The organism is Streptosporangium subroseum, assembly GCF_900188345.1.
Classification (GTDB): Bacteria; Actinomycetota; Actinomycetes; order Streptosporangiales; family Streptosporangiaceae; genus Streptosporangium; species Streptosporangium subroseum.
This window is the reverse complement of the sequence record NZ_FZOD01000033.1, coordinates 1-55,541: the sequence shown is the minus strand read 5'-3', so window position 1 is coordinate 55,541 and position 55,541 is coordinate 1. Positions and strand designations below refer to the sequence as shown.

Sequence of the window (55,541 nt, the reverse complement as noted above, 5' to 3'; positions counted from 1 at the left end):
GACGCGGTGACCGCGCCGCAGCAGCAGGTCGATCGTGCCGCTCCCGGTCTTACCGGTCGCGCCGGTGATCAGGAACAGCCTGTCGTCGTCGGTCATCTGAACACCTTTCGTAGAACTACGCGTTGCCGTCCAGGGGCCGGAACCCCCTGCGGTCGCCCGCGATGCCGTTCACGCGGCGAAACGGCCTGTAGGTCCGGTCACGCATCCGCTCGGGTGCCACGGATGCCGCGCACGAAGTCCGCCACCGCGGCGCCGATCAGATCCGGGCTGTCCTCTTGGACGAAGTGCGCGCCCGGCACCGTCACTTCGGTCTGGTTGGGCCAGGTCCGGCAGAATTCGCGCTGGCTGCGGATCAGGATGGCACCGGGTTCGGCGTTGACGAACAGTTTGGGCACCGTGGACGTGGCCAGCCATCGGCCGTACTCCTCGACGATCCGCACCACTTCGGCGGGTTCGCCGTCGATCGGGAGTTGGCGCGGCCAGCTCAGCGTGGGGCGACGGCTCTCGCCCGGGGTGAGATAGGGCGTTCGGTAGACCGCCATCTCCTCCTCGCTCAGATCCCGGAGGATCCCCGTCGGCATCACCCCCTCGACAAACGCGTTGTCGGTGAGCACCATGGATTCGCCGGCGGGGGAGCGGAGAGCCTGGAAGGTCCGCCGCGGGCCGTCCCGCCAGTCGTTCTCCCAGGTCATGGGGGCCACGATGGCCTCCATGTAGGCGATGCCGGCGACCCGGTGTTGGTTGTGGAACGCCCAGTCGAAGCCGAGTGCGGAACCCCAGTCGTGCAGGACGAACACGGCGTCGTCGCCGATGCCGAGATGCTCCCAGAGCGCGAACAGGTGGTCTCGCTGCTCCCGGTAGGAGTAGCGATCCGGGCCGGAGTGGGGCAGTTTGCCGGAGTCACCCATCCCGACGAGGTCGCAGGCGATCAGCCGGCCCAGTCCTTCGAGGTGTGGCATGACGTTGCGCCACAGATAGGCCGAGGTCGGATTGCCGTGCTGGAACACGATCGGATCGCCCTCTCCTTCGTCGAGGTACGCCATCCGGACCCCGTTGATCTCGGCGAACTTCTTCTCGGCGTAGGGGCGGGTGTTCATCCTCGGCCTCCTTCGGGGCGGATGCGGTCAGTCGGCGAAATCGACGGTGATGTCGGAGAAGTCGACGATGATGATCGGTGTGGGCCCGGGGCGGCCGTCCTGGACGGGTAGCACGTAGCGGTGCGTCGGGAACAGCAGGCCGGACACGGTGCGGTGCGCTTCGGTGTGGTGTTCGGCGGGCCGGTCGCCCATCACATAGGGCGCGTAGTCGAGCTTGCGCTGCACTCCGGATTTGTCGTAGTAGAAGGTCTGTTCGGTGCTGTGGGTGGCGATGCGCGGGGGGAAGGTCACCCGGAGTCGCCGCCACTGCTCGCCGCCTGCCTGCCACGGCTCCAGCTCCTCGGTGCGGACGCCGGGCAGCGTCAGCAGGTACGGGGTGGTGAGGTAGTTCCACATGCCGTACCCGCCGAAGTACAGGGCGTGCAGCGGATCCCAGCGGGCGTCGCCGTCCCGGACCGGGGAGGACTCCCGCGGCGCGTGGCGTTCCTGCAGGACGGTGTCGCGCCGGTCCTCGATGGCGACCCGGTCGGGCGTGTACACCCCGCGGAGCCCGGGGCCGGTGAAGCCGGTGAACACGGTGCGCTGCTCATGCACGTCGACCGCGACGTCCAGGTTGGCGAAGATCTTCTCCTGGCCGAGCGCCGTCCAGGCCGGACCGCTCATGTCAAGCCGGGCACGGATCGTCCTGGCCCTGCTCCAGCGTTCGATGCCACCGTGCGCCTCCAGGACCAGATCCAGCAGTCCAGACTCTTGGATCTTGTACATGAAACCTGGCCTCCCTCCTGCCCCGGCCATGCCTGTGTCTTCTCGGCCGCGCGAACCACGTCGTCGCGGTGCTCCGGCCGGATGAACGGAACGGCCTACCAGGGCTCGACCTGCTCGGTTCACTGACCGAACTACTCCTGGTGGACACCGTAGCACGTGTCAGTTCGGTGAGTGAACTGCCATGGTGGGGCCGGGGCTCATCCGGCGGCGTTCACCGCGCCCAGCATGATGCGGTCGGCCGCGTGGACCGCTTCCGCCCGGCTCAGGCGACCGGTGGTGACCTCGCGGGCCAGCGCCTCGGCGGCGCCGACGACGCCGAGCATCAGCGCCATCCCCTCGCTTGCCGGCAGGGGCACGAAACGCTCCACGGCGCGCAGGTAGAGCCCGGCGTAGCGCTCCCGCCCCTCCCTCGGCAGTTCCTCGGTACCGGCGATCGAGGAGAGCGCCGCGGTCACCACGACGAACTCCTTGCCGATGTGCAGTACGCAGTCGATGTACGCTGAACACCCTCCTGGGCGAGCCGCGCTGAGTCAGCCTTCGTCGACCGGGAGCGTGCGCCCCGCCTCGATTGGTTCGAGGAGGCGCCGTGGGGTGTTGATCGCGTTGGACACGGGATCGTGAGCGGAGCTTGTCGGATCGAATCCGGGCCCGGGTTCGATCCGGATCTCCGGGACCGGGACGACCAAACCGCAATCTTCGCAGCGTCCCCCGTGGTCGAGAAGACCTCCGTCCCGATCATGGCGCTCGGCGCGCTGCACTCCGGCCGGAGAGTAAAACGTGTCCCCCCAGCTCATCAGGGCACGCACGATCGGCCACAGTCCGACGCCCTTGGCGGTCAGCCGGTACTCGACGCCTCTGGTCGCATCGTCTTCACGTACGAGCACGCCTTCCTGCACGAGGAACTTCAGCCGGTTGGTCAAGACGGCGCGGGGGATCTTCAGCTGAGTGGCGAAGTCTCCGAATCGACGCACCCCGAAAAACGCGTCGCGGATGATGAGGAGCGTCCACCGCTCTCCAACGATCTCCAGCGCTCGTGCCAGCGAGCAGTTGCGGTCCGCGTAGGTACTGGGGAGTGTCATGTCACGATTCTACCCGCCCCGGTTCACTGAGTGAACTAGAGCGTGCTACGGTCTTCACCAGCACTAGTTCGGTCAGTGAACTGAACATGTCGAGCTTGAGAGGCCGGTCCGTGTACCAATTCCTTGTCTCCTTCACCGTCCCGCCGGAGCACCGCGACGACTTCGTCCGGGTGGCCGGGAAGACCGCGCGTGACTCCCTCGCGAACGAGCCCGGCTCCCGCCGGTTCGAGGTCATCATGGACGAGAAGAACCCGGATCTCTTCTACCTGAACGAGGTCTATGCGGACCTCGACGCGTTCAACGCGCACGCCGGCGGCCCCTACTTCAAGGCGTTCTTCGCCGAAGCCGGCGCCTACGCCGAAGGCCCTACGTGGCTCATGAGAGGAAACCTCATCGGCGACAGCGCCGCCTGAGGCATGTCCGGCGGCAACACAAGATCACTGCGGTTCGCCGGCGACACCGTCGAGAGGCAGGTAGACCCGTGGTTCGTGTGCGGTGCGATCTCCCGGTACGACGGCGGACGTGGTCCCGCTCCTCTGCACAACTGGTTTCACCTGTTGATCAACCAGGCCCGGATGGAAGGTTTCATCTACATGAACCACGAGGCTCGCTTCGACGAGATCGAAGCCGATCTCCTGCCCCGCCTGCGCAACGGCGAGCTGCGCGGCCGAGAGCACGTGGTCGAGGGACTGACCGCGGCCCCAGCGGCGCTTCGCATGCTCTTCGACGGAACGAACACGGGCAAGCTCCTCGTGCGGGTCGGTCAATCCTGACCCGCGTCCATTGCGCCACGCGGACCACCGGGCCGAGCCGGCACGAGGACCGGATCGCCGCGTCCGGGCTGCCCGACAGCCCGGCCGGAGCGCCGGCGGCGCGCTCATCATCGGCGCCAAAGCCCCCAGGCGGCGGCGCGACCTGACCGTCGGGCGTTCGCCGATTCCGGTGTTCGCTGCGGGACCTGCTCGCAAGTCACCAACTCAGAGGAGATCCATCATGTCGTCTGTGCTCATCACCGGCGCCTCCAAAGGCATCGGCCGAGCTATCGCCGTCGAACTGTCAAACCGGGGCCACCGGGTCATCGCCACCGCGCGCCGCCCGGAAACGCTGGCCGACCTGCCGGTCGACCAGCGCCTGCGCCTCGATGTCACCGATCAGGAAAGCGTCGACCAGGCCATTCAGGATGCCGGCGACATCGATGTGCTGGTCAGCAATGCCGGCGAGACGGTGCGCGCGCCTCTGGAGAGCGTCCCGCTCTCGGAGGTCGAACGGCTCTTTCAGCTCAACACCCTGGGCGCGCTGCGAGTGGCGCAGGGTGTGCTTCCGGCGATGCGTGAAAGAGGATCGGGCCGCCTCATTTTTGTCTCCAGTATCCAGGGGCGGCTGGTGCTGCCGATGATCGGCCCGTACGGCGCCAGCAAATGGGCGCTGGAGGCGCTCGCGGAGACGCTCGCCATCGAGACGGGTCACTTCGGTATCAAGGTGAGCGTGGTGCAGCCCGGTGTGGTCTCCTCGGGTGGCGCCGCGCGCGCCAAGGTGTACCTGAAGGAGAACGACCCGTACCTCCCGCTGTATGGGGCGCTGGACGTCCTCCGTGGCGAGTCCGTCACCCCGGAGGAGGTGGCCGCCACGGTGGCCGACACGATCGAGCAGCCCGAACCTCCGCTGCGCGTGCCGGCCGGGGCACCCGCCGAGCGGGTCCTGCGGGCCCGCAAAGCAGCTCCGGAGAGCGAGCCCTTCCTGATAGCCGAGATCAACTGGTAGTCGAGTAGCCGGACGGGAATCCGGCCATGACCGGTGGATTCATCCCGCACCCTCGCTCGTCGGCCGCATCACGTCGCTCGCCATGACGATCCCCGCAGCCGCCTTCGTGAGCCACCGCGACGACCCGGCCGTCCGAAGAACCCGTATGAGAAGTGGTGTCAAGCATGCTAGGAAACAAGCCAGAATCGGTTGGTTCTCCGATGGGGCAGTCACATCCGCTGGACAATTCCGTCTACTCGGCGCTGACCGGGCCGCAGACCCACTTCGCTCAGCGACGGGGCAACGCACTGCGCTACCCGTTGGACGTGTCACCGTTCATGGCGCTGCCGGACTCCCCTGACGACGCCGACTGGGCGGACATCGCAGCACTCGCCGGTCCCGGTGGGGGAGTCACGCTGACCGCTCTCACGGTCGAGCCGCCGGATGGCTGGGAGGTCGTCACGCGAATCACCGTGCTACAGCTCATCGACGACGGCGTCGCGGCCGCGCGGGACCAGGAGGCCGTCCGCCTCACCCAGGCGGACGTTCCGGAGATGCTCGCTCTGGCCGGACGCACCAGGCCGGGACCGTTCCTGCCACGCACGATCGAGATGGGTACCTACCTGGGCATTCGCAGTGGGGGGCGTCTGGTGGCGATGGCCGGTGAACGCCTGCGCCTGCCGGGGTGGACGGAGATCAGCGGAGTCTGCACCGACGCGGACTGGCGTGGACATGGACTGGGGACCCGGTTGATGCTCGCTGTCGCGGCCGGCATCCGGGAGCGCGGCAAGACGCCGTTCCTCCATGTGGTCGCGTCCAACACGAACGCCCTCCGGCTGTACGAATCCCTGGGATTCCGGCTTCACCGCGCCATGACCCTTGTGCTCACCCGGCCGCCGGGGGAAGCACCGATCAGGTAGCGCCTCAGCCGTAGATCGTTGAACAGAGTCGAGGAGCGAGACATGAGCCATGGCCGACGCGAGGGCGAGCCGATACCCCAGAGCAGGCTGGAAGGCCCGGCCGCGGACACACCGCAGGCCCCCGTCCTGGTCACGGGTGCCACCGGGCGGCACGGAGCGACGGGCCCGTACGTCGTGCGCCGCCTTCTGGAGGAGGGTAGGAACGTGCGGGCGCTGGTGCGGCGCCTCAGCGGGCGCACGGACGAACTGGCCGCGCAGGGCGTCGAGGTTGTCGTCGGGGACCTGCACGACCGACGCAGCGTCGTCCGGGCGCTGCGCGATGTCGAGACGACCTACTTCACCTATCCGATCGACGCCGGGGTCGTGGCGGCGGCGGCGAACTACGCCGCGGCGGTCCGCGAGTACGGTGCCCCGGTGCGGACGGTGGTCATGTCCATGGGCCCCGCGCATCCTGGGCACCCCAGCGACCGTGGGCGCGCCCAGTGGTTGGCGGAGGAGGTGCTGCGCTGGGCCGGACTCGACATTCTGGTGCTCAGGATCGCCGCGGCCTTCCACGAGAACATCAGCGTCCTGCACGGCAGGTCAGCCCGCGAGCGGGGCGTGATCCGCAACTGTTTCGGGGATACCCCGGTGGCGTGGATCAATGCCGAAGACGCGGGTGAACTGGCGGTCGCGGCGCTCATGCACCCCGAGCGCTTCGACGGCCCCGTCTGCTACCCGCCGGGCGCGGAGGAGGCCGACCACGCGACCATCGCCGCCCTGCTCGGCGAGGCGCTCAACCGACCGGTCAGATTCGAGCCGATCGACCCCGAGACCTGGCGCCAGGAGCTGGTCGAGCTTGCCGCCACCGACACCACCGGCGTGGTCAACCCCGACATGGCGGGCCACATCACCGCCGTCGCGGCCCACATCGCCGGACGCGGCTCCACCCGGCCGGCCAACCGGGACGAACTGCGCCACCTGATCGGCCGCGAGCCGATGACCCTGCGAAGCTTCCTCCTCGCCGGCCCGGCAACGGCTCCGGGACGTCTGGGCTCGTCATGAACCGTCACCGCTCTGACGCCACCGGTGCGGGAAACCCGCCTGCCCGCGACGGGTCACCGGCGCCCGCGAACCCTCGAGTGGAGCTTCGCGCGCCAATGGTGTAGATCATTGAGCCGTGGACGACCGACTGAAACGCGATGATCTGACCGACGACGAGTGGGCGCTGGTGGAGCCGTTACTGCCTGCCCGGGCTCGGAGGGGAAACCGGTGGGCCGATCACCGTACGATCGTCGACGGGGTGTTTTTCCGATTCAGGACCGCCTGCCCCTGGCGGAAGCTGCCGGAGGACTACGGCAACTGGAAGACCGTCTACAGCCGGCATCGCCGCTGGTCGGCGGATGGCACCTGGGAGACGATCCTGGACGCGCTGCGGCCCGGCCGCGACGAGACCGAGGACCCCGGCGCGGGACTCCCGGCATCCGGCGCCCGGCCGAGACCGCGCGAGGACATCCGGCCCTGGAAGATATTCGAGGTCGCCAACTGGTGACCGCGGGTCACGACCCCGCCCGCCGGGGCCGGGGGGGCGCCGTGGTGGATCCCGCGATTCCCACGAGCTTCCGCGTCAAGCGTCGGCGACCCTGCCGGGTGGCCTATCGCGGGGTCGTGACGCCTCCGTTGCGGGCGAGCCACGCCGTGTAATGCGGTCGTTCGCCGATGGCCTCGTGGTGCGCCTCCGCGGCGAACTCGGTCAGCTCCCGCGCACGATCGGCGAGCGGGCCGCTGCGGCGCCAAGCCACCAGGTGCCGCAGCCACAGTGGGGTCCCGGCCAGCGGGCGCACCACGACTCCGGGGCCGTCCTGCACCGTGGCCTGGCAGGGGGCGACGGCGTGCCCACCGGCGACCAGCTGCCGGATCATCGCCTGCTCGGTCATGCTGTGCGGGACCCGGGGAGAGAAGCCCGCGTCCCGGCAGGCGGAGTAGACGCACTCCGGCCAGCCGACGCCGTCCGGCGGCGAGATCACCCAGTCGTCGTCGGCGAGGTCGGCCAGCCGTACCTCCTCCTCTTCCGCGAGCGGGTGCGAGCTGCTCAGAAGAACGAAGACCGGCTCGGTGGCCACCAGGTGCATGCCGACCGAGGGGACGACGGGCAGTTCGTTCCCCGGGTAGTCGACGAGGGTCGCCGCGTCCAGCCGGCGGGAGGCCAGCAGGTCGAGGAGGAGCCGCGGGGAGTACTCGGTGTGCACGGTGATCGGCATGTCGAGGACCTTGAAGAGCCGGCTGAGCAGGCCGGACAGCATGGGCGTCACGTATCCGCCGATACGTGCGACGTCCGGCCGGCTCTCGTGGGCGCCGGTGCCCGTGATCAACTCGTCCACCGCGAGCAGGATCGACCTCGCCCGGGTCAGCATGAACTGGCCGAAGGGGGTCGGGGTGACGCCGAGGCGGCCACGCCGGAAGAGCTGCCCGCCGAGCGTCCCCTCGACCCGCTGCAACTGGGCGGTGAGAGCGGGCTGCGACACGCCGATGGTGGTGGCCGCCCTGCTGAGGCTCCCGGCGTCGGCGATGGCACAGATCACCCGCAGATGGCGGAGCTCAAGCTGCACTGCAGCCCCTCCTTTCACCCCTATAACGCGGGAACTATACCCCCTTGGGATTGGCGGGATATTTCGCAGTTCACACATGCTGGAGGTCGCGTCAGGGCGACCGGAGGGACCTTCCGCGTCCGCGACCCGTCACTCCTCCGGATCCGCCTTCGCCGATCGTACGATCATCGCTTCGCTCGGCCACGTCAACACCGTGGGCAGGACGGTCGCGGCACGTCCCTCGAGCGATCCATAAATCCGGAGTTATGGCTATATGGGATGTGCGCTGAGAGAGCGGAGCCTCGATAGTGCAGGCACTCCCTCGACATTTTTTCCGGAGGTTCCCTTCATGCGCATGACCAGGCCCCTCGTGGCCTTGGCAGCCGCCTCCCTGGCAGCCGTCTTCCTGACAGTGCCCGCGGCCCATGCCAGTGCCGCCGCCGAACCCGGCAGCGCCACCGTGGTGCCGCTCCAGGTCACCGGCGACCCGGCCGGCCGGTTCAACCTGATCATCATGGGCGACGGCTACACCGAGAACGAGCAGTCCGCGTTCGCCGCCGACACCACCCTGCAGCTCAACGTGCTCTGGTCGATCGAGCCGTACAAGTCCTACCGGAACTACTTCAACGTCTACCGGGTGGACATCGTCTCCGGCGAGTCCGGGGTCGGCTGCGACGCGGACCTGGCCGACGGGAAGAAGAACACCCCGCTGAGCATGGGCTTCTGGGGCAACTGCAACCCCACCAGCGTGCAGCGGCTGATCACCATGAGCAACTCGGCCGCCAACAAGTACGCCAACATGGTGCCGGGCACCTCCAGCGGGAACCGGCAGATCGTGGCGCTGGCCAACAGCGGCACGTACGGCGGGGCGGGCGGCGCCTACGCCACCGCCTCCGGCCACAACTCGATGTCGGCCCTGATCGCCCCGCACGAGATCGGCCACTCCCTCGGCAGCCTGCAGGACGAATATCCCTACTACAGCCGCGGCGTGGACGGCGGCGCCTACACCGGCGGCGAGCCCAGCTCCGCGCACCACACGCTGCTGACCGAACAGCAGATGAAGGACCAGAAGAAGAAGTGGTGGCGCTGGCTCGGCGAGCCGAGTGAGGCCGGCGGCACCATCGGCCGCTACGAGGGCGGCATGTACACGAGCAGCGGCATCTGGCGGCCCAGCCAGCACTCGATCATGAAGACGCTGGGCTACTACTACGACCAGGTCAGCCGCGAGATCATGACCCAGAAGATCTCCGCCAAGGTCAGCCTCGTCCAGGGCAGCACTCCCACCACGTCGCCGGTCGGCGCCGACCGGGTGCTCTGGGTCGAACCGCTGCACCCCAACAGTCATTCCCTGACGACCACCTGGCAGGTGGACGGCACCGCGCTGTCCGGCCAGGGCACCGAGATCGACCTGCGCACGCTGAACCTGTCGCCGGGCAAGCACACGGTGACCGCGACCGTGACCGACCCGACCGAGTTCGTACGGGCCCCGGACATCCGCGCCGCCAACCTCGTCGCGACCCGCACGTGGACGGTGGACACGAGCGTGACCACCGTTCCGGGAACGGTCGGCTCCGGTTTCCTCTCCTCCACGCCGAACAACCGCGGGGTGGGACGCGAGGAGGTCGTCTACGTCGAGACCCCCCACTCCGACGACGCCATCCCCACCGTCACCTGGGCGCTGGACGGCAAGCGGCTCGACGAGAGCGACGAGGACCTGGACCTGGGCGCCGTCGGCCTCACGCCGGGCAGCCACACCGTCACCGCCACCTCCGGCGGCCAGACACTCACCTGGACCGTGGACGGCCCGCCCACCACCGGCTACGAGCTCTCCGAGCCGCTGGTCAGCTCGGGTGAGGCCTACGTCTACAACAGCCCCTTCACCATGAAGCTCACCGGTCACGCCGAGGAGCCCGGATACGTCGTCAGCGAGTCGCGGGTGGACGGTGACGGCTGGTTCAACTACTTCGGCTGGCCGACCTCCGCCGACCTGCCGTGGCAGTTCAGCGAGACCGGCACCACCATCGACAGCCTCACGTACGGCGTGCTGCCTCGCGGCAGGCACACCGTCGAGTACCGCTCCATCGACGCCAGCGGCAACTACGGCGCCGCGAAGAGCTTCACGGTGACGACCCTCGCGGCGCCGCCGGCCTGCACCACCACGATCACCGGCCCCAAGAAGGGCGCGATCTCCGTCCGCTCCGGTGTCACCTGCCTGAACAACGCGGAGGTCAGCGGCACGGTGACGGTAAGCCGCGGCGCGTCCCTGGTGGTCGACGGCGGCAGGATCTCCGGAGCGCTCACCGCGTCCGGCGCCGCCGAGGTGCACCTGCTCAAGGCGCGCGTCGAAGGGGCGGTCGCCATCTCCGGCACCACCGGCCGGCTGGTCATCGCCGGCGCGGACATCGGTGGCGCGATCATGCTGAGCGGTACCACCGGCACGGAGGCCCTCGTCGTGACGGGTACCCGCATCCGCGGCTCCCTGTTCTGCGCCGGCAACACGGCCCAGCCCTCCGACGCCGGCGTGTCCAACACCGTCACCGGCGCCGGCCAGTGCGCCGGCCTGGTCGACGACCCGCAGCCCAAGGCCCGGGCCAAGTCCTACGAGGCGGTGCTGCCCGCCGGCCGCTGAGAAGGACGTCGCACGACCGGCAGGAACGGGCGGGGTGCCCTCACAATGAGGTGAGGGCACCCCGCCCCGCCCGGTTGTCCGCATCAAGGGTGAGGGTTCGTACCGTTGGCCCCGAACGCCATGTGAACCTCTGCGGAATGTCTGAAATCCTCAGACGACCACAGGACATCGAAGACGCCGAACGTCGCGCCGGTCCGGCCGGGCGGAGACTAACGCGACAGCTCGATCTGGTACCTGATGAAGCCGCGGTTCTCGGCCACCTTGTCGTACAGGCGCCGTGCCGTGCTGTTCGATTCGTGGGTGTTCCAGTACACACGGCCACAGCCCCGCGCCCGGGCCCGGTCGGTCACGGCCTCGATCAACGCGCGGGCCACACCCCTGCCCCGCACGTCCGGAGCGGTGAACAGGTCCTGCAGGTAACAGACGTCGGTGTCGGGCGCCGAGGTGCTGGCGTGGACGAGGAAATGCGTGATGCCGACGAGCCTGCCGTCCAGGCTCGCCCCGAGGGCGTGCAGTCGCGTGTCCGCCCGGAATTCCTCCCACGCCCTGTCGTACATCTCCGCCGGCTCGACGCGCCGGTAGAAGTCGATGTACGCGCGGAACAGGTCTTCCCAGACCGCCCTGTCGGACGGGAGGAGCTCGCGGACAACGATCATGTGATCTCCTTCTGGGTCACGCGGGCCGAAGGTCCGCGCGAGGTCGATCCCGGCTGCCTCCCGAGGTGTCCCGCGGGTCGGGGACGGCAGGATCGGGCGCCCTCACCCTAGGGACAAGTGGCCTTCCGCAGTACGGCCACTGTCCCGCGAAAACGGGGGACCACTCGGAGGGCCGTGTTCCACGGCGCCGGGAACGCGGGCCCTCCACCGGCCGGCGATGCGATCCGGGCCGATGCGTCGAACAGCAGCGGCCTCCTCCACCGATCCGCAGGCGGCCCCGGGAACGCCGTGACAGGTCTGGTGATGGAACCGTTTCCGGGGAATCGCGGGATGCGGTTCAGGCGTCGCGGGTGTCGTACGTCGCACGGTTGGCGAGCACATCGTCCATGTGCGTCTCGGCCCAGGTCTTGAGGCCGCGCATCATCTGGTGCAGCGAGAGACCGAGGTCGGTCAGCTCGTAGGAGACCGTGACGGGCACGGTCGGCGTCGCGGTGCGGGTGATCAGACCGTCGCGCTCCAAGGAGCGCAGCGTCTGAGTGAGCATCTTCTGACTGACGCCGGCCAGCAGGCGGGACAACTCCGAGTAGCGCATCGACCGGGGCTTACCGGCGCAGTCGGCGCCGAACCGATGCGAGCCGTCGCTGCCCAGCGCGGCCAGGACCAACGTGACCCACTTGTCGGAGAGCCGGTCGAGCAGCTTGCGGCTGGGACATCCCGCTAGGAAGGCGTCGTATTCCGCCTTGGCCTGTGACCTCTTCTGGGCCGCCGTCATCGTTGCCATCGACCGCTCCTTCACCCGTGGGTGCCTTACGAACTCGGAAGTGCCTACTTCCCGTCAGGAAGTTACCCCTCCATAGTGAAGCAGGCATCCGTTAGGCACCAGCACCGCCTGGCTCAAAACGAAAACCAGAGGTATGAGCATGCCCTCCACTTCCCTTCCCGGCGGCACCTGGACGCTGGGCGACCTGAACGTCACCCGGTTCGGCTACGGCGCCATGCAGCTCGCCGGCCCCTGGGTCATGGGGCCGCCCGCCGACCACGACGGCGCACTCGCCGTCCTCGCCGAGGTCGTCGACCTCGGCATCACCCACATCGACACCAGTGACGCCTACGGGCCACATGTCACCAACCAGCTGATCCGTGAAGCGCTGCACCCGTACCCCGAATCGCTGCACATCGTGACCAAGGCCGGCGCGACCCGCGATCAGCAGGGCGGCTGGCCCCCGGCCCGAGAGCCGGAAAACCTGCGCCGGGCCGTCTACGACAACCTTGAGAACCTCGGCCTCGAGGTGCTCGACCTGGTCAACCTCCGGCTCGGCAACGCCGATGGACCCCAACCCGGCTCGCTCGCCGAACCGTTCGAGACGCTCGTCGAACTCCAGCGACAGGGCCTGATCCGGCACCTCGGAGTGAGCAACGCGACGGCGGAACAGGTCGCCGAGGCACAGGCGATCGCGCCGATCGTGTGCGTGCAGAACATGTACAACCTCGCGTACCGCCAGGACGACGAACTGATCGACAGGCTCGCCGAACAGGGCATCGCCTACGTGCCCTACTTCCCGCTCGGCGGCTTCAGCCCACTGCAGTCCTCGGCGCTCTCGGCCGTGGCCGCCCGGTTGGACGCGACTCCGGTGTCCGTCGCCCTGGCCTGGCTACTGCGGCGGTCGCCGAACATCCTGCTGATCCCCGGCACCTCGTCCGCGGCGCACCTGCGCGAGAACATCGCCGGCGCGGCACTCTCGCTCTCCGACGAGGACCGTGCCGAGCTGGACAAGATCGGCCACTGACGAGGCCTCCGCACTCACCTAAACGGGTCCGGACGGTTCGATCTGGCTGGGCGAGACTACAGGGTTGCCGGGTCGGTGAGTGAGGAAGGCAATGGTGGGTGACTCAGTCGTGTTGCAGTGGTCGCCAGAGAGTTCGGGTGTGGGTGATCGTGAATCCGAGGCGTTGCAGGTTGGCTTGGCTCGGCGACCCGAACGCGGTCGTGACGACCACGTACGGGGAAGTATCGGCGGCGTCGTGGAGGCGCTGTTGGATCAGGGCGCTCTGGCAGCCACGGTTGCGCATGCCCGGGACGGTTGCCGCGCCGGCGAGGTAACCGCGTTGCCGGGCGGTGTAGAGCGCTGCGGCCGCGACCGCCCGGCGGTTGTCCTCCCCCTCAGGGTCAGTTTTCAGGCGGCATCGACACGTGGTTCTCCGGTGCGGGCCGGGGCGACCGGCACGTACGCCGTACGTGCTCGACCCGCTGAAGGTGACCAACACTTACTGAGCCTTATAGCGACATGGGATGATCCTTTCATGGATCGGACCTAGCGTAGTGAGGGCTGTGCATGTCTGCGAAGGCGATCGCGTTTGTTGCTTTCCTGCTGATCGGTTCGGGGGTTCTCGCTGGCATACTTCCTGTCACCGAGCAAGGGGAGCGATGCGGCTCGGCGTTCAAAGGAATCTCGCTGTCCGAGGACGAAACGGACTCCCTCTCGTACGCTAGACAGTTGGAGCAGATGGACTCCTGCGAGGACGTACGAAACCTGGTGAGGATTCCGGCGATCGTGCTGATCGCGGCGGGTGGCGTGACCCTGCTGGCTGCTGTTGGTAAGCGTTGGACTCTTACCGTGTCGCGCTTTTGATCTTGATGTCGATGCAGTCGCGCGGAAGCTCGAAACGGCTCCAGAAACAATGAAAGCCTGATTTAGGACCATGTGCTGACATGGGCCTTCGCGCTTGGAGCAGGTGACCGGAATCGAACCCGCGCTTTCAGCTTGGGAAGTCTCTAACGAGCTTGACCTCTGAACTGGGGAAGGGCTGACCTGCGAGGGAGGGCTCCGATTACCCGTGATTCCCCCCTGTTCCCCGGCCTTACTGGCACGCGAGTGGCACGGCCTAATCTCCCCTCCAGCTGATGACGAGGAACAGACTGCGGATTAGAAGTCCGATGGGAAAAATGCCAGGACACGGCGGAGGTTATGGCCGGTGAGAGGGGAGCCGCCATCGGTGGTCAGCCTGTGCGGGGCTCCGCGCGGTCATGGTTCTGGGTGACCTTGTTGCGGCGGCGGGTGTCCGTCAGGAATTCGTCGAGGGCGTCTCGGGTGGCCCGTAAGGCCGCGTCGGAGGTGGCGAAGGTGCGCTGGGCGATGCCGACGAAGATGCAGTCGACGATCAGGAGCTGGCTGATGCGGCTGGCCAGCGCGCCCGGCCGGAAGGCCGTTTCCCGGCCGGCGGAGACGAGGACGTGGTCGGCGAGTTCGGCCAGGGAGGAGCGGGGGTTGTTGGTGATGGCCACGGTGGTGGCTCCGGCCTTGCCCGCGAGGCGCATCGGTCCGAGCACGTCGGGGGTCTCGCCGGTGCAGCTCACCCCCACCGTGACGTCGCCTGGCCGTACCAGCGCGGCGCTGGTGAGCGCGAGGTGGGCGTCGGTGAAGGCGTGGCTGGACAGGCCGATCCGCATCAGTTTCTGTGCCATGTCGACCGCGACGAGGCCGGAGGCGCCGACGCCGTAGACGTCTACCTTGCGGGCGGCGGCCATGGCCTCCACCACGGCGCCCAGCCGGTCGGGGTTGAGCTGCGCCGCGGTGTCGGCCAGCGCCTCGGACTCGGCTCGGGTCACCTTCGCGATCACGTCGGTGAGCGGGTCGTCGGGCCCCAGATCGCCGGGGACCAGCCGTTCGGGCTCATCCCTGGCCACCACGGCGGCCAGGGCGAAGCGCAGCTGGGAGTAACCGGCGAAGCCCAGTGCCCTGGCGGTGCGCACGATCGTGGCCTCGCTCGTCCCGGAGACCGCGCTGAACTCGGTGATGGTGCTGCGAGCCACCATGCCGGGGTCGTTCAGGATCAGACGGGCGATGCCCTGGGCGGCGGGGGTGAGCGAGGGTAGGACAGCCCTTACCGTCGCGACCAGGTTTCCGGGGGTGGGGCCGTCGTGGTCGTTCATGCGTGCCTTTCGTGTCGGGGGTTACCTTATTGGCCCTTGGTCAGCCATTGGGCAACGGCACGGGCTGATGCCCTGGAAATGCCATTTGTTGTGACGTATACGGCTCCAGTGGGCTCGCCGGGAAGCCCGGTCTCGACCACGATGGCGTCGGGGCGCAGCCGTACGGCCTGGGCCAGAAGATCCCGGACCCACGGCCGGCGCTGAGCGTCGTGCGCCACCAGCACGAGCGGGCGCTCGTGATCGCCGAGGTCGGGAAACTCCGCCGTCTCGGGGGTGACGGTGCACGCGGTGGTGCCCGGCAACAGCTCGGCCAGGGCTCCGGCCACGCCGGTCAGGGTGTCGGGATCGACCGCCCGGCTCAGCCGCGGGGCGATGTCCACGACCAGCGGCGGCCGTGAGAGGCAGGGTCCGTGACCGTCGGCGACGACCACGCGCATGGCCGCGAGGGCCACCTCCAGGCCGACGTCGTCGCCCTCCCCGCCGGAGTCTGCTTTTCGCGTGGCGGCGTTCGCGCCGTACCAGCCGGCCAGGGCGAGCACCCGAGCCGCCGCCTCGGCCAGCCGGTCCTCGGCCAGTCTTCCGTCGTGTACGGCCTCCACGATCGCGTCGCGCAGTTCCCGGACGGTCTCCCCGTCGGGGGAGGTGATGCCGGCGCAGATCGCGTCCGCGCCCGCGACCAGCGCGCGGACCGCGATCTCCCCGGGCGGGTGGAGGGCGGCGACGGCGCCCATCTCGATGGCGTCGGTGACCAGCATGCCCTCGAAGCCCAGCTCCTCGCGGAGCAGACCGGTCATGATCTTCCTGCTCAGCGTGGCGGGATTGTCGGGATCGAGTGCGGGCACCAGCAGGTGGCCGCACATCACGGCCTGGACCCCGGCGTTCACCGCGGCGCGGAAGGGCGGCAGGTCACGCTCCCGGAGAAGATCGAGGGAGGCGTGCACGGTCGGCAGCGCGTGGTGGGAGTCGGTGACGGTGTCGCCGTGGCCGGGGAAGTGCTTGGCGCAGGCGGCCACCCCCGCGCCCTGCAGCCCGGTGACCCAGGCGGCTGTCTGCCGGGAGACGAGCTCGGGGTCGGGGCCGAAGGAGCGGATGCCGATCACCGGATTGGCCGGGTTGGCGTTGACGTCGGCCACGGGGGCGTAGTCCAGGGTGATGTCGGCCGCGGCGAGGAGCCGGCCGATCTCCCGGGAGATCCGCTTGGTGCGTTCCACGTCGTCGACCACGCCGAGCGCCCGGTTGCCCGGCCAGAAACTGCCCGTCGAGGCCTGCAGCCGGGTGACCGACCCGCCCTCCTCGTCCGCCGCGACCACCACGGCCGGATTCTCCTCGCGCAGCCGGGCGACGAGTTCGGCCGTCTGCGCGGGGCCGGTGAGGTTGCGTGCGAACAGAACGGTCCCGCCGAGGCCTTCGGAGAGGGCCCGGAGCAGCCAGCCGGGGGGTACGGTGCCATCGAAGCCTGGCTGGAGCACGGTCATGGCCAGCCGGGCCAGGTCGGGGCTGCTATGGGGCATACGGCCACCTTCTCGCTGGAAGCGTCTCGGATCAGGTCACACATCAATGACAATTTATTTCATCATAATTGCTTTGAAAGTAGCTTTCTGTCATTGTCGCGATCGAGACCTCCGTGATCAGCTTCGTGTTCGTCCAACGGCGCCTGGCCCGCGGCCTCATGGCCGGAACCGCCAGGAGCTGAACACCTCCTTGGAGTCCGCATGAGCTCACCCGACCGGCGCACCGTCCTGCGCGGCCTCACCCTCGCCGCCGCGGCGACCACAGCGTCCCTGCCCGTCCTCGCCTCGACCCCCGCCTCCGCCTCGACCGCCGGCACCACCTTCCCCGCCTCCGCTCCGGCCGAGTACGTGCAGCCGCTGCGGCAGATGCGCGGAATGTGGATCGCCTCGGTCGTCAACATCAACTGGCCGTCCAGGACGGGGCTGACCGCGGACCAGCAGAAGGCCGAGTATCTCGCTTGGCTGGACCTGGCGCGGGCCCGCGGGCTGAACGCCGTGTTCGTCCAGGTCCGGCCGACCGCCGACGCCTTCTGGCCCTCGCCGTACGAACCCTGGTCGCAGTATCTGACCGGCGTCCAGGGCCAGGATCCCGGCTACGACCCGCTGGCGTTCATGGTCGGGGAGACGCACCGGCGGGGTCTGGCCTTCCATGCGTGGTTCAACCCCTACCGCGTGTCCATGCAGGCCGATCCCGCGAAGCTGCATCCCGACCATCCGGGCCGCAGGCACCCCGACTGGATCGTCGCCTACGGCGGCAAGCTGTACTACAACCCGGGCATGCCCGAGGTCCGCGCGTTCGTGCAGGACGCGATGATGGACGCGGTCACCAGATACGACATCGACGGCCTGCACTTCGACGACTACTTCTACCCGGTCAACACCCCGGACTTCGACGACAGCGCCGCATACGCCGAGCACGGCGGGGGATTCCCCGACCTCGCGGCCTGGCGGCGCGACAACGTGGACCTGCTCGTGCGGGAGATGCAGCGGCGCGTACGGCGGGCCAAGCCGGAGATCGCCTGGGGCATCAGCCCGTCCGGCATCTGGCGCAACAAGGCCACCGACCCCCTCGGCTCGGAGACGAGCGGCGGCCAGTCCTACGACAACCTGCACGCCGACACCCGGGGCTGGGTCAAGAAGGGCTGGCTGGACTACATCGCGCCGCAGCTCTACTGGTACATCGGCCAGTCCAACGCCGACTACGCCAAACTGGTCCCCTGGTGGTCCGAGGTGGCGGCGGGCACCGGCACGCAGCTCTGGATCGGTCAGGCGGCCTACAAGGCGGGGGTCGCGGGGCAGCCCGTCGAGTGGTTCCAGCCCGACCAGCTCACCAGGCACCTGAGCCTCAACCGGGATCACCCGCAGGTCGGCGGCGACATCTGGTACAACTCCGGCGACGTGCGCGATGACCGGCTCGGGTCGATCAGCGCCGTCGTGGCCGATCACTACACCCGCCCCGCGCTGAGCCCGTTGCTGCCCAGGCTCGCCAAGGGCCGGGCCCCGCTCCGCCCGGTGCTCCTGCGGGCGCGCCGGGTGGACGGAGGCATCGAGCTGCGCGTCCTGGCCACCGGCAAGGAGCTTCCGTTCCAGTACGCGATCTTCCGGCTCGACCGGCGCGCCAGACCGGCGGACTTCACCGACGCCCGGCACCTGGTCGCGGTCGTTCCCGCCGACCGTCACGTACGGTGGGTGGATCCCGCGGGCGCCAAGGGGGCCTACTACTACGTGATCGCCGTGGACCGGCCAGGGCGCCAGAGCCCGCCGAGCATCGGGCGCCACGCGCGGTGACGACCTCCGGTTGAACGTCTCGTACGGCTCCCGCCCGGTGGGAGCCGTACCCCCCTGCAGCGCTCGCGCGGTGATCTGTTAAGAATTCGGAGGCGTTGAGGAAATCGGGGAAGGACAGAGCGTGCGGGTGCTTGGGCTGATGTCGGGGACGTCCCATGACGGGATCGACAGCGCGACCGTGGACTGGTCGATGGCCGACGGTGCGCTCACGGGGGTCGTCGAGCACACCGGCACGCGGCCGTACGAGCGGGAACTGCGCGAGCGGATCCTCGCCGCGCTGCCACCGAACCCGACCGACATGGCCGAGGTCTGCCGGCTCGACACCCTGATAGGCCAGGCGTTCGCCGACGCCGCCGAGCAGTGCGGCCCGGTCGATCTTGTGTGCTCGCACGGGCAGACGCTGTTCCACTGGGTGGAGAACGGCCGGGTACGGGGCACCCTGCAGCTCGGCCAGCCCGCCTGGATCGCTGAGAGGACCGGCGCACCCGTGGTCTCGGACCTGCGCGTACGGGACGTGAGCGCGGGAGGTCAGGGCGCGCCGCTGGTCTCCTATTTCGACCTCCTGCTCCTGGCCGGGCTGCCCGGCGCGAGCGGCGCGCTCAACCTGGGCGGGATCGCGAACCTGACCGTGCGGGATCTCGGGATCGCCTACGACACCGGTCCGGCGTCGGCGTTGATGGACGCGGCGGTGTCCGCCGCCACGGGAGGATCCTTTGACGAGAACGGCCGTCTCGCCGCGGCGGGGGAGATCCACGAAGGGTTGCTGCGCGATCTGCTGGCCGAGCCGTACTATCGCGAGCTCCCGCCGAAGACCACCGGAAAGGAGCTGTTCCACCCGGGCTACCTGGCCAGGACGGCCTCGCCGTACGGACTGGCCCTGCCCGATCTGCTGGCGACGCTGACCGCGCTCACCGCCGAGACCGTGGCCATGGAGATCCGCAGGCACCGGCTCGAGACCGTGGTGGTCTCGGGAGGCGGGGTGCGGAATCCGGTCCTGATCGACATGCTGTGCAAGCGGGCCCCGGAGGCGCGGATCCTGCCGAGCGACGAGCTCGGTGTTCCCGCCGACGCCAAGGAGGCGATCGCCTTCTCGCTCTTCGGCTGGCTGACGGCCCACGGGCTGCCCGCCACGGTTGCCGGCTGTACGGGCGCGTCAGGACCGCGCATACTCGGCACGATCACCCCTGGCCGGGGCCCGCTGACGCTGCCCCCGGCCCTCCAGGACGCGCCGGCCCGCCTCATCTTCGTGGGGAGATGAGGCGGGGCCGGCGTTTGACCTACCGTTCGGCGTGCGCGTCGCCGGCCGCGGTCCGGTCGAGGACGTGCGGGTCTGGGAGGCGCTGGTCGGGCGGCGATATCGGCAGATCCGCGGATGGCGCGGGGATGGAGCGCGAGGCGGCCGGTTCGGCCTCGGGCAGCGCCGCCGTCTCGCCGGGCTGGTCGATCTCGGGGAGCGCCGCTGCCTCGTCAGACCGGTCGATCTCGGCGGGTGCCGCGGTTTCGGTGAGCTGGTCGGACTCGGGGAGTGCCGCGTCCTCGGAGGAGGTCGCGATCTCGGGGGGCGTCGCTCGTTCCAGGAAGCGGAGCAGCTCGACGGGGAAGGGCAGCACGAGGGTGGAGTTCTTCTCGGCGGCGACCTCGACGACGGTCTGGAGCAGGCGCAGTTGCAGCGCGGCGGGATGGGCGGTCATGGTCTCGGCGGCCTGGGCCAGCTTCTCGGAGGCCTGCAGCTCACCCTCGGCGGTGATGACGCGGGAACGCCGTTCACGTTCGGCTTCGGCCTGCCGTGACATGGACCGTTTCATCGACTCGGGAAGTGACACGTCCTTGATCTCGACGCGGTCGATGTGCACGCCCCAGCCCACGGCGGGGCTGTCGATCATCAGCTCCAGGCCCTGGTTGAGCCGTTCCCGGTTGGAGAGCAGGTCGTCCAGCTCGCTCTTGCCGATGATCGAACGCAGCGAGGCCAGCGCGACCTGGCGAATGGCGGACTCGTAGTCCTGGACGTTGACGATCACGCGTACCGGGTCGACGACCCGGAAGTAGATGACGGCATCGACGCGGACCGTCACGTTGTCACGGGTGATGGCGTCCTGGACGGGCACCGGCATGGTGACGATCTGCAGGTTGACCTTCTGCATGCGGTCGATGACCGGCACGATCAGGGCGAGCCCGGGGCCGCGGAGCTCGTTGCGCACCTGCCCGAAGCGGAAGACGACGCCCCGCTCGAACTGCTGGACGACCCGAACGCCCGCCCCGAGCAACATCGCGATCAGCGTCAGGATCACGACCAGCGCATAGGTGATCATTGCACCCTCCGATGTCCATCCTCGGTTCCGTGGGCTCGGCGCACTCGGCACCCCGAGGGTCTTCTCAATCGGGAACCGGATTCCGCCGGCACCACGCGTGGGGGACGGGCCGGATGGTCGCGGGGTGACGGAGCGGGTGTCGCGGTGCCCGGGCCTCCACGCGGGTCCTCGACCGGCGGGCGGCGTCGGATCTCGTGCAACGCCTCGCGTTCGTGGTCACTGGGCACGACACACCTCCCCGGGGGTGTCCGTCCGGTGGGCATGATCTTGCCGGTTTCGCCCATCCGGACACTTCCATCGTAGCTCGGATCGACATATCCGCAGGTGAGGGAAGGTGCCCGTTATCTGCATCCCTAATATTCTTAAAATCGCGAAGCGAGGCAACGGTTACGGTGGCGGTGGGCAAGGAGAACGTGGGCGGGCAGGGGGAGCGGTCACCCTCGGTGGAAACATCCAGCGCCGCCGGGAAGTCGGCGGTCGCGCGTTCGGCGCCTCCGGGCTGAAAAGGTTCTTCGACCGGAAAGGCCTTCGGAAGGCCTCGTCAGGCCGACTGCCGGATCACCAGGGTGGGTTCGAAGATGACCGAGGTCACCCGGCGCTCCGGCTCCTCGACGTGGGAGAGCAGCAGGCGGGTCATCTCCGCGGCCATGTCCTCCATGGGCTGGCGGACCGTGGTCAGCTGGGGGCGGCAGGCGAGGGCGGCGCTGCTGTCGTCGAAGCCGACCACGGCGACGTCGTCGGGTATCCGCCGGCCGTGGTCGCGCAGGACGAGGAGGGCGCCCTGCGCCATCAGGTCGTTGGCGATGAAGACGCCGTCCACGTCCGGGTGCTCGGCCATCAGCCGCTGCATCGCGGTCTCGCCGCTGTCGTGGCTGAAGTCGCCCTCGACGATGGGGATGTAGGGGTGGCCGTGCCTGGCCATCGTCTCCTGGAATCCCGCCAGCCGGTCCTGGCTGGCCGGAACGTCGAGCGGGCCCGTGATGGTCGCGACGCGCCGGCAACCGCGGGCGACGAGGTGGTCGGCGGCCAGCGTCCCTCCCGCCCGGTGCGCGACGTCGACGTAGCTGATGGGGATCGGCCTGGGCGGTCTGGCGAAGAGGACGGCGGGCAGCCCGGCGTCGACGAGCAGTTTCGGCAGGGGGTCCGCGGCGTGGCTGGAGACGAGGAGCGCGCCGTCGGCGTTGCCCTGCCGGAGGTAGGAGATCACCTGTTCCCGGGCCGCGGCGGTCTCGGCCAGCATCAGGACCGGATGCATGCCGAGGGGGCGCAGGAAGCCGAGGACGCCGCTGGCCACCCGGCCGAAGAACGGGTCGCCGAAGACCCGGTTCGGAAAGGGGTCCTCCTCGCCTTCGTCGCCCGCCCCGGAGACGACCAGGGCGATCGAGCCGGTGCGCCGGGTGACGAGGGAACGCGCCGCCCGGTTCGGGGCGTATCCGGTGACGGAGATGGCCTGGCGGACCTTCTCCTGGATATCGGGATCGACGTTGCGAATTCCATTGATCACGCGAGAGACGGTCGCACGGGACACTCCCGCCACCCGGGCCACGTCCTCCAAGGTGGACGAGCTCGGTATCGACGGGAGGTCTTCGCTCATGAGAGCTTTTATAGCATAGTGGGAGAGCGCTCTCCATCCAGGTTGACGGCCGTACTCAGGGGGAGCGTCACTCGCGGAGTCCCCGGCGAGAGCGGTGAGGGCTCCCGCGTCGCTCGCCGGTCGTGATGCCAGGCCACCCGGGGTGTCGCGCCTCTCTCCGGGAGGAGAGCCCGACCACGGGGAGGGGCCTCTTGACGCCGTTCCCGGCCGAGGGGCGGGAACGGCCTCTGACGTCATCTCCGCCCAGGGATCCGGGAGGGCTCGATACCGGATTGAGGTGGCCGCGAGCCCGCGTGTCCGCGCCGGATCCGGTGGAGGGTGGTCCTCACGCTTTTCTGGAGAGCGCTCTCCATTTTTTCTTCCGGAGCCGCTTCTTGTCCTGAGCGGTGCCGGTGGAGCCCCGTAAGGAAATACCTTTTGATGGGTTTTATCCGTTTTGTTTGGCTGCGTAGCAGGCCTCGGTGTGAGATGTGAGGCCTTGGCGCGGATCGGCCCGCAGGGAAATGGTTCGATGTTGGAGAGCGCTCTCCAACCCATTCCCGTCGAGGCGTAGGGAGGCGGCGCTCCGTTGGCGATCTCTGGCACGCCCGCCGGGGTAGGCGTTCCGCGTCATCCGGTACTTGACCTCAGGCGTATTTGAGGCCTCATTCCAAAAAGGTGATCTCCGCGAGAACCGAGGCGTCCTGGGACGACGCGATCCGGGCCTCGCACGACCTGGTGCCGGCGGGGGAGCGGAGACAGACGCTGATCGGTGTCCCGGCGATCTCGGTGAACGGGCACGCGGGCCAGTTCGGCCCGATCATCAGCGAGATCGCGACCGGGGGGCGGGCGGGCCTGCTGTGGGACGCGTTCAGGATGTTCGCCACGGAGGAGGCGTTCTTCGAGATCAAGCGGGTCACCGACCGGGCGGTTCCCCAGACCTTCTGAGACGGCTCCTTGGATCTTCTGAGGGTTGATCATGGGGGGAGGTAGGCGCCTGACCTGCGGTCTCCGTGGGCTTTGACCGATAAATCACTGGTTTATGGGTGATCGGTACTCGGGGTTCATGTTCGTGACCTTTTTCTGAGGGCAAGTCCTTAATGTGATGGATTGTGAGGCCCAACAACACCGGTGTAGCAGTGGTGACCGGCGAAGGAGTCCCCACTGTCTCGGACTTCGAGAGCAGGGCGACTCCAGCGGCTCCGGCGATACGGCGGGCGGGCCTCCCAGATGGATCACGACGGTGCCGTACAGCGGTTTCTGTCGGCGAGTTGGGGGACTCTCGTGCTGCCGACCGCGGTCGAGTGACCGAAGCATTGAGATCTCCCCCGCACGTAGCGTCGCGACGTCGCGACAGGGATGGGGTCGGGGATGAAGATCATCGGGATCGCGGGCAGCCTTCGTCGTGGGGCGTACGTCTGGAGACTGCTGGAGGCGTCGTCGTGGGAGCTGCCCGCGACGGTGGACTTCGAGATCTGGGACGGGCTGGATCAGATACCGCCCGTCTCGGACGGTGAGCTGCCGCAGCCGGTGGACGCGCTGTGCCGCGCGGTTTCGGAGGCGCACGGCATGCTGATCACGGCGCCGGCGCACAGCACGCTGCCGGTCCAGCTGAGCCATGCGCTCGACTGGCTCTCGTCCCCGCGTGCCGGCGCGGTCCTGCTGGGCAAGCCCGTGGGAGTCGTGACCGCCTGCCTGCGTATTCACGAGGCGATGTGGACGCAGACCCAGTTGCGCAGGTCGCTCGGCGCGGCGGGCGCGGTCGTGCACGGCGCGGACCTGGCGGTCTCCTCGGCCCGCAGCCGGTTCGACGCCACCGGCCAGCTCGCCGACAAGGAGTTCCGCGGACGGCTCCGCAAGGTGCTGGACGAGGTGTGTTCGCCGTCACTCGCCAGGGCCGGGGGCAGTGCCCTTTTTCACGATCACTAAACTGAATCGGGTAGTTCAGTCGAGTTGGATCGGAGGCGGCGATGGGCATCGGCCGTATCGGTGTGTGGCATCCCCTGTTCGGGCGGGCTCCCGTGCAAGCCGTACGACAGGCCGCGGTGGAGATCGAGGAGCTCGGGTACGGCGCGCTGTGGTTCGGTGAGGCGCCGGGAAGCCGGGAGGCGTTCAGCACCGCCGGAATCCTGCTCGCGGCCACCAGAACCATCGCCGTCGGCAGCGGCATCGCCAACATCTGGGTGCGGGACGCGACCGCCATGGCGACCGGGGCGGCGGCGTACGGCGAGGCCTACCCGGGGCGGTTCGCCCTGGGCGTCGGGGTCAGTCACGCCCCCATGGTCACCCAGCGCGGACACGACTACACGCGCCCTCTCGCCGCGATGAGCGCCTATCTCGACACGATGGACGTCGCCGCGCGCGATCTGCCTTTCTCTCCCGACCCGCCCACGCCCAGGCTGCTCGCCGCGTTGCGGCCGCGGATGCTGGAGCTCGCCCGGGACAAGTCCGATGGCGCCCATCCCTACTTCGTGCCGCCGGAGCACACCGTGCTCGCCCGCGAGATCCTCGGCCCCGGCCGGATCCTCGCGCCCGAGCAGGCCGTGGTCCTGGAGAGCGACCCGGCCACGGCCAGGAAGATCGCCCGCGCGCACATGGCGATCTACCTGACCCTGGGAAACTACGTCAACAACCTGCGCCACCTCGGCTACGCGGACGAGGACTTCGCCGACGGCGGCAGCGACCGGCTGGTGGACGCGATCGTCGCATGGGGAGACGCCGACACCGTCGCCACCCGGGTTCGCGCGCATCTCGACGCCGGGGCGGATCACGTCGCCCTTCAGCCGCTCCCGCCGGATCTGCGCGGAGGCGTCGCCCAGCTGACGGAGCTCGCGGCCGCCCTGGACGTACGCCCGGGGAAGTAGGGCGACTCCGAGGACGACCCGTCATGCCGTACGAAGGTGAGAGGGGAAGGGGGAGGTCATCGTGGGTAACGCAGACCAGGAGAAGGCGCTGCGAATCCTGGAGGCGGCGCTCGACCTCCGCGCCCCGGTCGTCCGGCACCGGCTCAAGAAGTTTCCCGAGGGGGCGCCGTTCCTCTGGCTGAGCTTTCCCGGAGCGGGCGGCGCGACGATTTTCCTTGACAGACGTCAGTGGATCTACCTGAGCGAGCCGAAGCGGGGCGAGGTGGCCGTCCAGCTCGCCGCCGGCCAGGTCGACGACGATCCCGCGCTTGTCATCGAGCGGCTCCTTCCGGTCATGACGCCGGTTCGCAGACGCAGGAGCACCGCCGTGCGCGTTCTGGCGTCCTCCGGGATCGGCCTCGCCGCGGGCGCGGGGGTGGGCCTGCTGAGCGCGGTGCTCATGGCCATCCTCGTCGCGGGCAACGGCTACCTCTCGGACACGAGCACCGTCGTGGTGTACGCCCTGGCCGCGCTGCTGGGCGTCGCGTCGGGTCTCTGGCTGGGCTGGCGCTGGTGGCGGCTGGGCTGAGCGCGCACGACCCTGGGCCGGGCGCGCACGGTTCCGAGCTGAGCGCACGCGGTTCCGGGCCGAGCCCGCGTGGTCCGGGCCGAACGTGCGTGAGCCCGGGTTGAGTTCGCGGGAGCCCGGGTCGAACGCGCGGGCCGGGTTGAGTTCGCGCGATCGTCGTCGAGTTCGCGTGATCGTCACTCCCGTGGGCAGGGAACGGGGAGACGACCACGTGGAGGAGCGACATGGCCGAGTTGCTGGCGATCTACAACGCGGAAGCGGGGAGCGCGGACGACGACGTCAGAGCCGCCGTCATCGAGACGTTGCGTGGCGGCGCCGACCTGGTCGAGGCGCCCGCCGGGGAGAAGGACCTGGACGAGATGCTCGACGCCCACCCCGGCCGGGATGTGGTCGTGCTGGGCGGCGACGGCTCGCTCCACGTGGTGGTCGCCACCCTGCATCGGCGCGGCGAGCTGGATGCCCGGACGGTGGGCCTCGTTCCGCTGGGCACCGGCAACGACTTCGCCCGGGGGCTCGGCATTCCGCTGGACCCCCAGGTGGCGGCCCGCATCGTGCTCGCCGGACGGCCCCACCCCCTGGACCTCCTCGTCGACGACGAGGGCGGAATCGTCGTCAACGTGGTGCACCTCGGCGTGGGCGCGGAGGCGTCCGAGCAGGCCAAGCCGCTCAAGCCCAGGCTCGGCCGGCTCGCCTACATGGTGGGCGGGCTGCTCGCGGGCGTGCGGAGCCCCGGCTGGAGGCTGCGCGTGACGGTGGACGGCCGGCAGGTGGCCGGGGAGAGCCCGGTGCTCATGCTCGGTGTCGGCAACGGCGTCACCATCGGCGGCGGCACCCCGCTGACCCCCGGGGCCAGGCCCGACGACGGCATGGTGGACGTCGTCGTCGCGCTGACCACCGGGCCGCTGGACCGGCTCGCCTACGCGCTGCGACTGCGCCGGGGGAGCCACCCCGAGCTGCGGAGGGTGATCACCGACCGCGGGCGCGAGGTGGCCGTGGAGGGCGAGCCCGTGCCGGTGAACGCCGACGGCGAGCTGATCGGCCGTACGGCCCGGCGCCGCTGGACGGTCAAGCCCGCCGCCTGGCGGATGTTCACCTAGGGTCCCGCGCCGGGAATCCGTCGGCTGAGAATTCCTGGCAAATGCGCATCCGCTACGAACACCGCCAAGCGATGAACGGGGTGTGATGGGAGGGGCGCAGCCGTACGTATGTCCGTGGCGACCAGTGCCACCCGACGAATCATTCTCGTCGAGAACGTGCTCATCCAGGCGAATGCCCGGACCGTTGATGTCGAGATCGGACGGTCGGCTCCGACGTTCAAGGTGGCAGGTAATCCCACCTGGAGGGAACGACGTGACCGACAGATTCCAATCCGAACCGGCTGCGACCGCCGAGCCCGGGCCAGAGCCCCAGGCGCCGGACCCGCAGCGTTGGAAGGCACTGGCGTTACTCTGCGTCACCGGATTCATGGTGATCCTCGACTCCCAGATCGTGATCCTGGCGCTGCCGTCGATCGAACGGGAACTGCAGGTCACGGCGGGGGAGGGGCAGTGGGTGCTGAGCGCCTACATGCTGACCTTCGGCAGCCTGCTGCTGTTCGGCGGCCGGCTGGCCGACCTGCGCGGGAGGCGCCCGATGTTCATCGTCGGAACGGTGCTGTTCCTGGTGTCCTCGTTGCTGTGCGGCCTCGCCTGGTCGGCGGGCGCACTGATCGGAGCCCGCGTTGTCCAGGGGATCTCTGCGGCCATCATGGCGCCGTCCGCGCTCGCGATCCTGACGAACATGTTCCCGGACGGCGCCGAACGCAACAAGGCGCTGGCTTACTGGTCGGGAGCCAGCGGGCTTGGGGCCACGGCGGCGCTGCTGATCGGCGGCCCGATCACCGCAAGCCTGGGCTGGGAGTGGATCTTCTACCTCAACGTTCCGGTGGCCGTCGGACTGCTGGTGTTCGCCCCCGTTCTGCTCCCGAAGGGCCGGGAAAGGGATCAGGTGGGATCCTACGATCCGGCCGGGGCACTCACGATCACTCTTGGGCTTCTGTTGCTGACCGGCGCGATCGTCTGGGCTCCCTCCGAAGGATGGACCAGCGGACCGGTGGTGGGCATGCTGCTTGGCTCGGTCGTTCTGATAGGCCTGTTCATCGTCGTCGAAAGCCGGTCGGCCGCGCCTCTGATGCCACTGCGGATGTTCCGCTCCCGGCTGTTCGTCGGAGGCAACCTGGCGATGGTCTTCTTCGCCATGACCGCGTTGGGGATGTCCATCACCCTTTCGGCGTACGCGCAGCGCGTACTCGGCTACACGCCGATGCAGTTCGGCCTCGGCTTGTTGGTGATGACCCTGATGACCCTCGTCGGCGCCTACGCCGGCCAGGCGGGCGTGACCAAGTTCGGTTTCCGCCCGGTGGCCGCCGTCGGCATCGTGCTGATGGGCATCGGAGCGTTCCTGCTTTCTCAGGTGCCGGCCGACGGTACCTACTTCGGTCATCTGTTCCCGGGCCTGCTCCTCTTCGGTCTCGGGCTGGGCGGCGGGCCGGTCGCGGCGATCTCCGCGGCGCTGTCCTCGGTGGACGCGAAGAACGTTGGCGTGGCCTCCGGCGCCGGCAACGCGGCCTTCCAGATCGGTGGCGCGCTGGGTGCCGCGGTCGTTTCCGGTGTGGTCGTCTCCCAAGGGGGCGACTCGACCGTACCGACGGTGATGACCGAGGGATTCCAGGCGGGCTTCACCGCCGACCTCGTCATCGCCCTGATCGGCCTGGGCGTCGCGCTGGTGCTGTTGAGGCCGCTCACCCGCCACACCCGGGACACGACTTCGGCCGCCTCCAGGAGCGAGGACCTGTCCGTGACGGAGAACCGCCGCCGGATCGCGCGATGAGCATCACAACACGCCGAGTCCGAATGAGACGGTCTCGAGGTTCGGGAGGCCGGTCGCGGAGCTTGGAAGAGTTCGATGCCGCGCGGAGCGGGCCACACCGAGTTCCACGGGCTCCGGCGCACGGGGAAGACCCGCAAAGTCTTCGGGGCTGGGATGTCGAAATCGAGCCTTCCGCTCCGACCTTTGCTCTGAGAAACCCACCAGCGATACGCGACGAGGCACCGGGCCATCGGCGAGGAGAGGATTGATCATGGGACGATCTGTGGTGCATTTTGAGATTATCGGGAGCGACCCCGCGAAGCTCCGCGGCTACTACGGCGAACTGTTCGACTGGGAGTTCCAGATGGGCGACGCGGTCACCGAGAAAGTCTCGCAGCCGGGTCTGTACGGCTTCGTGGATGGGAGCACGACCGGCGAGGGGGACGGCATCAACGGCGGTATCGGCGGTGGCCAGGGCCATGAGCGCCGGGTCCTGTTCTACGTGGGCGTACCCGACGTCGAGTCCGTGCTCCAGCAGGCCGAGAGCCTCGGCGGGAGGCGCCTGATGGGCCCAGAGCCGAAGTCGGGGGATTTCACGGTCGGGCACTTCATCGACCCCGAGGGCAACGTGATCGGCGTCGCCGGTCCATCGGCCTGATCGGGGCGCCGCGCGTCGCCGGTCGATCAGCCATAGCCGAGGGCCGGATCTCACCGCCCTGGGTATCGTGCTCGAAGAGGGAGTCGAGATGAAATATCTGCTCTTGATCTACAGCAACCCACAGAGCTGGGCGCATCCGCTGTTCCTGCGTAATCCGCAGTTCCTGGCGATGCCGGCGGAAGAGCGCGATGAGCTGACCAGGCAGGCCGAGGCCCTACAGCGGGAGATCACCGAATCCGGTGAGCTGATCGTGGCCGCGGCGCTGGCCGACCCGGTGAACACCAGGAGCGTTCGGGTGCGCGACGGTGTCCCGGCCACCACGGACGGGCCCTACATCGAGACCAAGGAGCAGCTGGCAGGATACGTCGTGGTCGACTGCGAGAGCCTGGAGCGGGCGAGCGAGATCGCCGCGCGCATCCCCGACGCACGGTTCGCCGCAGTGGAAGTACATCCGATCATGGACATGTCCGGTCAGGAGATGTGAACACCGGCGACGACATCGAGGACCTGTTGCGCCGGCCGGCGCCGCAGGTCCTCGCCGCGCTGGTGCGGCATTACGGCAACTTCGAGACCGCCGAGGACGCGGTCCAGGAGGCGTTACTGGCCGCCGCGACGCAATGGCCTGTGCACGGGGTGCCCGACAACCCTTCGGGATGGCTGATCACGGTCGCCTCCCGCCGGATGACCGACCAGCTCCGCAGCGAACTGGCCAGCAGAAAGCGAGAAGAGATGATCGCTTCGTGGCCCCCGCCGGACGAACTGTTCGCGCCCGCCGCCGACACCGGGGAACCGCGGGACGAGGACGACACGTTGATCCTGCTGCTGCTCTGCTGCCATCCCAGTCTCACCCCGCCTTCGCAGATCGCGCTCACACTGCGCGCGGTCGGCGGTCTGACCACGGCGGAGATCGCGCGGGCGTTCCTGGTCCCCGAGACGACCATGGCCCAGCGCATCAGCCGTGCCAGACAGCGCATCAGGGCCGCCGGCGCAACGTTCGAGATGCCGCCGGAGCCCGAGCGGACGGATCGGCTTCGCGTCGTTCTGCACGTGCTGTATCTCATCTTCAACGAGGGCTACACCGCGACCTCGGGCCCGGAGCTGCACCGCGGTGACCTGACCGGCGAGGCGATTCGGCTGGCCCGAATCGGCCACCGGGCACTACCCGACGATGGCGAGGTCGCCGGATTGCTGGCGCTCATGCTGCTCATCGACGCGCGCTGCTTGGCGCGCACCCGGCCTGACGGCAGTCTGGTCCCGCTGTCCGAACAGGATCGCGGCCTGTGGAACCGGGAGTCCATCGACGAGGGCATTTCCCTGATCACCCGCGCCCTGGCCCGCGCTCCGCTGGGGCCGTACCAGCTCCAGGCGGCCATCGCCGCCGTGCATGGCGAGGCGGCCCGCGCCGAGGACACCGACTGGCCTCAGATCGTTGAGCTGTACCGGCTGCTCGAAGACCTGGCCCCCAATCCCATGGTCACCCTCGGCCGCGCCGTCGCGGTCGCCATGGTGCGGGGCCCGCACGCCGGGCTCGCGCTACTCGACCCCCTGAACACCGATAGTCGGCTGGCCGGCCACCACCGGCTGCACGCGGTCCGGGCGCACCTGCTGGAGATGGCCGGTGATCACGAGGCGGCCCTGTCCTGTTACCGCAGGGCCGCACGCCTGACCACCAGCCTCCCCGAACAGCACTACCTGCACAGCCGCGCGGCGCGACTCACTTCCTGACGGCCGCCGGTCACGGCCGACAGCGGCGGTTGCCCAGTCTCGAATTCCGTCTCCGGGGAGGTGGGCCGGAGGTCAGGGGATCAGCACGACCCGGCCGCGCAGGCCGCCCTGGACCATCAGGGCGTGGGCCTTGGCCGCATCGGCCAGCGGGTATGTCTGGGCGACCCGGGGGGTCAGCAGGCCCGCGTCGGCGAGGTGGACCAGCTTGGTGAGACCGGCGCCGTCGGGGGCGACGCTCGTCAGGTGGATCTTGATGCCGCGGGTGGGCCTGGGGATCCGGTCACCCCGCAGGCCCGTGTAGCTCCCTCCGTCACGCACGGCGCCGGTCACGGCGTCACTGAGCACCGCCGCGTCCAGGACGCCGTCGGCGCCGTCGGGCCAGATGCCGCGGATCGCCGCGGCGGGGTCGTCACCGGAGGTCACGAACCACCGTGCGCCGAGCGTGCCGGTGACGTACTCCTCGTCGGACGGCCGGGCCAGTGCCAGCGTATGTATACCGCGAGTCCGGGCGATCTCCAGGGCGTAGCCGCCCACGGCGCCGGCGGCTCCGGTGACCGCGAGGGTGTCGCCGGAGCGCAGTCCGAGGTTGTCGAGGGCCTGGACGGCGGTGAGCGCGTTGAGCGGCAGCGTCGAGGCGGCGGCGGAGTCGAAGCGGGCGGGGGCGAGGGCGGCGGCGTACTGCTCGACCACGACGTATTCCGCCTGGCCGCCCAGTGGCTTCCCGCCCCCGTGGATGATCGCGATGACACGGTCGCCGACGGTGAGGTCGGTGATGGGGCCGACGGCGTCGACCGTTCCCGCGACGTCCCAGCCAAGCCCGAGATACTCCCCGTCGGGGACCGGGCCGAACCCGCCGCTCCACAGGCCGGCGTCGGCGGGATTGAGGGCCGCGGCCTCGACCTTGATCCTGATCTGTCCGGCTCCCGGCTCCGGGCGAGGGACCTCGGCGATTTCCACGACATCGGGACTGCCGACCGATCGGATGACTACTGCGCGCATGGTCATGCCATTTTCCTTCGTGTCCGGGGGGATTACGAGATCATCGGGCTCGGCCGCAGCCTCCACCAACTGCCGTACGCGGTCAAGGACCGGGCCGATGCCAACCTTCCCGAAGTCGACGCGGCCCGTGCCCACTGCGACGGCCACACTCACGCCCTGGCCTCGACCCGGACAGCGGCGCTAGCGCCGGTCCACCACGATGTCGCCGTTCTGGACCACCAGCGCCACCCTGGCCCGGTCGGCGAAGATCGACGGATCGTCCAGCGGGTTGCCGGCGAAGGCCACCAGGTCGGCCCGCTTGCCCTCGTGCACCGTGCCGACCTGGTCGGAGATCCCGAGAATCCCGGCATTGACGCTGGTTGCCGACACCAGCGCGGCCATCGGCGTCTCGATTTTCGACCTGAGCACCAGCTCGTACCCGCGGCCGGACTGATCGGGCCCGATCAGGTCCGACCCGAGCCCCACCCGCACACCCGCCTCGCGAGAGGCCAGCAACCCGTCGATCTGCCCCTGCATCACGATCCCCAGCCGGTCCGCGATCGCCGTCGGCAACCCACTGGCCGCGGCGTTCTCCGTCAGGGCGTGCACCACCGCCAGCGTCGGAACGTGCGCCACACCGTGGGCCGCCATCAGCGTGGCGGTCTCCTCGTCGATCTCGGAGCCGTGCTCCACGCACAGCGCCCCCGCCTTGACGGCGTTGCGGATGCCCTGGTTGTTGTGCGCGTGCACCGTGACGTACGTGCCGCGCGCGGCCGCCTCCTCCACGGCCACCGCGATCTCCTCCACGGTGAACTGCGTGTCGGTCAGCTTGTCGTGCTTGGACACGACCCCGCCGGTGACGCAGAGCTTGATGAACTCGGCCCCGCGTCTGAACGACTCCCGCACGTTCTTACGCATCTCGTCCGGCCCGTCCGACAGCAGCGCCATCGACCGCAACCCCGGGATGTGGTGGTCACTCCAGTCGGAGGTCGGCTCCCAGTCGGCCGCGAAATGCCCGTGCCCGCCCGTCTGGCACTGGATGGGCCCGCACTGCAGGATCCGCGGACCCCGGACCTTACCCCGCGCGACGACCGCGGCGAGTCCCCCGTCGATGCCTCCGACGTCCCGCACGGTGGTGAACCCGGCCTCCAGCGTCCGCGTGCAGTTCGCGAACATGTCCGCGGCCAGTTCGGCCACCGACAGCTCCCGACGCAGGCTGGCGTCGATGTCGCTGCTCAGCCCCAGATGCACGTGCGCGTCGATGAGCCCGGGAGTGAGGGTCAGCCCGTCGCACTCGACCACCTCGGCTCCCGCCGGAGGCGTCCCGCCCACCCGGACGATCCGCCCCCCGTCGACCTCCACCGCCTGTCCTCGAACCGGGTCGCGCCCGCTACCGTCGATGACCACCGCGCCGCTGAACCACGTCGACATGCCGCTTCCATCCCTGTCCGCCGCATACCGGCGTCCGCGTCCGGCGCCTCTCCCCGCCGTCTCCGGAGATTCCCGCCCACCCACGACGGACGGCGGGCTCGCGCCTCACCGCAGGTCCTGAGTTGCCGGGGATGGGGAACAACGAAGGGATGACGATCTATATGTGACGGATGACCTTAACACCCCTTTTTGTTGGGTTCTAGGTAGAGATAGACGGATGTTTGCCGGGTTCCAGGTGGAGATCGACGGACGGTCCGGCGCAACGTCCCGGATCGGCCGTCCGTCAGAATCGCCGGCTCCGAGAGGCCGCCCAGGACGTTGTTCAGCCGGTTGTTCTAGCCCAGGGACGCCGACACCAGGTTCCTGGCCTCCTCCTGCACCCGTGCCAGATGCTCCGGGCCCTTGAAGGACTCGGCGTAGATCTTGTACACGTCCTCCGTACCGGAGGGCCGGGCGGCGAACCAGGCGCTGTCGGTGGAGACCTTGACCCCGCCGAGGGCGGCGCCGTTGCCGGGGGCGGAGGTCAGCACCTGCGTGATCGGCTCGCCGGCGAGGGTGTCGGCGGTGACCTGCTCGGCCGAGAGTTTGGCGAGCACCGCCTTCTCCTCCCGGCTCGCCGGGGCGTCGACCCGGGCGTAGGCGGGATCGCCGAACCTGGACACCAGGTCGCGGTAGTGCTCGCTCGGTGAGCGGCCGGTGGTCGCGATGATCTCCGCGGCCAGCAGCGCCAGGATCAGGCCGTCCTTGTCGGTGGTCCACACCGAGCCGTCGCGGCGCAGGAACGAGGCCCCGGCGCTCTCCTCACCGCCGAAACCGAGGGAGCCGTCGAGCAGTCCCGGCACGAACCACTTGAACCCGACGGGCACCTCCATGAGCCGCCTGCCCAGATCCGCCGCCACCCGGTCGATCATGCCGCTGCTCACCAGCGTCTTGCCGACCCCGGCGTCCGCCGGCCAGCCGGGCCGGTGGGAGTAGAGGTAGGAGATCGCCACGGCGAGGTAGTGGTTGGGGTTCAGCAACCCCCCGTCGGGAGTGACGACGCCATGCCGGTCGGCGTCGGCGTCGTTGCCCGTGGAGACGTCGAACGCGTCGCGGTTGGCGATGAGCGAGGCCATCGCGTACGGCGACGAGCAGTCCATCCGGATCTTGCCGTCCCAGTCCAGCGTCATGAACCGCCACGTCGGGTCGGTCAGCGGGTTCACCACCGTCAGATCCAGCCGGTGCCGTTCGGCGATCTCCCCCCAGTAGGCCACGCTCGCCCCGCCCAGCGGGTCGGCGCCGATGCGCACCCCCGCCGCCCGGATCGCGTCGAGGTCCAGCACGGACGGCAGGTCGTCGACGTAGTGGCCGAGGAAGTCGTGACGGCCGGTGGTGTCGGCGGCCAGCGCCCTGACGTAGGGAATCCGCCTGACCTCCTTGAGGCCGTCGGCGATCAGCGCGTTGGCGCGGTCCTGGATCCACGAGGTGGCGTCGGTGTCGGCCGGGCCGCCGTGCGGCGGGTTGTACTTGAAGCCACCGTCACCGGGCGGGTTGTGCGAGGGGGTCACCACCACCCCGTCGGCCAGTCCGGCCGTACGCCCCCGGTTGTGGGTGAGGATCGCGTGCGAGACCGCCGGCGTCGGGGTGTAGCCGCCCCGGCTGTCGATGAGGACCGTCACCCCGTTGGCCGCGAAGACCTCCAGCGCCGAGACCTGCGCGGGCTCGGACAGCGCGTGGCTGTCGGCGCCCAGGAACAGCGGGCCGTCCACTCCCTGCGCCGCGCGGTACTCCACGATGGCCTGGCTGGTCGCGAGGATGTGGTCCTCGTTGAACGCGACGTTCAGTGAGGAACCACGGTGCCCCGACGTCCCGAACGCCACCCGCTGGCCGACCTCTCCCGGATCGGGGTGCAGCGCGTAGTAGGAGGTCACCAGACGGGCCACGTCGACAAGATCGGACGGCTGGGCGAGCTGCCCCGCGCGTTCATACGTCATAAAAATCTCCCAAGTCATCCCTGCCAACCGTATCTACCCTCAAATTCGAGAAGACCGCATACTTGATCTCGAATGTGCGGAAATCTAGCGGGTGATCCTCAGCGCCGGTCGGCCACGCCGCCGGCGCGTCTCCGCGCCACCTCGTCCTATCTCCCGGAGCGCCCGTCCCCGCTGTGCCGTCGGCGTCTCTCCGCCCCGGCTTCCGGTCTGCCCGGTCCCCGGAACCCGTCCGTCGAAGCACGTTGCCGCGCGCCGTTGACAACGTTGTCATCGACGTCGTACGTTCGGGGTGTTTGCTATCTTTGCCCGGTTTGCTTGCCCAGATCTGCGAACCTCTCAACCACCGAATACATCGGAGGAATCCGTGAACAGCCGCGTGGTGGCCGTATCGGCCACCGCCAACCTCTCCCTGCTCAGAAGCGTCGGCGAGGTCCGGCTGTGACCGCCCTGGCAATCGACATCGGCGGCACCAAGTTCGCCGTCGCGGTCGTTCACCCCGACGGGACCATGACCCGGCGGGCGGAGCTGCCGGTGGGACCGGATCCCGTGGCGACGCTGGCCTCGCTGGTCCGCGACGCCGGAGCCGCCGGCCTGACCGGGGTGGGGATCGGCTCCGCAGGTCCCATCGACGCCCTCGCCGGCACGGTCAGCCCGGTCAACATCCCGTCCTGGCGGGGCTTCCCGCTGGTCGACACCGTGCGAGAGCTCCTTGCCGACCTTCACGACCTTCCCGATCCTCACGGCTTTCCCGTCGCGCTGGCCGGAGACGGCCAGTGCATGGCGCTGGGGGAGTGGTGGCGAGGCGGGCACGGCGGGCATGGCTCGGCCCCCCGGGTCCTGCTCGGCATCGTGGTGTCCACGGGCGTGGGCGGCGGGCTGGTCCTGGACGGCGTGCCGTACCTGGGGCCGACGGGAAACGCCGGTCACATCGGGCACATCGCCATAGACCCGCACGGGCAGCGCTGCCCCTGCGGAGCGGTGGGATGCCTGGAGACCATCGCCAGCGGTCCCAGCATGGTCCGCTGGGCGCTGGCGAACGGCTGGACCTGCCCGGCCGCGCACCCGGACGCCAAGGCGCTCGCGGCGGACGCCGCCCGCGGGGTTCCCGTCGCGCAGCTGGCCTTCCAGCGGACCGCGGACGCGCTGGCCGCGGCGATTCTCACCACGGCCGCCCTGTTCGACGTCGACGACGTTGTCATCGGGGGCGGCGTGGCCGCGGCGGGTGAGACGCTGCTCGCCCCGCTGCGGCAGGCGGTCGCCAAACAGGCCGGGCTCGATTTCCTGCATCGCCTCACCGTCAGCCGGACCACGCTGGAACGTGACGCGGGTCTGTACGGCGCCGCCGCCCTGGTCCTTCCCTCCGAGGGGAGAACGCCTTACCGGGGCCCTTGAACACCGCCGGGGGAACTCCTCCGGCGCGGAGCAGATCCTCAAACGTCGAAGGGACCTGGGATGAGCCCACTCGCCGTCCAGTTGTACTCCGTTCGTGAGCAGACGGCCGTCGACCGCCGCGCCGTGCTACGCCGCATCGCCGAAATAGGGTACGGCGCGGTCGAGCCGTACGACCCGCACGTGGATCCGGTCGGGCTCGCCGCCGACCTCGAGGAGGCCGGGCTGACGGTGTGCAGCGTGCACGGCCCGCTGCTCGACGAGCGCCGGTCGAGCGTGCTCGCCGCGGCCGCCGTCATCGGGGCGGACACCGTCATCGTGCCGATGGCTCCCGCCGAGTGGTTCGCCGACCTGGGTGGGCTGGAGCTGGCCGCCCGGACCATCAACGAGGCGGCCGTCGAGGCGGCCGGCCACGGTCTGCGGCTCGGCTACCACAACCACTGGTGGGAGCTGGAACAGTCGGTGGACGGCCGTCCCGCCCTGGAGGTGCTGGCCGAGCTGCTGGCCCCCGAGGTGCTCCTGGAGGTCGACGTCTACTGGGCGGCGACCGGCGGGGTCGACCCGTCGGCGCTGCTGACCCGGTTGGGCGAGCGGGTGCGCTACCTGCACGTCAAGGACGGGCCGGCGACGAAGGAGGGGCCGATGACGGCGGTGGGCGCGGGCAGCGTGCCGATCGTGAACGCGCTGACCACCGCGCCGGACGCGGTGCGGATCGTGGAGCTGGACCACTGCGCCACCGACATGGTCGAGGCGCTGGCCGACAGCCACGCCTACTTGACCGGCCTGGTCGCCGCGGGGCGGGTGAGCCCGTGACAAGCCCTCTCGGGGTGGCGATCGTCGGCTGCGGCACCATCAGCCACCAGTATCTGAGCAACCTGATCACCTTCCCCGACGTGCGGGTGGTGGCCTGCGCCGACCTCGACCTGGCCCGTGCCCAGGAGGTCGCGAGCCAGTACGGCGTGCCGGTGGCGACCACTCCGGAACAGGCGATGGCCCACCCCGACGTCGAACTGGTCGTCAACCTCACGATCCCGTCCGCCCACGCCGCGGTGGCGATGGCGGCGGTCGAGGCCGGGCGTCACGTCTACAACGAGAAGCCGTTCACCCTGGACAGGGAGTCCGGCTCGAAGCTGGTGGAGGCCGCCGCGACGGCGGGGGTGCGCTTGGGCAGCGCTCCCGACACCTTCCTCGGCGCCGGTCTGCAGACCGCGGCCCGGCTCGTCGCCGAAGGGGCGATCGGCGCCCCCCTGACCGCTCTGACACTGCTGCAGAGCCCCGGTCCCGAATCGTGGCACCACAGCCCGGAGTTCCTGTTCCAGCGGGGCGCCGGACCGCTGTTCGACATGGGCCCCTACTACCTGACCGCCCTCGTCACGCTGTTCGGGCCGACCCGGCGGGTGGCCGCGATGGCCCGCCGGGCACGGGAGGAGCGGATCATCGGCTCGGGGCCCAGGGCCGGGACCCGTTTCCCGGTCGAGGTCCCCACCCACACGGCGGCTCTCGTGGAGTTCGCCGCCGGGCAGGCCGCCACGATGGTGTTCACCTTCGACTCGCCGCTTCCCCGCTGGGGGTTCATCGAGATCACCGGCACCGAGGCGACCATGGAGGTGCCCGACCCCAACACCTTCGGCGGCGAGGTGCGGTTGCGCCGGGCCGGCGACGACGAGTGGACCCCGGTCCCGACGCCGGGTACCACCGCCGGTCGTGGTCTGGGCGTGCTCGACATGGCCCAGGCCATCCGCGAGGGCCGGCCGCACCGCGCCACCGGAGAGCTGGGCCTGCACGTCCTGGACACGATGCTGGCCATCGCCGAGTCCGCCGAGCGGTCCGAGTTCCTCGAGGTCGGCAGCACCTGCCCGATGCCCGAGCCGCTGTCCGAGGGGTGGGATCCGGTGAAGGGCCACGGGTAGGGCCTGAGCCGGGCGACGGCGTAGACGGCACGAACCGACAGGACGGCGGGACGGCGGCGAGCCGTCCCGCCGTCCTTTTTTCTCTCCGCGCTTGCCTATTTTACTCATATGAGTTATTTGTTACTCATGCAAGTAAAGAAGGCGGAGCCGAAGGCGAGGGGCCGCCATCGCGGGGCGGCCATCCTGATGCTGGTGGACTTCGGGCTGCCCATCGGGCTCTACTACGGCCTGCGCGCGATGGACGTCGACTATCTCCCCTCCCTGCTCATCAGCTCCCTGGTGCCCAGCACCAGCATGGTCGTCACCCTTGTCAGGGAACGGAGGCTCGACTCCGCCGGGCTCTTCATGACGATCGTGATGCTGGCGGGCGCGGGCCTGTCGCTCATCAGCGGAAGCACCCGGCTGCTGCTCGCCAAGGACGCCCTGCTGATGGTCGCCGTGGGCGGGTGGTTCCTTGTCACCGCCAGGGGCTCGCAACCGCTGGCCCTGCGGTTCTCCCGTCCCCTGCTGGAGGGGCGGATCGGCGCCAGGGAGGAGTCGTGGGACGATCTCTGGGCCCGCTCGCCGGACTTCCGCCGGCTGTGGCGGGTCTGCACGGTCGCCTGGGGCATCGGGTCGCTGGTCGACGCGGTCGTCCGCGTCGTCATCGTCTACACCTTCCCGATCGACCTCGCGGTGGGACTGGGCGGCGTGCAGTACGGGATCTTCACGGTTCTGATGCTGGTGATCGTCAACGTCTACCAGATGCGGGCGGGGCTGCATGACCCCCGGTCGGCGCTCTACCGGCAGGCGGCGGCCGACCTCCCCGGGAGTCCCCTGGAGGTCGGCGGCCCGAAGTGAGCCCCGCGGGCACCCGCGAACGTGAAGGTCACGACCCGTGGCCGGAGCGCCGGCGGCGCCGGGATCGATTCCTAGGGGGTTCGGCCGATGGCCTTGGGGTCACCCGCCGCGGACTCCTCCAGGCGAGCACGGAGCCGGGTCCGGATCTCGTCCGGGGTGTAGGCCTGTCGTTTCCTTTCGGCCCGCACCATGACCACGCCCGTGGCCGCGACGCCGGCGACACCTGCCAGACCGAGTACCTTCCACCATCGCATGTGCCTACGCTAGCGGAATGCCAGGCAAGAGCATCAGCCTCGATGAGGCCGTGAATCTGACCCGTACCGGTGACATGTGGCTGTTCCGCGGCCGGACCGTGCCCGACCGGGCCATTCAGACCATGACGAACAGCCCGGTCAACCACGTCGGCATGTCCGTCGTCATCGACGACATGCCGCCGTTGATGTGGCACGCCGAGCTCGGCCGTTCCCTGCCCGACCTGTGGTCGGGGACCCACCAACGGGGCGTCCAGCTGCACGACCTGCGCGACGCGGTCTCCGTCTGGGCCACCAGGTACGGCCAGCGTGCGTGGCTGCGCCAGCTGGAGCCCCAGACTCCTCCGGAGATGGAGGACGCCGTCCTGCGCACCATCGCCCGCCTGGACGGCACGCCCTTCCCCTCCACGGCCAGGCTGGCCGGACGCTGGATGAAGGGGCGGGTGCCGAAGATCCTGACGCGGGGATCGGAGGAGAGCGCCCTGGAGAGCGCCTACTGCGCGGAGGTCGTCGCCGTGACCTACGAGGCCATGGGACTGCTCCCCGGCGGTCGCAGGCCGAACTGGTACGACCCCGGCCGATTCTGGAGCGGGGACGACCTCGAGCTGTCCGGCGGGTTCCAGCTCGGAGGAGAGATCACGGTGAAGCTGGGGTAGGTCTACGAAAAGACGCAACCCCCGGCGGCTCGCCATCCGAAGTCAGAGGTGGCGGATCCTGTTGCTCCGTGTCGCGGTGGACGTCGCCGCAGTGGATGTCGCAGCGAATGTCACCGTGATCCAAGGGGGATGCGTCATGCCGGACACAGTGGTCATCATCGGTGCGGGACTCGCGGGCCTTTCGTGCGCGGACCGGCTGCACTCCGCCGGGGTGCCGGTCCGTGTCATCGACGCCGCGGACGAGGTGGGCGGTCGCGTGCGCACCGACATCGTGGACGGCTTCCGGCTCGACCGTGGTTTCCAGGTGTTCAACACCGCCTATCCGGAGGCGGCCCGGGTTCTCGACATCGACGCGCTGGACCTTCGCGCCATCCCCTCGGGCGTGATCACCTTCGAGAAGGGGCGGAAAGAACGCTTCATGCTGCCCTGGCGGCATCCCCGGCACGCGTTCAGCGGTCTGCTGGCCGATGTGGGATCGCTCCGGGACAAGGCCGCCCTGAGCGCGCTGACCGCGCGTGACATCACCTTCCCTCCCGAGCTGTTGCGCCGTGACCCGGACCGCACCACGGAGGAGGAGCTGCGGCACCGGGGCATCTCCCCCAGGATGATCGAGAAGCTGATCCGTCCCTTCCTGGCCGGTGTCTTCCTCGAACGGGAGCTGGAAACCTCCAGCCGCTTCTTCAACCTGATCTGGCGGTCCTTCGCCCTCGGCACGGTCGGGGTGCCCGCCCTCGGCATGGGCGAGATCCCCCGCCAGCTCGCCGCCCGTCTCCCGAGGGGGGCGCTGAAACTCGGCACCCCGGTCATCGCCGTGACGGACGAGGGCGTGGAGACGGCGACGGGGGAGGCGATCGGTGCCCGCACGGTGGTCGTGGCGACCGACCCGGCCATGGCCGCCGCCCTCTATCCCGGGCTGGAGATCCCGCCGATGCGTGCGGTGACGACCTTCTACCACGCCGTCCCCTGGTCTCCCGCCGACGATCCCACCCAGATCGTGGACGCGGAGGGCCAGATCACCGACACCCTGGTCATCACCGACGCCGCACCCGAATACTCCTCGGACGGTCGTGCCCTGGTCTCCACCTCGGTCCTGGGGCTTCTCTCCGACGCCGACGAGCCTCGCGTCCGGGCACGGCTGGCTCAGATCTACAGGGCGAACACCTCCGCCTGGGAGCACCTCGCGACCTATCCGATCGAGGGAGCGCTGCCCGCGATGACCCCGCCGTTCCCGATGCGCCGCCCGGTCCGTTTCGCGGCCGGTCGCTACGTGTGCGGCGACCACCGCGACACCGGTTCCCACCAGGGCGCCCTGGTCTCGGGCCGCCGGGCCGCCGACGCCGTACTGGACGACCTGAGGTCGGCCGGCCGGAAATGAACTCGGACGAGCCGATCCGGGGAGGCCGAGCCTCAGGTCATCCGACCTTTGAGGGGTCGATCTCGGGCGTTCAGGCGAGCCGCGCGGGGAACCCGCCGGTGGCGATCGGACCCCAGCGCTGCGGGGTGAGGCGCAGCAGCGACTTGCCCTGGCGGGTCATGGCCTCGCGGTATTCGTCCCAGTCGGGGTGCTCGCCGGAGATCGCCCGGTAGTAGTCGACCAGCGGCTCCAGGGCCTCGGGCAGGTCCAGGACCTCGGCGGTGCCGTCCACCTGCACCCAGGGTCCGCCGAAGTCGTCCGACAGGACCACGACGCTCATCCGGGGATCGCGGCGGGCGTTGGCCGTCTTGGCGCGCTCGGGATAGGTGGACACCACGATGCGCCCCTCCGCGTCGACGCCGCAGGTCACGGGGGAGGCCTGCGGCGTGCCGTCACGGCGTGTCGTGATGACGAGCGCGTGGTGGCGCTCGCGCAGGAACTCCAGCAACTGCTCACGTGAGACGACCTCGTTGGTCGCGATCTTCGGGCTCATGTTCCCACTGTACGACGGCGTGTCACGACTGCTCACATTTGAGTATTTAGGGAGATATGTGGTCAAGAGTCGTCTAGTGGGGTATTTGTCACCAAAGTGGAGGGCATTGATCTACGAATAGACCGATGAGACCTCGGGACCTGTCTGACGGATCCAGGGCTCATCCGCCCAACCAAGGAGATCAACGTGAAGAAGTCTCTTCTCGCCTCGGCTCTGGCAGCTCTGACCCTGGCCGCGGTCCCGGCCGCTCAGGCCTCCACCACGAGTTCCTTCCTCCTCTCTCCTGCCCCCGCCCCCACGGACATGCCGTCCCCCACGGACATGACCTCGCCCACCGACATGCCGACGTCCACCGACATGGCCTCACCGGGGGCCTCGGCCTCGCCGGTCGGCCCGGGCTGTGCCTCCCTGCCCACCTCCGGACCCGGCAGCGCCGCCAGCATGGCCACGGAGCCGGTCGGCACCGCCCTCGCCGCCAACCCGGAACTGTCCACCCTGACCAAGGCCGTCGACGCGGCCGGGCTGACCGAGACCCTGAACTCCGCCAAGGACGTCACGGTGTTCGCGCCCACCAACGCGGCGTTCGACAAGCTCCCGAAGGAGACGCTCGACAAGCTCATGGGGGACAAGGAACAGCTGACCAAGGTCCTCCAGAACCACGTCGTCGAGGGGAGGAAGGCCCCCGCCGACCTCACCACCGCACCGCTCACGACGCTCGGTGGCGGCAGCCTGACCGTCACGGGTTCGGGTGAGGACCTCACCGTCGGCGAGGCCAAGGTGCTCTGCGGCAACCTGCAGACCTCCAACGCCACCGTCTACCTGATCGACTCGGTCCTCGTACCCGGTGCCGAGTCGTCGGCGACCCCGAGCGAGAGCGCGAGCTGAGGAGCCGGAGGGGTGCCTGCCACAGGCGCCCCTCGACAGGCCCTCTGACCGATGACACCCGCCGCAGACGAGTACCACGCCCGTTCACGGGTAACGGGCGTGGGACACGGAGGAAGGCGGGCGTTCATGGGCGCGGGGGACAGGTTCGGGTTGAGGGCGCGGCGGCTGAGGGCGGTGGCCCGCAAGGTCTTCGGGTGGCGTGAGCTGCGCCCGGGACAGCTCGACGCCATGCGCCATCTGATGACGGGCGGGGACGCGCTGGTCGTCATGCCCACCGGCGGCGGCAAGTCGGCCGTCTACCAGGTGCCCGCCCTGTTGCTCGACGGGCCGACCGTGGTCATCTCACCGCTGATCGCGCTCCAGCGCGATCAGGTCGCCGGGCTGATGAAGGCCGACGCCGGAGGGGCGGTGGCGGTCAACTCGGCCCAGTCCGGTGGCGAGGCCTCTCTCGAGGCGGTGCGTGCGGGCAGGACGGAGTTCGTGTTCCTCTCTCCCGAGCAGCTCGCCAAGCCCGAGACGGTCGAACACCTGCGCGCCGCGCGCCCCTCGCTGATCGTCGTCGACGAGGCGCACTGCGTGTCGGCGTGGGGCCACGACTTCCGGCCCGACTACCTGCGGCTGGGACAGGTCATCGAGCGGCTGGGCCACCCGCCGGTGGTGGCGCTGACCGCCACGGCCACCCCCTCGGTGCGCGAGGAGATCGTGAGGTCACTCGGGCTGTCGAACGTGCGCCAGATCGTACGGGGCTTCGACCGGCCCAACCTCGACCTGGAGGTGCGCCGCTTCGTCACCCAGGACGATCTGCGCCGGGCGCTGGTGGAGGACGCCGGGTCCCGGACCGGACTCGGGCTGATCTACGTCGCCACCCGACGGGCCACCGAGGAGTACGCCGCCGAGCTGCGGGAGGCCGGACGCCGGGCCGAGCCGTACCACGCGGGGATGAAGGCGGCCGACCGGCACCGCGTTCACGAGATGTTCCGCGACGACGAGCTCGACGTCGTCGTGGCGACCTCCGCGTTCGGCATGGGCATCGACAAGCCGAACGTGCGGTTCGTGCTGCACGCCTCCCCGCCGGAGTCCCCGGACTCCTACTACCAGGAGATCGGACGCGCCGGGCGGGACGGGTCCCCGGCCTCCGCGGTGCTGTTCTACCGGCAGGAGGATCTCGGGCTGCGCAGGTTCTTCGCCGGGGGACGGGCCGACGAGGAACTGCTGCTGCGGGGCGCGACACTGATCCACGAGCACGGCGGCACCGTCGCGGCCGACGAGCTGCGAGCCGTGCTGGACATCGGCTCCACCCGGCTCACCCGGCTGGTGAACCTGCTGGAGCGGACGGGCGCGGTCGAGGTCACCGCCCGGGGCGATCTGCGCCACGTCGCCGGCGGTCCCACCCCGGAGGAGGCCACGGAGCGTGCCGTCGAACTCGACGACACCCGCCGCCGCATCGACGACTCGCGCATCGACATGATGCGCGGCTACGCGGAGACCACGGGCTGCCGGCGCCGGTTCCTGCTGGAGTATTTCGGCGAGCCGCACGAGCGCGCCTGCGGGGCGTGCGACACCTGCCGGGCGGGCGTCCCCATGCCGGACGAGGAGGTCGAGGGTCCGTTCGCGATGCACGCCAAGGTGCGGCACGAGGCCTGGGGCCGGGGCATGGTGATGAGCAGGGAGAGCGACCGGATCACCGTCCTGTTCGACGAGGTCGGCTACAAGACGCTCTCCTTGGAGGCGGTCGAACGCGAGGACCTCCTGGGAGCCGGTTAGCCCTCGGTCTTCCTGGCGATCCCGACCATGGACCACGTCTTGTCGCGGCCCTGGACGGTGAGGGGGTTGTCGGGACGCCAGTCACGCGTGTAGACGAACCCGGGCTCCACGAGCTCCATCCCGTCGAAGAAGCGCAGCACCTGCTGGCTCGAACGGCCGGCGCCCTCGTCGCGGCCGAGGATCCTCCGGTAGATGCCGACGATCGGATCCTCGACCTCGGGACGTCTTTCGAAGACGACGTGACCGAGGGCGAAGCAGCTGCCGACCGGCAGCGCGTCGCGCAGGACGGCCACACACTTGAACGGGTCGTCCTCGTCCGGGATGAACTGGAGGGCGGACGCGATCAGGATGGCCACCGGCCGGTCCAGGTCGACGAGCCCCCGCAGCCCGGGGTCGGCGAGCAGCTCGCGGGGGTGGAGGATGTCACCCTCGACGACGGCGGTGGCGGGATTGGTGGCCAGCAGGGCGCGGGCGTGGGAGAGCACCACCGGGTCGGTGGAGACGTAGACCACGCGGGCGTCGGGCACGAGCTCCTGGGCGACGTAGTGGATGCTGCTGCGCGTGGGAAGCCCCACCCCGAGGGAGACGAACTGGGTGACGCCCTCATCGAGGAGATATCGCACCGCCCGGATCATGAAGGCCTGCCCCTCCCTGGCCATGGTCCTGACCTCGGGCGCGAGGGCGAGCACCTCCTCCGCGGCCTTGCGGTCGGCGGCGAAGTTGTCCTTGCCGCCGAGGTAGTAGTCGTTCATACGGGCGACGTTGGCCACGCTCGTGTCCAGACCTGCCGGTGGACGTCGGGTCGCGTCGCTCATACGTCATCTCCTCTGCCGCCCGTGACATCCAAGGGAACGGTGACGTTCGTGAACGGATGTCAGGGCACAGGTGAACGGGGAAAGCTCCGATCATTTCCGGCGCAGTCTATCCATTCTTTACGGCCGACTCCGCCGACGACCCATACGGAATCGGGTGAGCGGAGCACCGGTGCGTCGGGCCGCCACCGCGGGACGTACACCACTCCGGGTTCGACGAGTTTCATCTCGCCGAAGAGGCGCTCGACCTCGGCCCTGGTGCGCAAATTGGCGCGGCGTGGGCCCGTGATCGAACCACGGTCCTGGTAGAGGGCCGCGAGCCGTGCCGTCTTCTCCGGGCACAGGTCGGAGACCGCGTGGGAGACGGCCATGTAGCTGCCCGGGGCGATCGCCTCCTGGAGGCCGGACGTGATCCGCATGGCCACGTCGTCGTCCGGGAGATCCGTCAGGACCGAGAAGAGGAGGATCGCCACGGGCCGGTCCAGGTCGATGACGCCGCCGAATCGCAGCTGGGAGAGGATGTCCTCGGGATCGCGGGCGTCGGCTTCGACGACCGTGGCCAGACGGTCGTCGGAGAGCAGGGCCTGGGCGTGGACGACGACCATCGGGTCGTTGTCGACGTACGCCACCCGCGCGTCGGGGGCGACCATGTGGAGGATGTCGTGCACGCCGCCCCGGGTCGGCAGGCCGCAGCCGATGTCGACGAACTGCCGGATGCCCGCCTCGACGAGGAACCGGACCGCCCGGCGGAGGAACCCGCGTCCCTCCCGCGAGACGGCGGGGAGGTCGGGAGCGATCGCGAGCGCTTCCTCCGCGGTCTTGCGGTCGGCGGCGAAGTTGTCCTTGCCACCGACGAAGTAGTCGGCCATCCGTCCCGCGTTCGGGGTCTTGGGGTCGAACCGCAGGCGTTCAGGCCCTGACGACGCCATGACGGTCTCCATCCAGCGGATCGGGCTTCCGCGGACAATATCCATCTTCCGGTGACTATGGGGCGTATTTCCATAAGTCGCCGATTTAGCGTCGGATGGGCCGGATCGTCAGCGACAGGCCTCCAAATGACGCGCTCCCCGGGGAGGAAGGGCGAAGGCCGCCCACACGGCCTTGCCCCGTGTCTCCAAAGGAGCCCAGCCCCACATCTCGCTGACCCCCTGGACGACCTGCAGCCCGCGGCCGCCCTCCGCCTCGTAGTCGGGTTCGCGCAGGCAAGGCCCCTGGTCACTGGGGTCGGTGACCGCGCACAGCACCGAGAGCTCGGTCTGGCACAGGATCACCCTGATATCCGGAGAGGTCCGGGGGTGGACGGGGCTCCGCGTACCGTGGCGCACGGCGTTGGTCACCAACTCGGATATCACGACGCCGGTGTCGTCGATCAGGGGCTCCAGCCCCCACGTCCGCAGGGCGGCGGAGGTGAACTCGCGGGCGGTGCGTGCCGCGTAGGGGTCGTGACGGAGGCTCCACACGGTCATCTGGAGCCGGCCGATGTGGCTTTCCCCATCCGCCCACGGCGGCAGGCCGCCTGGTGGGAGCATGTGATCAAGCATCGACAACCACCGTTCCCATCCTCCGATCTCAGCTCGGACGGGTGCGGCTTCATGTCTTTGACAACCAGTCATCGGCGACCTTGGGGAGGAGTGGCGATCGCGTAACGAAGGCAATCCGTCCAGTCATCTTGCACGTGATGATGTGCATAAGCAAGTACGGATGCACGTGCATCTGCACAAAAAGCTATATGCTCGTACATATGTTCCCCTGCCTAACGGGTGAGAGGCGAGGATGAATCAGCTGTACAGCGGCATGCCGGCGGCTCGGCTGGACGGGGTCGTCTGGCGCAAGAGCCACTTCAGTAATCCCAGTGGCAACTGTGTGGAGGTCGCCGAACTGCCCGACGGCAGGGTCGCGATGCGCAACTCCCGCGACCCCGAGGGGCCCGCGTTGATCTACACTCGCGGTGAGGTCGACGCCTTCGTCAGAGGGGCGAAAAGTGGCGATTTCGATGACCTGATTATCTGAATTGGTTGAAGAATAAAGTTCTATCTAGCCGGAAATGTGCAATTAGAGGTACCGTAAGGGATCTCGATGGCACGAAGAGTAGGTAAAGGCTCGCATTCCGCGCTCGAAGGACTGTAGATGATCACACCTCACGCAGACGGTGAGCGAGTCAGCCCAGCGCCGGTGGTCTCACTCCGCGGCAGTTCAACCGTGTTGAGGATCGTGCTGGGCGCGCAGCTCCGCAGGCTCCGTGAGCAGCGCAACATCACGCTGGAGGCGGCGGGGCACGTCATCCGTGCCTCGCACTCGAAGATCAGCCGCATGGAGCTCGGCCGGGTGAGTTTCCGGATTAGGGACGTGGCCGATCTGCTCACGCTGTACGGCGTGACGGAGGAGAGCGAGCGAGAGCCGCTGCTGGCCCTCGTCGGCCGGGCCAACATCACCGGCTGGTGGCACAACTACAACGACGTCCTGCCCAGCTGGTTCGAGACGTACGTGGGCCTGGAGGAGTCGGCCACCGTCATCCGCAACTACGAGGTCCAGTTCGTGCCCGGCCTGCTCCAGAGCGAGGGCTACGCGCGAGCCGTGATCCGGCTGGGGTTCCCCTCCGCCCCCGAGGAGGAGCTGGAGCGGCGGGTACGGCTGCGCATGGCGCGCCAGAGACTGCTGCACGGCGCGGAGTCACCCCATGTATGGGCCGTGCTGGACGAGGCGGTGCTGCGCCGCTCGCTCGGCGGGGCCGAGGTGATGCGGGGCCAGATCGACCATCTCCTCGCGGCGCTCGACCTGCCCAACGTGACCGTCCAGATCGTGCCGTTCAGCGTCGGCGGCCACGCCGCGGCGGGCGGACCCTTCAGCATTCTGCGGTTCTCCCAGTCCGATCTGCCCGACGTGGTCTACATGGAACAGCTGACCAGCGCGGTCTATCTGGAGAAACGGGAAGAGGTGGACAGCTACCTCGAGGTGATGGAGCGCCTGTGCATTGAGGCCGAGTCGGCCTCTCGCACTCGGGAGATTCTTCTCCAGATCCGCGAACAGTTATAAGAAAAGCCGTGAAATAGCCAAGTCGGCAACCAGTCGGCCGGGTTGTACGAAAATGATTAAATGAAATGTCTCGTGACCGGAGCGACCGGATACATCGGAGGACGGCTCGTTCCCGGACTCCTCGACGCGGGTCACGAGGTCCGCTGCATGGTGCGGTCGGCGGGTCGCCTGCGCGATCAGCCGTGGGCCTCCCGCGTGGAGATCGCGGAAGCCGACGCGACCGACGCGGAGCGGACGAGGAAGGCGCTCGACGGGGTCGAGGTGGCCTACTACCTCATCCACACGATGGGCGGGGGAAGCGACTTCGCCGACGCCGACCGCCGCGCGGCCACCACGTTCGCCGCCGCGGCCAGGGAGGCGGGGGTGGGCCGCATCGTCTATCTCGGCGGCCTCGCGCCCAACGAGGAGCTCTCGCCCCACCTGCGCTCCCGCGTCGAGGTCGGGGAGATATTCCTGGACTCCGGGGTGCCCGCCGTCGTGCTGCGGGCGGCCGTCATCATCGGATCGGGTTCGGCCTCCTTCGAGATGCTGCGTTATCTCACCGAGCGGCTGCCCGTGATGACGACTCCGCGGTGGGTGAGGACCCGGACGCAGCCCATCGCGATCCGCGACGTCCTGCGCTACCTCGTGGCCTGGGCGTCCGTCGAGGAGAAGGTGAACCGCTCCTTCGACATCGGCGGCCCGGACGTGCTGACCTACGCGGACATGATGACCGTCTACGCCGAGGTCGCGGGCCTGCCCCGCCGCGTGATCATCCCGGTTCCGATGCTCAGCCCCGGCCTGTCGAGCCACTGGGTGGGGCTGGTCACCCCCGTCCCCGCGGGGCTGGCCCGCCCGCTGGTGGAGTCGCTGCGCAACGAGGCGGTCTGCCGCGAACACGACGTCGCCGACTACGTCAAGGATCCGCCGAGCGGGCTGATCGGGCTGAGGGAGGCCGTCGAGCTGGCTCTGCGACGGATCAAGGAGGCCAAGGTCCTCACGCGCTGGTCCTCGGCCTCGACCCCGGGAACGCCGAGCGACCCGCTACCGACCGACCCCGACTGGGCGGGCGGCAGCCTCTACGTCGACGCGCGGGCCCGTCGCGTCAAGGCGTCCCCGCAGGCGCTCTGGACGGTGATCGAGGCGATCGGCGGTGAGAGGGGCTGGTACTCCCTGCCCCTCGCCTGGCACCTCCGCGGGCTCCTCGACCGGTTCGTCGGCGGCGTGGGACTGCGCCGCGGACGCCGCGATCCCCGGCGGCTGCGGGTGGGCGACTCCGTCGACTTCTGGCGGGTGGAGGAGGTCGAGCCCGGACGCCTGCTGCGCCTGCGCGCGGAGATGCGCCTGCCGGGTCTCGCGTGGCTGGAACTGCGGGTGCTCCGGCACGGGGGCGAGACCGTCTACGGCCAGCGCGCGATCTTCCACCCGCGCGGTCTGGCGGGCCATCTCTACTGGTGGTCGGTCACGCCCTTCCACACCCTGATCTTCGGCCGGATGCTGCGCAACGTGGCGGTCACCGCCGAGCACGACGCCCCGCCCCCGGAAACCTCCTGAGAGGCTTACACTCCGGCCTTCGGACAGGGGGCGTTGACGCCGGCTCAGGCCTCGGGCTCGCCGGCGACCGCGCGGGCGACGGCCACGTCGCTCTCGCTCATGCCGGAGTAGCCGTCGAGCCGGTGCTGCTCGGCCTGGTCGTCGATCCAGCGGCCGTGTGCCTCCCACGCGGCCTGCTTGCTGGTCCCCAGGGCCGCACCGATCTGCGACCACGAGGCGCCGGCCCTGCGGGCGGATCGTACGGAGAGCTGCCGTCCGTAGCCCGCCTTCCGCGCGACCACCTCGCCCAGCGCGAGAAGCTCCAACGCCTCATCCCGGCGCAGGGGCTCCGCGTCGGGATCGGCCGGCACGAGCCGGGGGTCGCCCCTGTCGGCTGCGTCCTCCTCCGCCGAAGCCAGGGCGTCGCGGGTACGCAGCGCGTCGTAGCGTGTGGCGGCGGTCAGCAGGGTGAACTGATGCTCAAGCTCATCTGGAGTGGTCATGGACCAAATATCTCGTCAAGCCACCCTGACGTCAAGGTGTCTTGACGATAAATCGCGGCTTCCATGTTGCGATGCTCGGTTGATGAGGGATCCCAGGCCGATGTCGGAGGCCAACGAGTGGCGGAGCCGTAGATTCCTGGGGCCCGGATCCCGTCCGTGGCGCGGGAACGTCAGGGTGTCACGAGGACGTCGATGACGTCCGTGTGGTTGATCCCCTTGTGGGCGAGCTGCCCGGACGCGGCGAGCTGGGCAAGGCCGTGGGCGGTGGAGAGCAGGGCCATCATCCCGGCCTTGGAGGCGGCCTGATCGCAGGTGACCTCCATGCCGAGCGCCGCCATCACCTCGTCGATCGCCGCCTCGAGCTCCGGATGGTCCCCGATGAGGAAGTCGGAGGCGAACACCAGCCGGTATTCCTCGGGATGCTCCATGGCGTACTCGACGTAGCCCGTGTAGAAGGCCCGCATCCGCTCCGCGCGGCCGTCTCGCTCCAGGACCGCTCCGGCGACGTGCGCGCTGAGGTCGGTGACCACCTGGATGGCGAGGGCGGCGAGCAGCGCGGTCTTGTCGGCGAAGTGTCGGTAGGGGGCCGTCCGGGACAGACCGGTCAGGTCGCCGACGGCGCGCAGCGTCACGGCGTCGAGGCCCTCTTCGCGCAGTAGTCTCAGCGCACTGTCGACCAGTCGTGTTCTGGTGTCGTCCACCACGTCGTTCACCTTCTCACAGCTCTTGATGTTGACAACGTCAACGTTCGGGGCCGACACTGTCAGTGCTATGTTGACAACGTCAACTGGAGAGCTATGAAGATCATTCTGAACGGTGTCCCCACCGTGGTGGACGCCCACTCGGGCGACGTGGTCGTGGACGTCCTGCGCGAGGGCCAGGGCCTCACCGGCGCCAAGGCCGCCTGCCGTACCGGAGTCTGCGGCGCGTGCACGGTCATGGTGGACGGTGTACCCCAGGCGAGCTGCCTGCTGCCGGCCGCCGCGGCGCGGGAGCGTGAGATCACCACCGTCGAGGGGCTGGATCACCCCGTCCAGCGGGCCTTCGCGGTCCACGACGGTCTGCAGTGCGGCTACTGCACGCCGGGTTTCGTGGTGGAGGCCGCGGCCTTCGTCGACGCCTGGCGGGCGAGCCACGGCGACGTCGCGCCGCCGCGCGAGCGAATCGCCGCCGCCATGGCCGGGCACCTGTGCCGGTGCGGCGCCTACCAGGGGATCTACGCGGCGATCGCCGCCGCCTGCCGGGGAGAACACGACGGCGACGCCGGGGTCCCCGCCCGGGTGGAGGCGATGGACAAGGTCACCGGCCGTGCCCGCTACACCACCGACGTCCGTCTGGACGGCCAGCTGGAGGGGGTGATCGTCCGCTCCACGAGGGCGCACGCCCGCGTCACCGCGGTGAAGGTGGACGCCGCCCACGTGATCGACCTGCTGCCGCCCGACCGGATCGTCCGCTACGCGGGGCAGCCCGTGGCCGCCGTCGCCGCTCCCACGCGCCGGGAGGCGCTGGCGATCGCGGAGGGCGCGGAGATCGGCTACGACCCGATCCCGGCCGCGCTCGACGACGCGCCCGGCGCCCCGGTCGTCTACGACGAGCACACCAGGAAGCAGGCCCCCAGCGCCAGCGAGGGGCTGGAGCTGCCCGGCCCCTGGAACGGCAACGTGCACGGTCCCTTCACCAGGGCGAGCTGGCGCGGACGTACCGCCGTGAAGCGGATCGAGGCCGCGCGCGGGGCCGCCGACCCCCGCCTGGTGACCGGTACGTTCACCACCGCCGTGCAGGTTCACACCCCGCTGGAGCCGCACGCGTGCGTGGCCCGCTGGGACACCGGCGGCGACCTCCACCTATATCTGTCCACCCAGAGCGTCGGCCTGGTCGCCGAGCAGGCCGCCAAGCGGTGGAACCTGCCCGCGGAGCGGGTCCATGTCACCGCCGATCACGTCGGCGGCGCCTTCGGGGCCAAGAACGGGATCACCGCCGAGACGATCGCGGCCGTCGAGCTCGCACGGGCCTGCGGCGCGCCGGTCCGCGTGGTGTTCAGCCGCGCCGACGAGCTCACCGACGCCGGCAACCGGCCCGGTACCCGGACCACGCTCGAACTGCTCACCGACGACAAAGGAGACCTCGCGGCCCTCACCGTGGACGCCCACGGCCGCGGCGGGGTGTCCGTCGGATCGGCCGTCGCGGTGTTCGCCCGTCTCATGTACGGCACGGCGCCCCGGCGGCTCCGCGACTACGACGTGATCACCAATGAGCCGCCCGGCACGCCGTTCCGCGGGCCGGGAGCGCCGCCCATGCTGTGGGCGCTGGAGCAGGCGGTGGACGAGGTCGCCCATCGCCGCGGCGAGGATCCGATCGCGCTGCGCCGCCGCTGGGACGGCAACCGCAAGCGGCACGCCCTCTACGACTGGGCCGCGGCCCTGCCCGCGTGGGCGGGCAGGGCCGCGGCAGGCTCACAGGAGGGTCGTTTCCGCCGGGGCATCGGGGTGGCCGCCGCCAACTGGGCCTACATGCTCGACCCCGGTACGGAGATCGAGCTCCAGGTCGAGGGTGACGTGGTCGTGGCCCGCACCACGACCCAGGACATCGGCACCGGCATCCGCAGCGTCATCGCCGAGATCCTCCGCGATGAGCTCGGCCTGCCCGCCGAGCGCGTCCGCGTCGAGATCGGGAGGACGGGCACCGTACACGGGCCACCCTCCATCGGCAGCCGCACCACCACCTCGGTGGCTCCCGCCGTACGCGACGCCGCACGACGCCTGCGGGAGCGGGGCCTGGCCGACGGCGCCAAGGTCGTCGGCAGGCGCCGGCGCGACCGGCGCGGCTACGTCACCCCGATCGCGGTGGGCGGCATGGCGCTGGGCCGGGGCTTCAGCGGGGCCGTCCACGTCACCGAGGTCGAGGTCGACACCCGCTTCGGCACCGTCAGGCCGCTACGCGTGTGGGCCGGCATCGCGGTCGGTCACATCTATGCCGAGCGGCTGGCACGCAGCCAGTGCGAGGGCGGCATCGTCCAGGGCATCGGCTACGCGCTGTACGAGGAGCGCCACGTCGATCCGGTGACGGGGACCGTGCTGACCGCCAACCTCGACGACTACCGCATCCCCGGCATCGGCGACACCCCCGAGATGACCGTCCACTTCCACCAGGACGGGTGGGAGCACGTCAACGGCCGCGGCGTCGGGGTCGGCGAGGTCTCCACGATCGGCGTGGCCGCCTCGGTGGGCAACGCCGTTCACAACGCCACCGGCTGGCGCCCCCACGACCTGCCCATCAGGCCCGACCGGCTCCTTGAGGGGATGCGGAAATGACGGTCCCCACCGACCTCGGCCGGCTCCTCCGGCCTGACCGGCTTCACGGAGGGATGCGGAAATGACCGCGCCCACCGACCTCGGCCGGTGTCTCCGGCTTCTCGAAGGGATCGGACGATGAGCGTCCCGACAGACATCGGCGAGATCGCCCGGCGCGGCGGCGAGTTCCGCGCGGGCGGCACCGACCTGATGGCCCGCCACCCGGCAGGGCCGTACGTCGACCTGCACGACCTCCACGACCTGTCCGGTATCACCTGGCAGCCGGACGGCTCAGCCCGGATCGGCGCGCTGACCACGGTCGCGGAGCTCGCCGGCGACGAGCGGCTCCGCGCCGCCCACCCCTCCCTGGCACTGACGGCCGGGGCGCTGGCCACGCCCCAGATCCGGGCGGTGGCCACCGTCGGCGGAAACCTGCTCCAGCGCAACCGCTGTTCGTACTACCGCAACCCGTCCTTCTCCTGCCACCAGAGCGGAGGCGACTCCTGCCCGGCCCGCACGGGGCTCACCCTCTACTCCGCGGTGATCGACACCGGCCCGTGCGTGGCCCCGCACCCGTCGTCACTGGCAATGGCGCTGCTCGGCTGCGACGCGTCCGTCGAGGTGCACGGCAGGGCCCCGTTTGATGTCGGCGAGCTGTACGGAGACGGCTCCGACCCGACCCGCGACCACCTGCTCGGCCCGGGGGAGATCCTCGTGGCGATCGACCTGCCCCCGCCCGTGCCGGGGGAGCGGGCCGCCTACCACCGTGCGATCGCCAGGTCCGAGGCCGAATGGCCGCTGGTGGAGGCGGCGGCGCGGCTGGTCGTGAGCGACGAAAGGATCACCTTCGCCGCGGTGGCCGTGGGCGGCGTCGCCCGCGTTCCGCTGCGACTGCCCGAGGTGGAGGAGGCGCTCCTCGCCGGTGAGACCCTCGACCACGCGGCGGCGCGGGCCGCCACCCGGTGTGCGCCGGCGGCCCAGAACGGTTACAAGGTCGCGCTGCTCACCGGGACGGTCCTGGAGGTCCTGGAACGCGCCTTCGATGCGGCGCGGGGGTGAGATCTCCCGGCCGGGAGCGCGCACCTACACGTTGGCGGTGTGCGGTTCGTCGACGCGCACGATGGTGGCCAGCACCTCGTTGAACGCCTCGGTCGAGGTCGGATGGTTGTACACCGCATCA

At 69.7% G+C, this 55,541-nt stretch carries 55 protein-coding genes and 1 pseudogene (1 of these 56 running past the window's edge); 33 read left to right on the top strand and 23 right to left on the bottom strand.

Annotation, left to right across the window (positions count from 1 at the left end; translation table 11 throughout):
- From CHC08_RS28040 to CHC08_RS28020, 5 genes are all read right to left on the bottom strand, one after another.
- Positions 1 to 96, bottom strand: partial view of an NmrA family NAD(P)-binding protein gene (locus CHC08_RS28040; RefSeq protein WP_089210376.1) — the beginning only. It extends 810 nt beyond the left edge of the window; only the first 96 of its 906 coding nucleotides appear in the window; the start codon lies at positions 94 to 96; its stop codon lies beyond the left edge, outside the window.
- Positions 97 to 197: 101 nt separating this feature from the next.
- Positions 198 to 1,097 carry a haloalkane dehalogenase gene (locus tag CHC08_RS28035; RefSeq protein ID WP_089210375.1) on the bottom strand — a complete coding sequence of 300 codons (900 nt, stop codon included), beginning with the start codon at positions 1,095 to 1,097 and terminating at the stop codon, positions 198 to 200.
- Positions 1,098 to 1,124: 27 nt separating this feature from the next.
- Entirely contained in the window at positions 1,125 to 1,862 is a 738-nt protein-coding gene (locus CHC08_RS28030) for a hypothetical protein (RefSeq protein ID WP_089210374.1), read from the bottom strand.
- Positions 1,863 to 2,059: 197 nt separating this feature from the next.
- Positions 2,060 to 2,320: a hypothetical protein gene (locus CHC08_RS28025; protein ID WP_089210373.1), complete on the bottom strand. Its 261-nt coding sequence runs from the start codon at positions 2,318 to 2,320 to the stop codon at positions 2,060 to 2,062.
- A 72-nt stretch (positions 2,321 to 2,392) separates the two neighbouring features.
- A complete protein-coding gene (locus CHC08_RS28020) occupies positions 2,393 to 2,941 on the bottom strand; it encodes a winged helix-turn-helix transcriptional regulator (RefSeq protein WP_089210372.1) in 549 nt (182 codons plus the stop codon).
- 110 nt (positions 2,942 to 3,051) lie between these two features.
- On the opposite strand from CHC08_RS28020, the gene CHC08_RS28015 reads away from it, so the two are divergent.
- The 6 genes and pseudogenes from CHC08_RS28015 to CHC08_RS27990 all read left to right on the top strand — a co-directional run.
- A complete protein-coding gene (locus CHC08_RS28015) occupies positions 3,052 to 3,354 on the top strand; it encodes a putative quinol monooxygenase (protein ID WP_245878609.1) in 303 nt (100 codons plus the stop codon).
- 3 nt (positions 3,355 to 3,357) lie between these two features.
- Positions 3,358 to 3,714: an MDR/zinc-dependent alcohol dehydrogenase-like family protein gene (locus CHC08_RS28010; RefSeq protein ID WP_089210370.1), complete on the top strand. Its 357-nt coding sequence runs from the start codon at positions 3,358 to 3,360 to the stop codon at positions 3,712 to 3,714.
- Between the two features lie 220 nt (positions 3,715 to 3,934).
- Positions 3,935 to 4,702 carry an SDR family oxidoreductase gene (locus CHC08_RS28005; RefSeq protein WP_089210369.1) on the top strand — a complete coding sequence of 256 codons (768 nt, stop codon included), beginning with the start codon at positions 3,935 to 3,937 and terminating at the stop codon, positions 4,700 to 4,702.
- A gap of 200 nt (positions 4,703 to 4,902) precedes the next feature.
- A complete protein-coding gene (locus tag CHC08_RS28000; protein WP_245878608.1) occupies positions 4,903 to 5,601 on the top strand; it encodes a GNAT family N-acetyltransferase in 699 nt (232 codons plus the stop codon).
- A gap of 42 nt (positions 5,602 to 5,643) precedes the next feature.
- A complete protein-coding gene (locus CHC08_RS27995; protein WP_089210367.1) occupies positions 5,644 to 6,645 on the top strand; it encodes an NmrA family NAD(P)-binding protein in 1,002 nt (333 codons plus the stop codon).
- 127 nt (positions 6,646 to 6,772) lie between these two features.
- Positions 6,773 to 7,030 (top strand): annotated as a pseudogene (locus CHC08_RS27990) (transposase); the annotation flags it as partial.
- A 205-nt stretch (positions 7,031 to 7,235) separates the two neighbouring features.
- Here the strand turns inward: CHC08_RS27990 and CHC08_RS27985 are convergent.
- Entirely contained in the window at positions 7,236 to 8,189 is a 954-nt protein-coding gene (locus CHC08_RS27985; RefSeq protein ID WP_218825514.1) for a LysR family transcriptional regulator, read from the bottom strand.
- A 334-nt stretch (positions 8,190 to 8,523) separates the two neighbouring features.
- On the opposite strand from CHC08_RS27985, the gene CHC08_RS27980 reads away from it, so the two are divergent.
- The gene (locus CHC08_RS27980) at positions 8,524 to 10,797 is read left to right on the top strand and encodes a M64 family metallopeptidase (protein ID WP_089210411.1); all 2,274 of its coding nucleotides are present in this window, start codon (positions 8,524 to 8,526) and stop codon (positions 10,795 to 10,797) included.
- A 209-nt stretch (positions 10,798 to 11,006) separates the two neighbouring features.
- Here the strand turns inward: CHC08_RS27980 and CHC08_RS27975 are convergent, their stop codons facing one another.
- Positions 11,007 to 11,453: a GNAT family N-acetyltransferase gene (locus CHC08_RS27975; RefSeq protein WP_089210364.1), complete on the bottom strand. Its 447-nt coding sequence runs from the start codon at positions 11,451 to 11,453 to the stop codon at positions 11,007 to 11,009.
- A 337-nt stretch (positions 11,454 to 11,790) separates the two neighbouring features.
- Positions 11,791 to 12,234 (bottom strand): winged helix-turn-helix transcriptional regulator, encoded by a 444-nt coding sequence (locus CHC08_RS27970; RefSeq protein ID WP_089210363.1) that lies wholly within the window; start codon positions 12,232 to 12,234, stop codon positions 11,791 to 11,793.
- A 139-nt stretch (positions 12,235 to 12,373) separates the two neighbouring features.
- Here CHC08_RS27970 and CHC08_RS27965 point away from each other — a divergent pair, with 139 nt between their 5' ends.
- The gene (locus CHC08_RS27965; protein WP_476718285.1) at positions 12,374 to 13,240 is read left to right on the top strand and encodes an aldo/keto reductase family oxidoreductase; all 867 of its coding nucleotides are present in this window, start codon (positions 12,374 to 12,376) and stop codon (positions 13,238 to 13,240) included.
- 103 nt (positions 13,241 to 13,343) lie between these two features.
- Here CHC08_RS27965 and CHC08_RS48560 read toward each other — a convergent pair whose 3' ends face one another.
- Positions 13,344 to 13,523 (bottom strand): hypothetical protein, encoded by a 180-nt coding sequence (locus tag CHC08_RS48560; RefSeq protein ID WP_143653371.1) that lies wholly within the window; start codon positions 13,521 to 13,523, stop codon positions 13,344 to 13,346.
- A gap of 263 nt (positions 13,524 to 13,786) precedes the next feature.
- Here CHC08_RS48560 and CHC08_RS27955 point away from each other — a divergent pair, with 263 nt between their 5' ends.
- Positions 13,787 to 14,083: a hypothetical protein gene (locus CHC08_RS27955; RefSeq protein WP_089210360.1), complete on the top strand. Its 297-nt coding sequence runs from the start codon at positions 13,787 to 13,789 to the stop codon at positions 14,081 to 14,083.
- Positions 14,084 to 14,451: 368 nt separating this feature from the next.
- Here the strand turns inward: CHC08_RS27955 and CHC08_RS27950 are convergent, their stop codons facing one another.
- Together CHC08_RS27950 and CHC08_RS27945 are read right to left on the bottom strand one after the other, a co-directional pair.
- Positions 14,452 to 15,384, bottom strand: a complete 933-nt coding sequence (locus CHC08_RS27950) for a MurR/RpiR family transcriptional regulator (RefSeq protein ID WP_089210359.1) — start codon at positions 15,382 to 15,384, stop codon at positions 14,452 to 14,454.
- A 26-nt stretch (positions 15,385 to 15,410) separates the two neighbouring features.
- The gene (locus tag CHC08_RS27945) at positions 15,411 to 16,895 is read right to left on the bottom strand and encodes a glycoside hydrolase family 3 protein (RefSeq protein WP_089210358.1); all 1,485 of its coding nucleotides are present in this window, start codon (positions 16,893 to 16,895) and stop codon (positions 15,411 to 15,413) included.
- A 201-nt stretch (positions 16,896 to 17,096) separates the two neighbouring features.
- Here CHC08_RS27945 and CHC08_RS27940 point away from each other — a divergent pair, with 201 nt between their 5' ends.
- Both CHC08_RS27940 and CHC08_RS27935 read left to right on the top strand, forming a co-directional pair.
- Positions 17,097 to 18,683, top strand: coding sequence for a glycoside hydrolase family 10-like protein (locus CHC08_RS27940; protein WP_089210357.1), 1,587 nt, complete (start codon positions 17,097 to 17,099; stop codon positions 18,681 to 18,683).
- Between the two features lie 121 nt (positions 18,684 to 18,804).
- A complete protein-coding gene (locus CHC08_RS27935) occupies positions 18,805 to 19,941 on the top strand; it encodes an anhydro-N-acetylmuramic acid kinase (RefSeq protein WP_089210356.1) in 1,137 nt (378 codons plus the stop codon).
- 19 nt (positions 19,942 to 19,960) lie between these two features.
- On the opposite strand, the gene CHC08_RS27930 is transcribed toward CHC08_RS27935, so the two are convergent.
- Together CHC08_RS27930 and CHC08_RS27925 are read right to left on the bottom strand one after the other, a co-directional pair.
- Positions 19,961 to 20,992, bottom strand: coding sequence for a slipin family protein (locus CHC08_RS27930; RefSeq protein ID WP_089210355.1), 1,032 nt, complete (start codon positions 20,990 to 20,992; stop codon positions 19,961 to 19,963).
- A 541-nt stretch (positions 20,993 to 21,533) separates the two neighbouring features.
- Positions 21,534 to 22,586: a LacI family DNA-binding transcriptional regulator gene (locus CHC08_RS27925; protein ID WP_089210354.1), complete on the bottom strand. Its 1,053-nt coding sequence runs from the start codon at positions 22,584 to 22,586 to the stop codon at positions 21,534 to 21,536.
- Between the two features lie 657 nt (positions 22,587 to 23,243).
- Here CHC08_RS27925 and CHC08_RS27920 point away from each other — a divergent pair.
- The 9 genes from CHC08_RS27920 (at position 23,244) to CHC08_RS27880 (ending at position 31,227) form a co-directional block, all read left to right on the top strand.
- A complete protein-coding gene (locus tag CHC08_RS27920; RefSeq protein WP_089210353.1) occupies positions 23,244 to 23,513 on the top strand; it encodes a mycothiol-dependent nitroreductase Rv2466c family protein in 270 nt (89 codons plus the stop codon).
- Between the two features lie 423 nt (positions 23,514 to 23,936).
- The gene (locus CHC08_RS27915; RefSeq protein WP_179282244.1) at positions 23,937 to 24,494 is read left to right on the top strand and encodes an NADPH-dependent FMN reductase; all 558 of its coding nucleotides are present in this window, start codon (positions 23,937 to 23,939) and stop codon (positions 24,492 to 24,494) included.
- Between the two features lie 41 nt (positions 24,495 to 24,535).
- Positions 24,536 to 25,429, top strand: a complete 894-nt coding sequence (locus CHC08_RS27910) for an LLM class F420-dependent oxidoreductase (RefSeq protein WP_089210351.1) — start codon at positions 24,536 to 24,538, stop codon at positions 25,427 to 25,429.
- Between the two features lie 61 nt (positions 25,430 to 25,490).
- The gene (locus CHC08_RS27905) at positions 25,491 to 25,997 is read left to right on the top strand and encodes a hypothetical protein (RefSeq protein ID WP_089210350.1); all 507 of its coding nucleotides are present in this window, start codon (positions 25,491 to 25,493) and stop codon (positions 25,995 to 25,997) included.
- A gap of 224 nt (positions 25,998 to 26,221) precedes the next feature.
- A complete protein-coding gene (locus CHC08_RS27900; protein WP_089210349.1) occupies positions 26,222 to 27,094 on the top strand; it encodes a diacylglycerol/lipid kinase family protein in 873 nt (290 codons plus the stop codon).
- A 253-nt stretch (positions 27,095 to 27,347) separates the two neighbouring features.
- Positions 27,348 to 28,865 carry an MFS transporter gene (locus CHC08_RS27895; protein ID WP_218825513.1) on the top strand — a complete coding sequence of 506 codons (1,518 nt, stop codon included), beginning with the start codon at positions 27,348 to 27,350 and terminating at the stop codon, positions 28,863 to 28,865.
- 265 nt (positions 28,866 to 29,130) lie between these two features.
- On the top strand, positions 29,131 to 29,502 hold the full coding sequence (locus CHC08_RS27890; protein ID WP_218825512.1) for a VOC family protein: 372 nt from the start codon (positions 29,131 to 29,133) through the stop codon (positions 29,500 to 29,502).
- Between the two features lie 88 nt (positions 29,503 to 29,590).
- Complete coding sequence (locus CHC08_RS27885; protein ID WP_089210409.1) at positions 29,591 to 29,986, top strand: YciI family protein; 396 nt, start codon at positions 29,591 to 29,593, stop codon at positions 29,984 to 29,986.
- Entirely contained in the window at positions 29,983 to 31,227 is a 1,245-nt protein-coding gene (locus CHC08_RS27880; protein ID WP_089210347.1) for an RNA polymerase sigma factor, read from the top strand. The genes CHC08_RS27885 and CHC08_RS27880 overlap by 4 nt, the downstream gene beginning before the upstream one ends.
- Positions 31,228 to 31,299: 72 nt before the next feature.
- Here CHC08_RS27880 and CHC08_RS27875 read toward each other — a convergent pair whose 3' ends face one another.
- The 3 genes from CHC08_RS27875 to pgm form a co-directional block, all read right to left on the bottom strand.
- Positions 31,300 to 32,232, bottom strand: coding sequence for an NADP-dependent oxidoreductase (locus CHC08_RS27875; protein WP_245878607.1), 933 nt, complete (start codon positions 32,230 to 32,232; stop codon positions 31,300 to 31,302).
- A 174-nt stretch (positions 32,233 to 32,406) separates the two neighbouring features.
- Entirely contained in the window at positions 32,407 to 33,636 is a 1,230-nt protein-coding gene (locus CHC08_RS27870; RefSeq protein ID WP_089210346.1) for a metal-dependent hydrolase family protein, read from the bottom strand.
- A 335-nt stretch (positions 33,637 to 33,971) separates the two neighbouring features.
- On the bottom strand, positions 33,972 to 35,609 hold the full coding sequence (gene pgm / locus CHC08_RS27865) for a phosphoglucomutase (alpha-D-glucose-1,6-bisphosphate-dependent) (RefSeq protein WP_089210345.1): 1,638 nt from the start codon (positions 35,607 to 35,609) through the stop codon (positions 33,972 to 33,974).
- A 438-nt stretch (positions 35,610 to 36,047) separates the two neighbouring features.
- Here pgm and CHC08_RS27860 point away from each other — a divergent pair, with 438 nt between their 5' ends.
- The 4 genes from CHC08_RS27860 to CHC08_RS27845 all read left to right on the top strand — a co-directional run bounded on the left by CHC08_RS27860 (position 36,048) and on the right by CHC08_RS27845 (position 39,748).
- Positions 36,048 to 37,001, top strand: coding sequence for an ROK family protein (locus tag CHC08_RS27860; RefSeq protein WP_245878606.1), 954 nt, complete (start codon positions 36,048 to 36,050; stop codon positions 36,999 to 37,001).
- 60 nt (positions 37,002 to 37,061) lie between these two features.
- Positions 37,062 to 37,811 (top strand): sugar phosphate isomerase/epimerase family protein, encoded by a 750-nt coding sequence (locus CHC08_RS27855; protein WP_089210343.1) that lies wholly within the window; start codon positions 37,062 to 37,064, stop codon positions 37,809 to 37,811.
- A complete protein-coding gene (locus CHC08_RS27850; RefSeq protein ID WP_089210342.1) occupies positions 37,808 to 38,908 on the top strand; it encodes a Gfo/Idh/MocA family protein in 1,101 nt (366 codons plus the stop codon). The genes CHC08_RS27855 and CHC08_RS27850 overlap by 4 nt, the downstream gene beginning before the upstream one ends.
- Positions 38,909 to 39,016: 108 nt before the next feature.
- Complete coding sequence (locus tag CHC08_RS27845) at positions 39,017 to 39,748, top strand: VC0807 family protein (protein ID WP_143653370.1); 732 nt, start codon at positions 39,017 to 39,019, stop codon at positions 39,746 to 39,748.
- A 71-nt stretch (positions 39,749 to 39,819) separates the two neighbouring features.
- On the opposite strand, the gene CHC08_RS27840 is transcribed toward CHC08_RS27845, so the two are convergent.
- The gene (locus CHC08_RS27840; protein ID WP_089210340.1) at positions 39,820 to 40,002 is read right to left on the bottom strand and encodes a hypothetical protein; all 183 of its coding nucleotides are present in this window, start codon (positions 40,000 to 40,002) and stop codon (positions 39,820 to 39,822) included.
- A 17-nt stretch (positions 40,003 to 40,019) separates the two neighbouring features.
- Here CHC08_RS27840 and CHC08_RS27835 point away from each other — a divergent pair, with 17 nt between their 5' ends.
- Positions 40,020 to 40,655, top strand: coding sequence for a hypothetical protein (locus CHC08_RS27835; RefSeq protein ID WP_089210339.1), 636 nt, complete (start codon positions 40,020 to 40,022; stop codon positions 40,653 to 40,655).
- 136 nt (positions 40,656 to 40,791) lie between these two features.
- Positions 40,792 to 42,030, top strand: coding sequence for an NAD(P)/FAD-dependent oxidoreductase (locus CHC08_RS27830; protein ID WP_089210338.1), 1,239 nt, complete (start codon positions 40,792 to 40,794; stop codon positions 42,028 to 42,030).
- Positions 42,031 to 42,100: 70 nt separating this feature from the next.
- On the opposite strand, the gene CHC08_RS27825 is transcribed toward CHC08_RS27830, so the two are convergent.
- Entirely contained in the window at positions 42,101 to 42,562 is a 462-nt protein-coding gene (locus CHC08_RS27825) for a PPOX class F420-dependent oxidoreductase (RefSeq protein WP_089210337.1), read from the bottom strand.
- 186 nt (positions 42,563 to 42,748) lie between these two features.
- Here CHC08_RS27825 and CHC08_RS27820 point away from each other — a divergent pair, with 186 nt between their 5' ends.
- Together CHC08_RS27820 and CHC08_RS27815 are read left to right on the top strand one after the other, a co-directional pair.
- Positions 42,749 to 43,447, top strand: a complete 699-nt coding sequence (locus tag CHC08_RS27820) for a fasciclin domain-containing protein (protein WP_089210336.1) — start codon at positions 42,749 to 42,751, stop codon at positions 43,445 to 43,447.
- 126 nt (positions 43,448 to 43,573) lie between these two features.
- The gene (locus CHC08_RS27815; protein WP_089210335.1) at positions 43,574 to 45,211 is read left to right on the top strand and encodes a RecQ family ATP-dependent DNA helicase; all 1,638 of its coding nucleotides are present in this window, start codon (positions 43,574 to 43,576) and stop codon (positions 45,209 to 45,211) included.
- Here CHC08_RS27815 and CHC08_RS27810 read toward each other — a convergent pair.
- The 3 genes from CHC08_RS27810 to CHC08_RS27800 all read right to left on the bottom strand — a co-directional run bounded on the left by CHC08_RS27810 (position 45,208) and on the right by CHC08_RS27800 (position 47,552).
- On the bottom strand, positions 45,208 to 46,026 hold the full coding sequence (locus CHC08_RS27810) for an SAM-dependent methyltransferase (protein WP_089210334.1): 819 nt from the start codon (positions 46,024 to 46,026) through the stop codon (positions 45,208 to 45,210). The genes CHC08_RS27815 and CHC08_RS27810 overlap by 4 nt on opposite strands.
- A gap of 59 nt (positions 46,027 to 46,085) precedes the next feature.
- On the bottom strand, positions 46,086 to 46,997 hold the full coding sequence (locus tag CHC08_RS27805) for an SAM-dependent methyltransferase (RefSeq protein ID WP_245878605.1): 912 nt from the start codon (positions 46,995 to 46,997) through the stop codon (positions 46,086 to 46,088).
- A 63-nt stretch (positions 46,998 to 47,060) separates the two neighbouring features.
- Positions 47,061 to 47,552 (bottom strand): ATP-binding protein, encoded by a 492-nt coding sequence (locus CHC08_RS27800; protein ID WP_179282243.1) that lies wholly within the window; start codon positions 47,550 to 47,552, stop codon positions 47,061 to 47,063.
- Between the two features lie 244 nt (positions 47,553 to 47,796).
- Here CHC08_RS27800 and CHC08_RS27795 point away from each other — a divergent pair, with 244 nt between their 5' ends.
- From CHC08_RS27795 to CHC08_RS27785, 3 genes are all read left to right on the top strand, one after another.
- On the top strand, positions 47,797 to 48,033 hold the full coding sequence (locus CHC08_RS27795; RefSeq protein WP_089210332.1) for a DUF397 domain-containing protein: 237 nt from the start codon (positions 47,797 to 47,799) through the stop codon (positions 48,031 to 48,033).
- A gap of 117 nt (positions 48,034 to 48,150) precedes the next feature.
- Positions 48,151 to 49,056: a helix-turn-helix domain-containing protein gene (locus CHC08_RS27790; RefSeq protein ID WP_089210331.1), complete on the top strand. Its 906-nt coding sequence runs from the start codon at positions 48,151 to 48,153 to the stop codon at positions 49,054 to 49,056.
- 60 nt (positions 49,057 to 49,116) lie between these two features.
- Positions 49,117 to 50,589 carry an SDR family oxidoreductase gene (locus CHC08_RS27785; RefSeq protein ID WP_089210330.1) on the top strand — a complete coding sequence of 491 codons (1,473 nt, stop codon included), beginning with the start codon at positions 49,117 to 49,119 and terminating at the stop codon, positions 50,587 to 50,589.
- Positions 50,590 to 50,633: 44 nt separating this feature from the next.
- On the opposite strand, the gene CHC08_RS27780 is transcribed toward CHC08_RS27785, so the two are convergent.
- Positions 50,634 to 51,071, bottom strand: coding sequence for a hypothetical protein (locus tag CHC08_RS27780; protein WP_089210329.1), 438 nt, complete (start codon positions 51,069 to 51,071; stop codon positions 50,634 to 50,636).
- Between the two features lie 170 nt (positions 51,072 to 51,241).
- Complete coding sequence (locus CHC08_RS48555) at positions 51,242 to 51,832, bottom strand: TetR/AcrR family transcriptional regulator (protein WP_179282242.1); 591 nt, start codon at positions 51,830 to 51,832, stop codon at positions 51,242 to 51,244.
- Positions 51,833 to 51,868: 36 nt separating this feature from the next.
- Here CHC08_RS48555 and CHC08_RS27765 point away from each other — a divergent pair, with 36 nt between their 5' ends.
- Together CHC08_RS27765 and CHC08_RS27760 are read left to right on the top strand one after the other, a co-directional pair.
- A complete protein-coding gene (locus CHC08_RS27765) occupies positions 51,869 to 54,382 on the top strand; it encodes a molybdopterin-dependent oxidoreductase (RefSeq protein ID WP_089210328.1) in 2,514 nt (837 codons plus the stop codon).
- 117 nt (positions 54,383 to 54,499) lie between these two features.
- Positions 54,500 to 55,420, top strand: a complete 921-nt coding sequence (locus CHC08_RS27760) for an FAD binding domain-containing protein (protein ID WP_089210327.1) — start codon at positions 54,500 to 54,502, stop codon at positions 55,418 to 55,420.
- Positions 55,421 to 55,541 lie beyond the last annotated feature (121 nt).

Excerpts from the sequence above, each read along its gene's own strand:
- CHC08_RS27810 (WP_089210334.1), bottom strand. The coding sequence starts at position 46,026 with ATGAGCGACGCGACCCGACGTCCACCGGCAGGTCTGGACACGAGCGTG.
- CHC08_RS27780 (WP_089210329.1), bottom strand. The coding sequence starts at position 51,071 with ATGACCACTCCAGATGAGCTTGAGCATCAGTTCACCCTGCTGACCGCC.
- CHC08_RS27845 (WP_143653370.1), top strand. The coding sequence starts at position 39,017 with ATGAGTTATTTGTTACTCATGCAAGTAAAGAAGGCGGAGCCGAAGGCG.
- CHC08_RS27830 (WP_089210338.1), top strand. The coding sequence starts at position 40,792 with ATGCCGGACACAGTGGTCATCATCGGTGCGGGACTCGCGGGCCTTTCG.
- CHC08_RS27795 (WP_089210332.1), top strand. The coding sequence starts at position 47,797 with ATGAATCAGCTGTACAGCGGCATGCCGGCGGCTCGGCTGGACGGGGTC.
- CHC08_RS27950 (WP_089210359.1), bottom strand. The coding sequence starts at position 15,384 with ATGAACGACCACGACGGCCCCACCCCCGGAAACCTGGTCGCGACGGTA.
- CHC08_RS27965 (WP_476718285.1), top strand. The coding sequence starts at position 12,374 with ATGCCCTCCACTTCCCTTCCCGGCGGCACCTGGACGCTGGGCGACCTG.
- CHC08_RS27885 (WP_089210409.1), top strand. The coding sequence starts at position 29,591 with ATGAAATATCTGCTCTTGATCTACAGCAACCCACAGAGCTGGGCGCAT.
- pgm (WP_089210345.1), bottom strand. The coding sequence starts at position 35,609 with ATGACGTATGAACGCGCGGGGCAGCTCGCCCAGCCGTCCGATCTTGTC.
- CHC08_RS27940 (WP_089210357.1), top strand. The coding sequence starts at position 17,097 with ATGAGCTCACCCGACCGGCGCACCGTCCTGCGCGGCCTCACCCTCGCC.
- CHC08_RS27840 (WP_089210340.1), bottom strand. The coding sequence starts at position 40,002 with ATGCGATGGTGGAAGGTACTCGGTCTGGCAGGTGTCGCCGGCGTCGCG.
- CHC08_RS27870 (WP_089210346.1), bottom strand. The coding sequence starts at position 33,636 with ATGTCGACGTGGTTCAGCGGCGCGGTGGTCATCGACGGTAGCGGGCGC.
- CHC08_RS27980 (WP_089210411.1), top strand. The coding sequence starts at position 8,524 with ATGACCAGGCCCCTCGTGGCCTTGGCAGCCGCCTCCCTGGCAGCCGTC.
- CHC08_RS27915 (WP_179282244.1), top strand. The coding sequence starts at position 23,937 with ATGAAGATCATCGGGATCGCGGGCAGCCTTCGTCGTGGGGCGTACGTC.
- CHC08_RS27955 (WP_089210360.1), top strand. The coding sequence starts at position 13,787 with ATGTCTGCGAAGGCGATCGCGTTTGTTGCTTTCCTGCTGATCGGTTCG.
- CHC08_RS27790 (WP_089210331.1), top strand. The coding sequence starts at position 48,151 with ATGATCACACCTCACGCAGACGGTGAGCGAGTCAGCCCAGCGCCGGTG.
- CHC08_RS27855 (WP_089210343.1), top strand. The coding sequence starts at position 37,062 with ATGAGCCCACTCGCCGTCCAGTTGTACTCCGTTCGTGAGCAGACGGCC.
- CHC08_RS27995 (WP_089210367.1), top strand. The coding sequence starts at position 5,644 with ATGAGCCATGGCCGACGCGAGGGCGAGCCGATACCCCAGAGCAGGCTG.
- CHC08_RS27930 (WP_089210355.1), bottom strand. The coding sequence starts at position 20,992 with ATGATCACCTATGCGCTGGTCGTGATCCTGACGCTGATCGCGATGTTG.
- CHC08_RS27945 (WP_089210358.1), bottom strand. The coding sequence starts at position 16,895 with ATGCCCCATAGCAGCCCCGACCTGGCCCGGCTGGCCATGACCGTGCTC.
- CHC08_RS27825 (WP_089210337.1), bottom strand. The coding sequence starts at position 42,562 with ATGAGCCCGAAGATCGCGACCAACGAGGTCGTCTCACGTGAGCAGTTG.
- CHC08_RS27760 (WP_089210327.1), top strand. The coding sequence starts at position 54,500 with ATGAGCGTCCCGACAGACATCGGCGAGATCGCCCGGCGCGGCGGCGAG.
- CHC08_RS28020 (WP_089210372.1), bottom strand. The coding sequence starts at position 2,941 with ATGACACTCCCCAGTACCTACGCGGACCGCAACTGCTCGCTGGCACGA.
- CHC08_RS48560 (WP_143653371.1), bottom strand. The coding sequence starts at position 13,523 with ATGCGCAACCGTGGCTGCCAGAGCGCCCTGATCCAACAGCGCCTCCAC.
- CHC08_RS28005 (WP_089210369.1), top strand. The coding sequence starts at position 3,935 with ATGTCGTCTGTGCTCATCACCGGCGCCTCCAAAGGCATCGGCCGAGCT.
- CHC08_RS27800 (WP_179282243.1), bottom strand. The coding sequence starts at position 47,552 with ATGCTCCCACCAGGCGGCCTGCCGCCGTGGGCGGATGGGGAAAGCCAC.
- CHC08_RS27805 (WP_245878605.1), bottom strand. The coding sequence starts at position 46,997 with ATGGATATTGTCCGCGGAAGCCCGATCCGCTGGATGGAGACCGTCATG.
- CHC08_RS28030 (WP_089210374.1), bottom strand. The coding sequence starts at position 1,862 with ATGTACAAGATCCAAGAGTCTGGACTGCTGGATCTGGTCCTGGAGGCG.
- CHC08_RS27765 (WP_089210328.1), top strand. The coding sequence starts at position 51,869 with ATGAAGATCATTCTGAACGGTGTCCCCACCGTGGTGGACGCCCACTCG.
- CHC08_RS27785 (WP_089210330.1), top strand. The coding sequence starts at position 49,117 with ATGAAATGTCTCGTGACCGGAGCGACCGGATACATCGGAGGACGGCTC.
- CHC08_RS27875 (WP_245878607.1), bottom strand. The coding sequence starts at position 32,232 with ATGACCATGCGCGCAGTAGTCATCCGATCGGTCGGCAGTCCCGATGTC.
- CHC08_RS28035 (WP_089210375.1), bottom strand. The coding sequence starts at position 1,097 with ATGAACACCCGCCCCTACGCCGAGAAGAAGTTCGCCGAGATCAACGGG.
- CHC08_RS27835 (WP_089210339.1), top strand. The coding sequence starts at position 40,020 with ATGCCAGGCAAGAGCATCAGCCTCGATGAGGCCGTGAATCTGACCCGT.
- CHC08_RS28010 (WP_089210370.1), top strand. The coding sequence starts at position 3,358 with ATGTCCGGCGGCAACACAAGATCACTGCGGTTCGCCGGCGACACCGTC.
- CHC08_RS27970 (WP_089210363.1), bottom strand. The coding sequence starts at position 12,234 with ATGGCAACGATGACGGCGGCCCAGAAGAGGTCACAGGCCAAGGCGGAA.
- CHC08_RS28000 (WP_245878608.1), top strand. The coding sequence starts at position 4,903 with ATGGGGCAGTCACATCCGCTGGACAATTCCGTCTACTCGGCGCTGACC.
- CHC08_RS27900 (WP_089210349.1), top strand. The coding sequence starts at position 26,222 with ATGGCCGAGTTGCTGGCGATCTACAACGCGGAAGCGGGGAGCGCGGAC.
- CHC08_RS27815 (WP_089210335.1), top strand. The coding sequence starts at position 43,574 with ATGGGCGCGGGGGACAGGTTCGGGTTGAGGGCGCGGCGGCTGAGGGCG.
- CHC08_RS27925 (WP_089210354.1), bottom strand. The coding sequence starts at position 22,586 with ATGAGCGAAGACCTCCCGTCGATACCGAGCTCGTCCACCTTGGAGGAC.
- CHC08_RS27910 (WP_089210351.1), top strand. The coding sequence starts at position 24,536 with ATGGGCATCGGCCGTATCGGTGTGTGGCATCCCCTGTTCGGGCGGGCT.
- CHC08_RS27975 (WP_089210364.1), bottom strand. The coding sequence starts at position 11,453 with ATGATCGTTGTCCGCGAGCTCCTCCCGTCCGACAGGGCGGTCTGGGAA.